The 56,885-nt window shown below is 53.9% G+C and carries 53 protein-coding genes (2 of these 53 only partly in view); 25 read left to right on the top strand and 28 right to left on the bottom strand.

Going from position 1 to position 56,885, the window contains the following annotated elements; translation table 11 throughout:
- On the top strand, positions 1-2,148 hold the 3' portion of the coding sequence (cobN, locus tag ACK4HN_RS01210) for a cobaltochelatase subunit CobN (RefSeq protein WP_409868251.1). Its footprint begins 1,536 nt before the window's first position; only the last 2,148 of its 3,684 coding nucleotides appear in the window; its start codon lies off the left edge, out of view; its stop codon occupies positions 2,146-2,148.
- On the opposite strand, the gene ACK4HN_RS01205 is transcribed toward cobN, so the two are convergent.
- Both ACK4HN_RS01205 and ACK4HN_RS01200 read right to left on the bottom strand, forming a co-directional pair.
- The gene (locus ACK4HN_RS01205; protein ID WP_409868250.1) at positions 2,145-2,753 is read right to left on the bottom strand and encodes a biotin transporter BioY; all 609 of its coding nucleotides are present in this window, start codon (positions 2,751-2,753) and stop codon (positions 2,145-2,147) included. The genes cobN and ACK4HN_RS01205 overlap by 4 nt on opposite strands.
- 8 nt (positions 2,754-2,761) lie before the next feature.
- Entirely contained in the window at positions 2,762-3,136 is a 375-nt protein-coding gene (locus ACK4HN_RS01200; RefSeq protein ID WP_409868249.1) for an FHA domain-containing protein, read from the bottom strand.
- 388 nt (positions 3,137-3,524) lie between these two features.
- Between ACK4HN_RS01200 and ACK4HN_RS01195 the strand changes: the two genes are divergently transcribed.
- The 8 genes from ACK4HN_RS01195 (at position 3,525) to ACK4HN_RS01160 (ending at position 14,247) form a co-directional block, all read left to right on the top strand.
- Positions 3,525-4,856: an HlyD family secretion protein gene (locus tag ACK4HN_RS01195; protein ID WP_409868248.1), complete on the top strand. Its 1,332-nt coding sequence runs from the start codon at positions 3,525-3,527 to the stop codon at positions 4,854-4,856.
- 103 nt (positions 4,857-4,959) lie between these two features.
- The gene (gene grxC / locus ACK4HN_RS01190; protein WP_409868247.1) at positions 4,960-5,223 is read left to right on the top strand and encodes a glutaredoxin 3; all 264 of its coding nucleotides are present in this window, start codon (positions 4,960-4,962) and stop codon (positions 5,221-5,223) included.
- Between the two features lie 4 nt (positions 5,224-5,227).
- A complete protein-coding gene (gene gshB / locus ACK4HN_RS01185; RefSeq protein WP_409868246.1) occupies positions 5,228-6,190 on the top strand; it encodes a glutathione synthase in 963 nt (320 codons plus the stop codon).
- A 91-nt stretch (positions 6,191-6,281) separates the two neighbouring features.
- On the top strand, positions 6,282-7,295 hold the full coding sequence (locus tag ACK4HN_RS01180) for a DNA-methyltransferase (protein WP_409868245.1): 1,014 nt from the start codon (positions 6,282-6,284) through the stop codon (positions 7,293-7,295).
- A gap of 2 nt (positions 7,296-7,297) precedes the next feature.
- Positions 7,298-7,966, top strand: a complete 669-nt coding sequence (locus tag ACK4HN_RS01175; RefSeq protein WP_409868244.1) for a hypothetical protein — start codon at positions 7,298-7,300, stop codon at positions 7,964-7,966.
- A 144-nt stretch (positions 7,967-8,110) separates the two neighbouring features.
- The gene (gene leuC / locus ACK4HN_RS01170; protein WP_409868243.1) at positions 8,111-9,514 is read left to right on the top strand and encodes a 3-isopropylmalate dehydratase large subunit; all 1,404 of its coding nucleotides are present in this window, start codon (positions 8,111-8,113) and stop codon (positions 9,512-9,514) included.
- 125 nt (positions 9,515-9,639) lie between these two features.
- Entirely contained in the window at positions 9,640-10,041 is a 402-nt protein-coding gene (locus tag ACK4HN_RS01165; protein ID WP_409868242.1) for a hypothetical protein, read from the top strand.
- Between the two features lie 483 nt (positions 10,042-10,524).
- Entirely contained in the window at positions 10,525-14,247 is a 3,723-nt protein-coding gene (locus ACK4HN_RS01160) for an EAL domain-containing protein (RefSeq protein ID WP_409877105.1), read from the top strand.
- On the opposite strand, the gene ACK4HN_RS01155 is transcribed toward ACK4HN_RS01160, so the two are convergent.
- The 5 genes from ACK4HN_RS01155 to ACK4HN_RS01135 form a co-directional block, all read right to left on the bottom strand.
- Positions 14,244-14,672, bottom strand: a complete 429-nt coding sequence (locus tag ACK4HN_RS01155) for a hypothetical protein (RefSeq protein WP_409868240.1) — start codon at positions 14,670-14,672, stop codon at positions 14,244-14,246. The genes ACK4HN_RS01160 and ACK4HN_RS01155 overlap by 4 nt on opposite strands.
- 9 nt (positions 14,673-14,681) lie before the next feature.
- Positions 14,682-15,851 (bottom strand): cysteine desulfurase family protein, encoded by a 1,170-nt coding sequence (locus tag ACK4HN_RS01150; RefSeq protein WP_409868239.1) that lies wholly within the window; start codon positions 15,849-15,851, stop codon positions 14,682-14,684.
- A gap of 54 nt (positions 15,852-15,905) precedes the next feature.
- Positions 15,906-16,136 (bottom strand): hypothetical protein, encoded by a 231-nt coding sequence (locus ACK4HN_RS01145; RefSeq protein ID WP_409868238.1) that lies wholly within the window; start codon positions 16,134-16,136, stop codon positions 15,906-15,908.
- Positions 16,137-16,257: 121 nt separating this feature from the next.
- Entirely contained in the window at positions 16,258-17,463 is a 1,206-nt protein-coding gene (locus ACK4HN_RS01140; protein ID WP_409868237.1) for a ribonuclease Z, read from the bottom strand.
- A gap of 2 nt (positions 17,464-17,465) precedes the next feature.
- Positions 17,466-18,113 carry a DUF3386 domain-containing protein gene (locus ACK4HN_RS01135; RefSeq protein WP_409868236.1) on the bottom strand — a complete coding sequence of 216 codons (648 nt, stop codon included), beginning with the start codon at positions 18,111-18,113 and terminating at the stop codon, positions 17,466-17,468.
- 162 nt (positions 18,114-18,275) lie between these two features.
- On the opposite strand from ACK4HN_RS01135, the gene ACK4HN_RS01130 reads away from it, so the two are divergent.
- Entirely contained in the window at positions 18,276-18,809 is a 534-nt protein-coding gene (locus tag ACK4HN_RS01130) for a P-loop NTPase family protein (RefSeq protein ID WP_409868235.1), read from the top strand.
- Here ACK4HN_RS01130 and ACK4HN_RS01125 read toward each other — a convergent pair.
- The 6 genes from ACK4HN_RS01125 to ACK4HN_RS01100 all read right to left on the bottom strand — a co-directional run bounded on the left by ACK4HN_RS01125 (position 18,801) and on the right by ACK4HN_RS01100 (position 24,636).
- Positions 18,801-19,667, bottom strand: a complete 867-nt coding sequence (locus ACK4HN_RS01125) for an alpha/beta fold hydrolase (protein WP_409868234.1) — start codon at positions 19,665-19,667, stop codon at positions 18,801-18,803. The two genes, ACK4HN_RS01130 and ACK4HN_RS01125, sit on opposite strands and share 9 nt — an antisense overlap.
- A 199-nt stretch (positions 19,668-19,866) precedes the next feature.
- Entirely contained in the window at positions 19,867-20,064 is a 198-nt protein-coding gene (locus ACK4HN_RS01120) for a hypothetical protein (protein ID WP_409868233.1), read from the bottom strand.
- Between the two features lie 120 nt (positions 20,065-20,184).
- Positions 20,185-20,997 (bottom strand): carbon-nitrogen hydrolase family protein, encoded by an 813-nt coding sequence (locus tag ACK4HN_RS01115; protein WP_409853339.1) that lies wholly within the window; start codon positions 20,995-20,997, stop codon positions 20,185-20,187.
- A gap of 61 nt (positions 20,998-21,058) precedes the next feature.
- Positions 21,059-21,256 carry a hypothetical protein gene (locus ACK4HN_RS01110; RefSeq protein ID WP_409868232.1) on the bottom strand — a complete coding sequence of 66 codons (198 nt, stop codon included), beginning with the start codon at positions 21,254-21,256 and terminating at the stop codon, positions 21,059-21,061.
- Between the two features lie 435 nt (positions 21,257-21,691).
- Entirely contained in the window at positions 21,692-22,756 is a 1,065-nt protein-coding gene (gene queA, locus ACK4HN_RS01105; RefSeq protein WP_409868231.1) for a tRNA preQ1(34) S-adenosylmethionine ribosyltransferase-isomerase QueA, read from the bottom strand.
- Positions 22,756-24,636, bottom strand: coding sequence for a PP2C family protein-serine/threonine phosphatase (locus ACK4HN_RS01100; RefSeq protein WP_409868230.1), 1,881 nt, complete (start codon positions 24,634-24,636; stop codon positions 22,756-22,758). Before ACK4HN_RS01100 ends, queA begins: the two co-directional genes overlap by 1 nt.
- Positions 24,637-25,078: 442 nt before the next feature.
- Between ACK4HN_RS01100 and ACK4HN_RS01095 the strand changes: the two genes are divergently transcribed.
- On the top strand, positions 25,079-27,391 hold the full coding sequence (locus ACK4HN_RS01095) for a diguanylate cyclase domain-containing protein (RefSeq protein WP_409877104.1): 2,313 nt from the start codon (positions 25,079-25,081) through the stop codon (positions 27,389-27,391).
- Here the strand turns inward: ACK4HN_RS01095 and ACK4HN_RS01090 are convergent.
- Positions 27,386-28,648, bottom strand: coding sequence for an ATP-binding protein (locus ACK4HN_RS01090; RefSeq protein ID WP_409877103.1), 1,263 nt, complete (start codon positions 28,646-28,648; stop codon positions 27,386-27,388). The two genes, ACK4HN_RS01095 and ACK4HN_RS01090, sit on opposite strands and share 6 nt — an antisense overlap.
- Before the next feature lie 63 nt (positions 28,649-28,711).
- Between ACK4HN_RS01090 and ACK4HN_RS01085 the strand changes: the two genes are divergently transcribed.
- From ACK4HN_RS01085 to ACK4HN_RS01070, 4 genes are read left to right on the top strand one after another with little or no spacing between them, the layout of a single operon-like run.
- The gene (locus ACK4HN_RS01085; protein ID WP_409868227.1) at positions 28,712-30,442 is read left to right on the top strand and encodes an ABC transporter ATP-binding protein; all 1,731 of its coding nucleotides are present in this window, start codon (positions 28,712-28,714) and stop codon (positions 30,440-30,442) included.
- On the top strand, positions 30,443-31,303 hold the full coding sequence (locus ACK4HN_RS01080) for a 3'(2'),5'-bisphosphate nucleotidase CysQ (RefSeq protein ID WP_409868226.1): 861 nt from the start codon (positions 30,443-30,445) through the stop codon (positions 31,301-31,303).
- Positions 31,304-31,331: 28 nt separating this feature from the next.
- Complete coding sequence (gene ftsY, locus ACK4HN_RS01075) at positions 31,332-32,702, top strand: signal recognition particle-docking protein FtsY (protein ID WP_409868225.1); 1,371 nt, start codon at positions 31,332-31,334, stop codon at positions 32,700-32,702.
- Entirely contained in the window at positions 32,699-33,874 is a 1,176-nt protein-coding gene (locus ACK4HN_RS01070; RefSeq protein ID WP_409868224.1) for an LL-diaminopimelate aminotransferase, read from the top strand. The genes ftsY and ACK4HN_RS01070 overlap by 4 nt, the downstream gene beginning before the upstream one ends.
- Before the next feature lie 4 nt (positions 33,875-33,878).
- Here the strand turns inward: ACK4HN_RS01070 and ACK4HN_RS01065 are convergent, their stop codons facing one another.
- Genes ACK4HN_RS01065 through ACK4HN_RS01050 form a run of 4 tightly spaced genes read right to left on the bottom strand, consistent with a single transcriptional unit; the run spans position 33,879 to position 37,576 of the window.
- Entirely contained in the window at positions 33,879-34,040 is a 162-nt protein-coding gene (locus ACK4HN_RS01065) for a hypothetical protein (RefSeq protein ID WP_409868223.1), read from the bottom strand.
- Between the two features lie 11 nt (positions 34,041-34,051).
- The gene (gene fabG / locus ACK4HN_RS01060; protein WP_409868222.1) at positions 34,052-34,756 is read right to left on the bottom strand and encodes a 3-oxoacyl-ACP reductase FabG; all 705 of its coding nucleotides are present in this window, start codon (positions 34,754-34,756) and stop codon (positions 34,052-34,054) included.
- Positions 34,753-35,475, bottom strand: a complete 723-nt coding sequence (locus ACK4HN_RS01055; RefSeq protein WP_409868221.1) for a D-alanyl-D-alanine carboxypeptidase family protein — start codon at positions 35,473-35,475, stop codon at positions 34,753-34,755. The genes fabG and ACK4HN_RS01055 overlap by 4 nt, the downstream gene beginning before the upstream one ends.
- Before the next feature lie 40 nt (positions 35,476-35,515).
- The gene (locus ACK4HN_RS01050) at positions 35,516-37,576 is read right to left on the bottom strand and encodes a transglycosylase SLT domain-containing protein (protein ID WP_409877102.1); all 2,061 of its coding nucleotides are present in this window, start codon (positions 37,574-37,576) and stop codon (positions 35,516-35,518) included.
- A gap of 154 nt (positions 37,577-37,730) precedes the next feature.
- Here ACK4HN_RS01050 and ACK4HN_RS01045 point away from each other — a divergent pair, with 154 nt between their 5' ends.
- The 5 genes from ACK4HN_RS01045 (at position 37,731) to mreD (ending at position 40,904) form a co-directional block, all read left to right on the top strand.
- Positions 37,731-38,054 (top strand): hypothetical protein, encoded by a 324-nt coding sequence (locus ACK4HN_RS01045; protein WP_409868219.1) that lies wholly within the window; start codon positions 37,731-37,733, stop codon positions 38,052-38,054.
- Positions 38,051-38,410, top strand: a complete 360-nt coding sequence (locus tag ACK4HN_RS01040) for a YtxH domain-containing protein (protein WP_409852474.1) — start codon at positions 38,051-38,053, stop codon at positions 38,408-38,410. Before ACK4HN_RS01045 ends, ACK4HN_RS01040 begins: the two co-directional genes overlap by 4 nt.
- A 178-nt stretch (positions 38,411-38,588) precedes the next feature.
- The gene (locus tag ACK4HN_RS01035) at positions 38,589-39,629 is read left to right on the top strand and encodes a rod shape-determining protein (protein ID WP_409868218.1); all 1,041 of its coding nucleotides are present in this window, start codon (positions 38,589-38,591) and stop codon (positions 39,627-39,629) included.
- A gap of 17 nt (positions 39,630-39,646) precedes the next feature.
- The gene (mreC, locus tag ACK4HN_RS01030) at positions 39,647-40,411 is read left to right on the top strand and encodes a rod shape-determining protein MreC (RefSeq protein ID WP_409868217.1); all 765 of its coding nucleotides are present in this window, start codon (positions 39,647-39,649) and stop codon (positions 40,409-40,411) included.
- On the top strand, positions 40,377-40,904 hold the full coding sequence (gene mreD, locus ACK4HN_RS01025; protein ID WP_409868216.1) for a rod shape-determining protein MreD: 528 nt from the start codon (positions 40,377-40,379) through the stop codon (positions 40,902-40,904). The genes mreC and mreD overlap by 35 nt, the downstream gene beginning before the upstream one ends.
- A 77-nt stretch (positions 40,905-40,981) precedes the next feature.
- On the opposite strand, the gene ACK4HN_RS01020 is transcribed toward mreD, so the two are convergent.
- A complete protein-coding gene (locus tag ACK4HN_RS01020; protein ID WP_409868215.1) occupies positions 40,982-41,506 on the bottom strand; it encodes an alpha/beta hydrolase in 525 nt (174 codons plus the stop codon).
- A 143-nt stretch (positions 41,507-41,649) separates the two neighbouring features.
- Here ACK4HN_RS01020 and rlmD point away from each other — a divergent pair, with 143 nt between their 5' ends.
- A complete protein-coding gene (gene rlmD / locus ACK4HN_RS01015) occupies positions 41,650-42,999 on the top strand; it encodes a 23S rRNA (uracil(1939)-C(5))-methyltransferase RlmD (protein ID WP_409868214.1) in 1,350 nt (449 codons plus the stop codon).
- Here rlmD and ACK4HN_RS01010 read toward each other — a convergent pair.
- The 5 genes from ACK4HN_RS01010 to ACK4HN_RS00990 form a co-directional block, all read right to left on the bottom strand.
- Positions 42,982-43,665 (bottom strand): carbon dioxide concentrating mechanism protein, encoded by a 684-nt coding sequence (locus tag ACK4HN_RS01010; RefSeq protein WP_409868213.1) that lies wholly within the window; start codon positions 43,663-43,665, stop codon positions 42,982-42,984. The two genes, rlmD and ACK4HN_RS01010, sit on opposite strands and share 18 nt — an antisense overlap.
- Positions 43,666-43,686: 21 nt before the next feature.
- Positions 43,687-45,642 (bottom strand): ribulose bisphosphate carboxylase small subunit, encoded by a 1,956-nt coding sequence (locus tag ACK4HN_RS01005; protein ID WP_409868212.1) that lies wholly within the window; start codon positions 45,640-45,642, stop codon positions 43,687-43,689.
- An 18-nt stretch (positions 45,643-45,660) separates the two neighbouring features.
- Positions 45,661-45,960 carry a EutN/CcmL family microcompartment protein gene (locus ACK4HN_RS01000; protein ID WP_298613351.1) on the bottom strand — a complete coding sequence of 100 codons (300 nt, stop codon included), beginning with the start codon at positions 45,958-45,960 and terminating at the stop codon, positions 45,661-45,663.
- Positions 45,960-46,301, bottom strand: coding sequence for a carbon dioxide-concentrating mechanism protein CcmK (locus ACK4HN_RS00995; RefSeq protein ID WP_011056790.1), 342 nt, complete (start codon positions 46,299-46,301; stop codon positions 45,960-45,962). The genes ACK4HN_RS01000 and ACK4HN_RS00995 overlap by 1 nt, the downstream gene beginning before the upstream one ends.
- A 96-nt stretch (positions 46,302-46,397) precedes the next feature.
- Entirely contained in the window at positions 46,398-46,706 is a 309-nt protein-coding gene (locus tag ACK4HN_RS00990) for a carbon dioxide-concentrating mechanism protein CcmK (protein ID WP_011056791.1), read from the bottom strand.
- A gap of 535 nt (positions 46,707-47,241) precedes the next feature.
- Here ACK4HN_RS00990 and ACK4HN_RS00985 point away from each other — a divergent pair.
- Positions 47,242-48,354 carry a hypothetical protein gene (locus tag ACK4HN_RS00985; RefSeq protein WP_409868211.1) on the top strand — a complete coding sequence of 371 codons (1,113 nt, stop codon included), beginning with the start codon at positions 47,242-47,244 and terminating at the stop codon, positions 48,352-48,354.
- Here ACK4HN_RS00985 and ACK4HN_RS00980 read toward each other — a convergent pair.
- The gene (locus ACK4HN_RS00980; protein WP_409877101.1) at positions 48,290-50,224 is read right to left on the bottom strand and encodes an ABC1 kinase family protein; all 1,935 of its coding nucleotides are present in this window, start codon (positions 50,222-50,224) and stop codon (positions 48,290-48,292) included. The two genes, ACK4HN_RS00985 and ACK4HN_RS00980, sit on opposite strands and share 65 nt — an antisense overlap.
- Positions 50,225-50,286: 62 nt before the next feature.
- On the opposite strand from ACK4HN_RS00980, the gene rfbD reads away from it, so the two are divergent.
- Positions 50,287-51,180, top strand: coding sequence for a dTDP-4-dehydrorhamnose reductase (rfbD, locus tag ACK4HN_RS00975; protein ID WP_409868209.1), 894 nt, complete (start codon positions 50,287-50,289; stop codon positions 51,178-51,180).
- On the opposite strand, the gene mfd is transcribed toward rfbD, so the two are convergent.
- Positions 51,131-54,607 carry a transcription-repair coupling factor gene (gene mfd, locus ACK4HN_RS00970; protein WP_409868208.1) on the bottom strand — a complete coding sequence of 1,159 codons (3,477 nt, stop codon included), beginning with the start codon at positions 54,605-54,607 and terminating at the stop codon, positions 51,131-51,133. The genes rfbD and mfd overlap by 50 nt on opposite strands.
- A gap of 153 nt (positions 54,608-54,760) precedes the next feature.
- On the opposite strand from mfd, the gene tatC reads away from it, so the two are divergent.
- Together tatC and ACK4HN_RS00960 are read left to right on the top strand one after the other, a co-directional pair.
- Entirely contained in the window at positions 54,761-55,573 is an 813-nt protein-coding gene (gene tatC / locus ACK4HN_RS00965; protein ID WP_409868207.1) for a twin-arginine translocase subunit TatC, read from the top strand.
- A 189-nt stretch (positions 55,574-55,762) separates the two neighbouring features.
- Positions 55,763-56,098: a carbon dioxide-concentrating mechanism protein CcmK gene (locus tag ACK4HN_RS00960; protein ID WP_409868206.1), complete on the top strand. Its 336-nt coding sequence runs from the start codon at positions 55,763-55,765 to the stop codon at positions 56,096-56,098.
- 146 nt (positions 56,099-56,244) lie between these two features.
- Here the strand turns inward: ACK4HN_RS00960 and ACK4HN_RS00955 are convergent, their stop codons facing one another.
- Both ACK4HN_RS00955 and apcB read right to left on the bottom strand, forming a co-directional pair.
- A complete protein-coding gene (locus ACK4HN_RS00955) occupies positions 56,245-56,448 on the bottom strand; it encodes a phycobilisome linker polypeptide (protein WP_181496422.1) in 204 nt (67 codons plus the stop codon).
- A 142-nt stretch (positions 56,449-56,590) separates the two neighbouring features.
- Positions 56,591-56,885 carry the 3' portion of an allophycocyanin subunit beta gene (apcB, locus tag ACK4HN_RS00950; RefSeq protein WP_149817471.1) on the bottom strand. 191 nt of this gene lie beyond the right edge of the window, so 295 of the gene's 486 nt are visible here — the last part of the coding sequence; its start codon lies beyond the right edge, outside the window — the gene reads right to left on this strand; it ends in the stop codon at positions 56,591-56,593.

Raw genomic sequence — 56,885 nt, 5'->3', positions numbered from 1 at the left:
ACCCCAGACTACCTCGCCTTTTACTTTTGGCTGCGCTATGTCTTTGGGGCAGATGCCATTGTCCATGTCGGCAAACACGGCAATTTAGAATGGCTGCCCGGCAAAGGGATTGCCCTCAGTGAAGCCTGTTTTCCGGAAATTGCCCTTGGGCCTATCCCCCACTTTTATCCCTTTATTGTCAACGACCCTGGCGAAGGTGCCCAAGCCAAACGGCGTGCTCAGGCGGTAATTTTGGATCACTTGACACCGCCCCTTACCCGTGCGGAGCTGTACGGTGGTTTAGAGACCCTCAGCCACTACATTGAGGAATACTACGCCGCTGAGCAGTTTGATCGCCCCCGCCTGCAGATTCTGCGGCAGCAGATTGAAGCCCTCGTCAAAGAACTCGATTTAGATCAAGAAATTGCTGCCCCCCATCCAGAGGAAACGTGGACGGCATGGCTAGCGCGTACCGATGGCTACCTCTGCGATCTGCGCGATGCCCAAATCCGCGATGGCCTGCATATTCTTGGGCACTGTCCCCAAGGGCAACAGTTGCGGGATCTCCTCATTGCCATTGCCCGCAGTCCCAGTGCGCAGCATAGGGGTCTCACACGCGCTCTTGCCCAAGACCAAGGAGTAGATCTAGACCCCCTGACTGCGGATCCAACGGCTCCCAGTCCTATCCCTGGCTATCGCTCTGTGGGGGAATGGCAAAATGCCCTCGAGGAGACGGCGGCAACCCTCGTGGAGAGCCTCATCCAAGGTAAACCTTCCCTGCCCTGTGGCAAAGCAACCCAGCAGGTACTGGCGTGGATTCGCACGGTACTCTATCCTGCCCTGCAACAAACTTGCCAAGAAATTGATCACTTGCTCCATGGCCTCAATGGCGGCTATGTTCCCAGTGGCGCTGCCGGTGCCCCGACGCGCGGTCGTCCCGATGTTCTACCCACAGGCCGCAATTTCTACGCCGTGGATCTGCGGGCAGTTCCCACCGAGGCGGCTTGGGCGTTGGCGGAGCGATCAGCAGCCGCCCTCATCGAACGCTATTGTCAGGAGCATGGCGAATTTCCGCGTACCCTTGGCCTCTCGGTGTGGGGCACAGCCACGATGCGCACGGGTGGCGATGATATTGCCCAAGCCCTTGCTCTGTTGGGGGTACGACCGGTGTGGGAGGGAGCCTCACGGCGGGTGGTGGATTTAGAGATAATTCCCCTGTCGCTGTTGGGACGCCCCCGCGTGGATGTGATGCTGCGAATTTCTGGCTTTTTCCGCGATGCCTTTCCCAACTTGATTGCCCTTTTTGATGCGGCGGTGCAGCGGGTGAGCCAGTTGGATGAACCCCCCGACCAAAATCCCTTGGCTGCTCAAGTGGCCAAGGAAACCGAGTATTGGCAACAGCAGGGGCTTTCCCGTGAGCAGGCGCAGGAACGGGCACGTTTTCGCATCTTTGGCTCTAAACCGGGAGCCTATGGCGCGGGACTCCAAGGACTGATGGAAGCCCAAAACTGGCAGGGGGATGAGGACTTGGCTCGCGCTTATATTCACTGGAGTAGCTATGCCTACACCGGCGAAGCCCACAGCCACAATGCTGCCGAAGCCCTTGAGCAGCGGCTGAGTCAGTTGCAAGTGGTGCTGCAAAACCAAGACAACCGCGAGCATGATCTGTTGGACTCCGATGACTATTACCAGTTTCATGGGGGGTTGACCGTGGCGGTGCGATCGCGATCGGGGCAGCAGCCTACGGTTTACTTTGGCGATCACTCACGGCCAGAACAACCCAAAATTCGCACTCTCCAAGAAGAGCTACTGCGGGTCTATCGCTCCCGTGTGATCAATCCCAAATGGCTAGCAGGCATCAAACGCCATGGCTACAAAGGTGCCTTTGAAATGGCCGCCACGGTGGACTATCTCTTTGGCTACGCCGCCACCGCTCGCTGTGTACCCGACTATGTGTTTACAGGCGTTGCCCAGACCTATTTGCTCGATGCCGAAATGCAAACCTTTGTGGCGCAGCATAATCCTTGGGCCTTGCGGGACATGGCTGAGCGACTCCTCGAAGCTGCCCTACGTCAACTCTGGCAGGCACCTGATCCAGAGATATTAGACCGCCTGCGATCGCTTGCTTTGGAGGCTGAAGGGTTGATTGAAAATCAATTTGCCTCTTAGTACAGCAAAATCCAGCGCAACACCCGCGCCACGGTGGCCACCACGCAGACAATCACCAACTGCCCCGGCAAGGCAAAAAGGGAATACTGCTCTAATAACTCCCCCAAGGGTTGACTCAACTGCCCTGCCAGAGCCAGACCGCCGAGGTAGAGGACACCGCAACCATGAATCAGAGCCAGTCCTGCTAAGCTACTTAAGGCAAGCCATTCCAAACTCACCTGCCTTTGGGGGCGAAAGGCAAGCCACCCACAGACCCACGCCCCTGGTACAAACCCCAAGAGATACCCGAATGTCGGTTCACGCCAATAGTCCAGACCGCCCCCTTGGGAAAACACCTGAAAGCCACTCAGCCCCAGTATCAAATAGGCCATTTGCGAGAGGGCTGCCGCCTGCCGTCCTCCCATACAGCCGACCAAGAGAACCGCTGCAACTTGGTAGGATACGGGTAAGGCATACACGGGAACCGCTGCCCATGAACTGGGCAAAACCAATTGCCCCCCCTCGTTGAAAAGGTTGGGGATAGCGATCGCTGCTTCCATAAACGTGCCGGTCACGGTGAGGAGGAGACCCAAAATCGCCCACAAAAATTCATCAAGGAGTGACAAGTCGTTTCTCAAGAGTCCTGCAACACCTCCGACGTGACTGGCGGGGTCGGACTCGTGTAGCAAAACGTGAGATCCGTCTCCCCCATCATGATAATGTCCCCATGGTGCAATACCCGCTCTTTGATGAGGGGCGTGCCATTAATCAGGGTGCCATTGCGACTGTTGTGGTCACGAATTAGATATACAAGGGCATTTCCGCGAGGCCGCAGTTCAATAGTGGCCTGATGTCGGGAAATATAAGGATCGTGGATGATGATGTCACAGTTGCTGGCGCGGCCAATTTTCCACAAAGCCTTGCCTGCGAGGTGATACTTGCCCACCACCCTGCTTTGGGAACACACAATTAGCCAAGCTTGTTTGTCAACGCTTGGAAGGTTTGCCATGGAGGTCTACCCTTGATACTTTCATCATACAAATTTCTGGTTGATTTTTCAGGCAGATTGCGCTTGGATCATTCAGGAATGCTGAATATAAGCTTTTCTTGGAGGTACAAGGTGATTAAAGCAGTCACGGATCAAAATCAGTGGCACTTGCCTTCAATCGTCTTGTAGTTTAGAAAACTGTTGCCAATTCAGTATTTTCGCTGAGGCAACTTTCAGTGTTTTCACGGATAGAGGGCGTTAAAAATTATGCTTAGATTATAAGGAAATCGAAAGCAAGAGCACTCCAAAAGCAACTCAATCTATAAGGCACCGGTTCTGAAAAAGGAAAATTCCAAGTTAGCAAGACATTTTAGAAAGAATTCCCAGCCTGTGTTCTGAATTATTAGCCATGAAAGAAGTTGACTTAGCCTCTAGGTTGAAGCCTGTTCAAAAAACTCAACTGTATCAGACGCAAAAGCCAGCTGTTTTCACGCAACAACTGAAACTGCGGCGATCGCTCCTTGCCAATTTGTTAGTCCTTGCAGCCGGGTGTGGCATCCTTGCCTTTACAGGCGTGTTTCTCTACCGCCATTTAACAACGGTGGGCAGTCGTGATGCGGTCATTAATGGCGTGATTGTAAATGTGCGTGCGCCAGAGGAAGGAACGCTGGAGAAACTCGAAGCGCGGGTAGGTGAGTTTGTCGAACCCACGGAGGCGCCCCTAGCTCTCATAGAAAATGACTATGTCAGTCAAGGCAGCGCTAAAGAAGTCGAAAAATGGTTAGAACGGCGGCGAGGAGAATTGGCAGCCGCTCAGGCAAAGCTAGCCCAGTTGCAGGAACTCCTTGCTGCTGCCCAACGGGATGAACGCAATCAACAGGTACTCGAGGTTGCACAAACCCAACGCCAAGTGGCGGCTGCTCAAGCAGAACTCGCGGCTGCGCAGGCGAATCTTGCCGATGCCAGGGCACGTTATCAATTAGCAAAAATTAACTACCGGCGCTTCAGCCAGTTGGCAAAACAAGGAGCAGTGCCCCAAGCGCAAGCAGACGCGGCGCTAACGGAATTGCAACAAAGCCAGGCCCAAGTGGCTGCGCGTCAACGGGAGGTGGAAGCTGCCGTGCGTACTGTTGAAGCCCTGAAGGCCGATGCCCGTGCTGCAGAATTGGGACTGACCCTGCGCAAGACCCGCAGCAACTATGACCCCCGCCTGCGGCTCCAAGAGTTACAAATTCAGATTGCCGAACAGCAGGCGATCGTCAAAGGCATACAACGGGAAATTGCTGCCCAAGAACGGCAAGTGGCTCAAGCGCAGCGGGAGGTTGCTCAGCGCAAGGTGGTCAAGGTGACTGCTCCCATTGCCGGTTATGTTTGGCGGGTGGATGCTAGGCCGGGCATGTTTCTAGGCAAAGGGGATCAAATTTTGCAGCTGTTGGACTGTGGGCGACGGTGGGTTGATGTCTTTGTGGAAGAAAAGTCGCTGCCCCTGATCCATCCGGGCACGCGAGCCACCATTGAACCCTATGGCAAGAAGGGGAAAGCCCTGCAGGGCACCGTCAGCAACATTCGCTCTGGTTTAGGCCGCCTGAACCCCGGCGACGATCAGGTCATCCCAATTCCCGAAAATTATCCACGTCAAAGTCAGGTGCGTGTCGAGCTAGATGCTGATCATGACTGGGGTGAGGGGAACTTTTGCTATGTGGGCTACACGGCACGGGTGACCTTTCAGGTTATCCCCTAAGTTCTTCTCTGTAGAGTCTTCTCTGTAGGGCTGAATCTTTGTTGCAACATCACTCCTTTTGCTAGGCTGGAATCAAAGTGAACTTTTGTAACGAGGTGTAGCCGTGGCCAACGTCGAAATCTATACGTGGTCTCGCTGTCCTTTTTGTATTCGGGCAAAGGAATTGCTGACGCGCAAAGGGGTCAAATTTACCGAGTACGTCATTGATGGCGATGAAGCTGCCCGTGAAGCAATGGCACAACGTGCCCATGGCCGGCGATCGCTGCCGCAAATTTTCATTAATAATCAGCACATTGGTGGCTGCGATGACCTCTATGCCCTAGAGGCGCAAGGAAAACTGGACGCTCTCCTGCAAGCGGCAGCCTAGGGGAATGGCCGTAGATATTGCCTTTATCATTGACCCCATTGCCAGCCTAGACCCTGGCCACGATACCAGTGTCGCCTTAATGGAGGCAGCGCAAGCGGCAGGGGCACAGGTGTGGGTAACAGAAATATCGCAACTGCTGATCCGCGAAGGTCAGGTATGGGCGGCGGTTACGCCGATTCAGTTATCGCCAGTGCAACTGGTATCTGGGCAGTGGCAAATTCCCCAACCTTGGTTTCAGGCGGGCGCAATGGAATGGCGACCCCTCAATACCTTTCGCGCCGTGTGGATGCGCAAGGATCCCCCTGTGAATACCGCTTACCTCTATGCCACCTACTGTCTGGATTTTGTCGATCCCCAAACCACTCTTGTGCTCAACTCGCCAGCAGGGTTGCGCCATGCCAACGAAAAGATGTATGCCCTGCAATTTCCCAGCGTCATCCCCAAAACCATTGTGACCGGGGACAAGCAGCGGATTCGCGAATTTGTGCAGCAGCAGGGCATGGCGGTGCTCAAACCCTTGGGGGGCAAGGCAGGGGAAGGGATTCTCTTTTTGCGGGCGGGCGATCGCAACCTCAATTCAATGATTGAAATCAGTACCCAACGCGGACAACTGCCCGTGATGGTGCAGGAGTACCTACCAGCGGCCAAGGAAGGTGATAAACGCATTATTCTCCTGAATGGTGAACCCATTGGTGCTGTGAATCGGATTCCCACAGGGGACGAATTTCGGGGTAATATGGCCGCCGGTGGGCAGGTGGCTGCCGTCGAAATTACAGAGCGCGATCGCCAGATTTGTCAAACCCTAGCCCCTGCGCTTCAGCGCGATGGCCTTTACTTTGTGGGGATTGATGTCATTGGGGGTTACTTAACCGAAGTAAATGTGACTAGCCCCACCGGTGTGCGCGAGATCGATCGCCTCAATGGTACCTGCCTTGCTCGACGGGTGATAGCTTGGCTATTGGGTTAAGCTATTAGGTTAACATTGGGTTGCGCTTAACTACTCTTAACCACTTAGGAGATGCAACTGGGACTACTAGTCAAATTTTTACTAGAGTGATATGAGCCACAGCAAAGAACGCGCCCCCAGAAATAGAACAATCACATTGACCGAGCAAGAAAAAGCAAAGTATCGACAGCGACTCCTACGATTGAGTCATCCTGTGAGCCTATCAGAAATCATTAACCGCACCATCAATCAAGATATCTTTGAAGTTGTCAATTTTATCCCAAGTCAATTTGTTGATTTGCTTTTTATTGATCCGCCCTACAACCTGAATAAAGTATTTAACTCAATTAGCTTCAAGAAAAAAAGTTTAGAGGACTATACCAATTGGCTAGAGTCATGTTTGTCAAGTCTTGAAAAAATTCTAAAACCAACTGCATCAATTTACATTTGCTCTGATTGGGAATCTTCATTTGCTGTATTTGAGGTCATTAAAGACCGTTTTCGAGTCCGTAACCGAATTACATGGGAGCGCGAGAAAGGACGAGGAGCAAAGAAGAATTGGAAAAATGCCTCTGAGGATATATGGTTCTGCACTGTTTCTGATGAGTACACCTTCAATGTTGAGGCTGTTAAGCTTAAGCGTAAAGTCATCGCTCCTTATAGAGTCAATGGACATCCCAAAGACTGGGAAGCCACAGAAGAAGGGAATTACCGTCTAACCCATCCTTCTAACCTATGGACAGACTTAACTGTGCCCTTTTGGTCAATGCCAGAAAATACAGATCATCCCACCCAAAAGCCTGAGAAACTACTAGCTAAGGTCATTTTAGCTAGTTCCAATCCAGGGGATACTATTTTTGATCCGTTCCTCGGATCTGGAACAACCTCTGTCGTTGCCAAGAAGCTCGGTAGGCGTTTTTTGGGAGTTGAATTGGATGAGACCTATGCTTGTCTAGCGGAGAAGCGTCTTGAAATGGCTGAAGTAGATACTTCGATTCAGGGGTATGCTGATGGCGTGTTTTGGGAAAGAAACACATTAAATGAGCAAGGACGTTCTGCACAAAAGCCGTATCAGTGGGATCAGCTATCTCACCAACCAGAGCTTTTTTCGCTAGAAGGAACATAAGGATGAATGGCAAAAAACATATTTTCTATAGCAATAAGATTGATCAGGTTGAAGGCAACATCAAAAAACTCTTGAATTCACAAGAAGATTTCTTATCCGCTGCAACAGTGAATAGCCCAAGAGCTGTTGGTGATGCCATTCAGGAAATTCTTGGCAATCATCTACAGGCAGTTCTTGGTGAAGAGATTTGTAAAAACTATTCAGCACATTTTGCCCGTAGAGCCATGGCTGATCTCGCTTTCGAGGATGATCAGGGATTCTACTATGTGATTGACGTGAAAACCCACAGATTGAGTACAAAGTTTAATATGCCCAATTTAACCTCTGTAGAACGCCTTGCTCGTTTCTATGAATCAGATGAAAATGTTTTTGCAATTTTGCTGATTGCCTATGAGGCTCAAGGAACTCGTATTAGTGTTGAAAATGTTCAATTTCTGCCAATAGAGTTTTTGGGGTGGGACTGCTTAACAATTGGCGCTTTGGGTTGGGGTCAAATTCAGATTGCAAACTCTAATGCTTTAACGATTAACCGTGGCTACTCCCGTAAGCAGTGGATGCTTGAGTTGTGTGATAAATTGGCTAAATTCTATCCCCGTGAAATTAGCAAGATTAAAGAGCGGTCGAAATACTTCACAAAGGTTCGGGAGTTTTGGCTTAATCATAGTGATTAAAGCTTTTTCCATAAAGTTAAACGTCATAAACCAAGCTACAAATGGCTGTAATGCGACTGAAAAGGGGTATTTGCCTTGTATAACCACTGTACTGACTCTCTTCCTTTTGCCTATAATTGATGAACTGGATTTTTTGACGAGTCTATGAGTCGCGGTACACTCTTCGATAAGGTTTGGGAACAGCATACAGTGGCTACACTGCCTTCAGGGCAAACACAACTGTTTATTGGCCTGCACCTCATTCACGAAGTCACGAGTCCCCAAGCCTTTGCCATGCTGCGGGAGCGGGGGTTGCCGGTGCTGTATCCGCAACGAACCGTGGCCACGGTAGATCACATTGTACCGACAGATACGCTGGCGCGTCCTCTCCAAGATGCTCTTGCTGAAGAGATGCTGCAAGCCCTTGAGGCGAATTGCCGCGCTCACAATATTCCTTTCTTTGGGATTGGCTCCGGTCGTCAGGGGATTGTCCATGTGATTGCCCCTGAGCAAGGGTTGACCCAGCCAGGAATGACGATCGCCTGCGGGGATAGTCACACTTCGACCCATGGTGCCTTTGGCGCGATCGCCTTCGGCATTGGCACTAGTCAAGTCCGAGATGTCTTGGCCACCCAAACCCTAGCTCTGAATAAGCTGAAAGTGCGCCGTGTGGAAGTGAATGGCTCAATGGCCGCCGGGGTCTATGCCAAGGATGTGATTCTCTACCTCATTCGTCAACTGGGGGTTAAAGGGGGCGTGGGCTACGCCTACGAGTTTGCGGGCACGACGTTTGCCCAGATGTCCATGGAAGAGCGGATGACCGTCTGCAATATGGCCATTGAGGGGGGTGCTCGCTGCGGCTACATGAACCCTGACGAAACCACCTTTGCCTATTTGCAGGGGCGGCCTTTTGCCCCCCAGGGCAAAAATTGGGATGAGGCGGTGGCGTGGTGGCGATCGCTAGCCAGTGATGCGGATGCTGAATACGATGATGTGGTCACATTTACGGCTGCTGATATTGCACCAACAGTGACATGGGGCATTACCCCCGGCCAAAGCGTTGCAGTGGATGAGACCTTGCCCACCCTAGAGAGTTTGCCGGAGGCAGAGCGCGCCCTTGCCGCTGAAGCCTATGCCTACATGGACCTGCAACCGGGACAACCCATTCAGGGAACCAAGATTGATGTCTGCTTTATTGGCAGTTGCACCAATGGCCGCATCAGTGATCTGCGACAGGCTGCCAAAGTGGTCGAAGGACGCAAGGTGAAACCCGGTGTCAAAGCCTTTGTGGTTCCCGGTTCAGAACGGGTGAAAGCGCAAGCGGAAGCGGAGGGTCTTGATGTCATTTTCCAAGCGGCAGGCTTTGAATGGCGCAACCCCGGCTGCTCAATGTGCCTTGCCATGAATCCCGATAAACTGCAGGGGCGTCAGCTCAGCGCTTCCTCCTCGAATCGCAACTTCAAAGGACGCCAAGGATCGGCGACAGGACGCACCCTGCTTATGAGTCCAGCTATGGTGGCAGCAGCAGCGATCGCCGGCGAAGTCACCGATGTCCGCGCCTTCCTCTAAAGGTTCCTAAAAGTTTCTTAAAGGCTGTAAACATTTTGCAGCATTCGTCACGAATCTCTGACCCCAAAGCAAGATGGGTCAATAATGGGATAAAGAAGGTTACCAAGGAGGGAGGCAGTAAAGCCATGGCTATTCTCCAGCGGCTGGTAGGCGCAGTGGTGCTGAGCTTGGTTCCTGTTTTCCCAGTAGCGGCAGAAACCCTCATCTCCGATAGTGGGATGACGGAAATTTATGACTACCAATACACCCACTTTCCAGGAGATATCTTGTCCTACACGACAGAAGTCAATGGACGGGTTTATGATGGCGCAATTACCGTGAGAGCGGTTGGTAACGGCTGGATACGGGGCTGGTTTACCGATCGCGATCGCGCCGGCAATTTTGGCTGTAGTGGCGATGTCACCATTCAGTGGGTGCGGGGCAACCGGTATATTTCTGTGTGGCGGATTGGCGGTACCTATACCCCCCGTCTGCGCTGTCCGCAGGCCGGCACCACGGCTCGTCTAAATATGCGGCTCTATCCATAAACAATCCCTAAACCCACATCCCACTCCCCCTCGCCTAAGGCCTAGTTAGCTCAGCCGTAATCATCACTGTGCTCTTTACTTCAGGGGTACCATGCTAGTGCCCCCTTGATGTCCTATGGCTACCCTCTCAGGGGAAGACCACTGACCCTCTCTTAATGTATTCTCTTCTTAAGACTTTTTCAGGAAGCTGTTGGCTGATGAGCGATTATGGGTTAATGGGAGGAACTTCCGCCACTTATTCTCAGCTCACAACTAGGCATGAAACTTCTCCGCGCCACTGGCTTTGTCAAGAGGTGCCTTACCGAGACAAATTGACCCTGAAAACCAGCTGTTACCAACTGCGGCTCTCCTCTGTAAACCTGTAAAGTAGGGATTGCCTAGGGCTGTGGGGGAGGGTTTAAGTAAGTTAAGGCCAGAAAGTAGCACATCTTCCCGTCTCCCCTAAGTTATGTCAATAAAAATAGTAAAATTAGAAAACTAAAAATGATCATAGCTGAATTTGAGCACTTTACTGAATTATTAGTCAACTACACCGATGACCTCATTTGCCTGCATGAACCGGATGGCACGTATCTCTATCTCACTCCCTCCAGCGAGACCATCCTTGGCTATCGCCCTGAAGAGTTAATTGGTAAGAGTCCTTACACTCTACTGCACCCTGACGACGCCGAACGCATCCGCAGTGGTGCCCATGCCCTTGCTCTGCAAGGTAGTGTGAATATTACCGAAACCTATCGCATCCGCAAAAAAAATGGCGCTTATATTTGGTTAGAAACCCTGACCCACCCCATTTGTGACGATGCAGGACAGGTGGTATTCCTAGTGACCACGTCGCGGGATGTGACTCGCCGCCGTCAACTGGAACTAGAATTACAGGCCAATCAAGAGCTTTTAGAAGCTTTTTTTCAGCAATCCCTTGAAGCCTGTTTTTTCATGATGTTGGATCGTCCGATCCGCTGGGATGAGACGGTCAATAAAGAGGAAGTATTAGAGTATGTCCTCGATCACCAGCGTCTGACTCGCATCAATAGTGCCTTTGCGCAGCAGTATCAATTACCACCAGAAGAACTCATTGGCCTCACACCGCGCATTTGTTTTCAACATGATCTGGAGCTGGCCAAACGGCTGTGGCGAGCAATGTTTGATCTGGGTCATTTTCACGTTGAAATTGAACTGCGGCGCCGTGATGGCACCTCCTTTTGGGTGGAGGGGAACTACGTTTGTCTTTACAACCAGAGTAAAGAGATCATCGGCCACTTTGGTGTGCAGCGGGATATTAGCGATCGCCTTCACTTGCAAGCGGAAATTGCCCAAAAGACGGCTGAGTTAGATTATTTCTTTGGCTCCTCCCTAGAGCTATTTATGATTGCCGACACGCAGGGACGATTGCGGCGGGTCAATCACCACTGGCAAACCTGTCTTGGTTACGACCTGAATCACTTGGCCGGCGCAAAGTTTGAAGAATTTCTCCACCCAGAGGATCGCCCCCGCCAGCAGCAGATGCAGGAGCGCCTCCTAGCGGGAGAGCAAATCACTAACCACATAATTCGCCTGCGCACCCAAGGGGGAGACTACCGCTGGTACGAATGGCAAGGCCTTCTTAGTCAAGGGCGTATCTATGGGGCAGCACGGGATGTCACCGAACAGCGCCAATTTAGCGATCGCCTGCAAACCGCCTATAGCCAAGTGGCCGATATTTTGGAGAGCATGCCGGATCACTTTTTTGAAGTGGATCGCGACTTTAGGATCATTTACGTCAACGGGAACTTCTGCCGCTTGGTGAGCCAATCCGCCTCACAACTCCTCGGCCAACTCCTGTGGGAGGTCTTTCCCGATGCCCGCAACTCTGTTTTTGAGCAAGAATGCCAACGAGTAATGGCAGCACAAGTCCCCTGCCAATTTGAGATGTTTTGCCAGAGCTTAAACCAATGGCTAGCGGTGCGGGTGTTTCCCACAGGTCGAGGACTGGCGGTTTTTTCTCAGAATATTACGCTTCAGGTGGATTCGACCACGTCATTACAGCGACGCCAAACCCAAGCAGAACTCCTCCATCGCCTAACCCTGAATATTCGTCGTTCCCTTGATCTAGAGACAGTTCTCAAAACTGCTCTTGAGGAAGTGCGTCAATTGTTGGGCGTTGATCGCACACTGATTTTTCAATTCTATGCTGATGGCCGGGGTGAAGTGGTCGCTGAATCAGTGGCGGCAGCACAGTTTTCCCTCCTGCACCGCCCCTTCTATGACCCCTGCTTCCACCGCGAGTCTGCTCAAGCCTATGTCCAAGGACGGGTACTGGCGGTTGCTGATATTAACACCGCTGAAATAAGGCAGTGTCATCGCGACTTTCTCAAACAATTGCAGGTGCGTGCCCTATTAGTGGTACCGATTCTTGAGGAGGAACGCCTCTGGGGATTATTCCTGTGCCACCACTGCTCTTCTCCTCGACCTTGGGCAACCGACGAGGTGGAACTCATCCGCCAACTGGGAGAACAACTGGGCTTTGGCATCCACCGTGCCGAATTGGTAAGCGCCCTGCATCAGGAAAAGGAACGCTATCGGCGGGTTCTCGAAGCGCAGACAGAACTGCTCTATCGTTGCACCCCTGGGGGACACTTGACCTTCGGCAATCCTGCCTTCTTCCGCTATTTGGCTGAGGCAGGGATCAGTTGTGACCTTGGGGAGCTGCTCCAACACCCGTTTGATACCCTCACACAGCAACGTTTCCAACAACACCTGCAAGCCCTTACCCCCACGCAGCCCATCAGCACGATTGAATGTGGCGTCACCTTTGGTGAAGGACGTTTTGCTTGGTTTGAATGGACCACCCGTGCCTTCTTTGACAACCATGGCCGCTGTATCGAGTATCAATGTGTGGGGCGCGATATTACCCGCCGCAAGGAAATGGAGGATCGCTTAATTCACGATGCGCTCCACGATGCTCTGACGGGACTGCCAAACCGTACTTTACTCCAAGAGCGCTTGCAACATTGTTGGCGCCAGTATCAACGCCATCGCGATCGCCCCTTTGCTGTTGTTTTTATTGATATTGATCGCTTTAAGCGGGTAAACGATAGCCTAGGGCACCAGGCCGGCGATCAGGTGCTGATTACCCTTGCGCAGCGAATGCAGCGGGTAGTGCCAGAGGGGGATACCTTGGCTCACTTAAGTGGCGATGAATTTGTGGTGTTGTGTGAAGACCTTGACCCCGCAAAAATGGTGACGCAGGTGCAAGCACGGGTGGCAGACCTCGCGCGGGTAATTCAGGAACCCCTCCTCATTGAAGGGCACCTGTTGAGTCTCAGTGCTAGTATTGGCGTCGCCTTTAGCGATCGCGAGACTGCCTCCGCCGCTACCCTGCTGCGGGATGCTGACATTGCCATGTACCAAGCCAAAAAAGAGGGATTGGGACAGTCTCGCGTCTTCGATCCCCAAATGCACTCCCAAGCTCAGAGTTGCTTTACCCTTGAGAGCCAACTGCATCAGGCGATCGCCAATAGTGAGTTGCAAGTGTACTTTCAGCCCATTATTGAGCTGGAAACGGGGTCGATCGTGGGTCTTGAAGCCCTCAGCCGTTGGTTTGACCCGGAAAAGGGCGAAATTCCTGCCGCTGAATTTATTGCCCTTGCCGAGCAAGCCGGTCTCATTGTCAGCCTTGGCCGACAGGTCTTTGAACGGGCGGTACAGGAATTTAGTCAATGGCGGCAACAGGACAGTCGTCGCCAGACTGTGACTTTAGCCATCAATATCTCGCCGCAACAACTGGTGGATGCCCACTTTGTCAGTGATATTTTGGCAGCGTTGCACAATGCCCAATTGCCCCCCCATCTTCTGCATCTGGAGATTACCGAAACGACCATGATCCGCAACCTTGAAGCTACCTTGCAGGTGGCGGAGGAACTGCAACAACTGGGGGTTGCCCTCAACATTGATGACTTTGGCACCGGCTACTCTTCCCTGAGTCGGTTGCACCAGTTGCCCATCCACGCCCTGAAAATCGATCGCTCGTTTGTCCAGAGCCTAGAGCAAAGCCAAGCGGCTCAAGAAATTATTGGTGCTGTGATTGCCCTCGGCAAAAGCCTGCGCTTAGATGTGGTGGCAGAGGGGGTGGAGACGGCAACCCAAGCCGCGCAATTAATTGACCTTGGGTGTCGCTACGGCCAAGGGTATTGCTTTTATCCACCATTGCCTGTGGATTGCTTGCCCTAGGGTGTGCTGCTAGTATCCTCATGGGGAAGAAAGGGCAGGCTTTCCCACCAACTTTGATAGTTTTTCGTTATTTCCTGCCACCAGTCGGTAGGCTGTGCAAGGGCCTGTTCAAGGCGTTGAAGCGTTCTCTCCAGTTGCTGATACGTTGCTTCGAGGGTGGTGAGTTGCTCACTGAGGGCTTGGTGTTGCTGTTGCCAATAGTCGCGTTCTGTGCGTAATTGCTGATTTTCTGCGGCGATTGCCTGAAGTTGCTGCTGGAGTTGGTGGCAGTGATCTTGCAACCGCGCCACTTCCGCTTCAAGGGGGGCTTTTTGCGAGGGGTATTGGCGCGATCGCAGGATTGTCCACAGCAGAATTAGGGTGGCAACCACGCCATAGCTGGCTAGTGCCCAAGTCCCTTCTGCCGATAATACTGCCCACACCATGGATACCCCCTAGGAAATAGATGCCGCCAAGGGCGAGGCGATCGCCTCGGCGAGATACTGCCGCAGCACCATAGCCAACCAATCCACATCGGCAGCCGTAGTCTGCCGCCCTAGGGTAATGCGAATCCCTGCTTTGGCGGTTTCAGGATCATAGCCCATGGCCAAAAGGGTGGGACTGGGTTGAGTTTGACCGCTTTGACAGGCAGAACCCGCACTAATGCCAATGCCTGCTAGATTCAGTTGCCGCACCAAGGTTTTGCCATTCAAGGGTTGGCCGTGGCGATCGCGCACAATCAAACTCAAATGATGAGGCAATCGCTGCCATGGATGCCCCGTGCGTTCCACTTGAGGATGATCCTGTAACTGCTGCCACAGGCGATCGCGCAGTTGGCCAAGGCGCATGGGTTCTGTCTCCAGTTCAGTCGCTGCCCATTCCGCCGCTACCCCAAAACCCACAAGGGTCGGTACTGCCTGCGTTCCTGCCCTGAGGCCAAGTTCCTGCCCACCGCCACGCAAGAGCGGTTCTAAGGGCACCCCCGATCGCACATAGAGCGCCCCTGCCCCCTGAGGGCCATAAATTTTATGACTTGAGAGTGATAGTAGATCCACCCCTAGCCGTTGCACATCCAAGGGAACCCGTCCCGCCACTTGAACCGCATCCGTATGGAACAGCACCCCTGCCTCTTGACAAATGGCGGCAAGTTCAGCAATGGGTTGGAGCGTGCCCACCTCACTCTGGCCATAGATGATCGAAACCAAGACCGTGTTTGGTTGCAGCGCCTGCCGCAGTTGGGCGGGTTCCACCTGTCCCCAGTGATTGACGGGCAAGCGGGTCACTTGCCAGCCTTGGGCCTCAAGGGCAGCCGCCGGCTTGGCCACCGCCGAATGCTCGACTGCCGAAATAATCAAATGCTGGGGCTGACGGTAGCATTGGCAGACGCCCCACAGGGCAAGATTATCCGCTTCTGTACCCCCAGAAGTAAAGATAATCTCATCTGCTTGAGCATGAATCAGTGCCGCCACCTGCATCCGTGCCTGCTCAAGGGCGATCGCCGCACGTTGCCCCCACTCATGGATACTTGATGGGTTGCCCCACTGCTGTTCATAGGCCGTTACCATCGCTGCAACAGCCTCTGCTCGACAGGGGGTTGTCGCACCATAGTCGAAATACAGTTGCATGGGCAAGAGCAGCTCCCAAAAACCAATGGCAGAACTGTCATAAAACCCAGTCCCTTAAGCCAATTGTAACCGATGATTCCCTAGCTCCTTTTTGCTACCAAACCGCTGAATCTGAGAGATGACTTGAATGTCTCCAGCAATAATCCCCGTAACTAGCTCCTGCATGGCTTGATATTCCGTAGCACTCAGGAAACCCTGCCACAACAATTCATTGATTTGTCGCTCTTGAGCAGGGGTCACGATCCGAGTCGCCTGAATGCGGCGGACTAGCTCTAGCAGCGTCATACGTCAATCCCCTTGACATTTACCTGTATGGTCTCAACTATGCCAGTCCTTTGCACAACTGAACTGTGATCAGCCGCAGAACAAGACGTTGATCTCAATCACAAGTTCCCAAAATCGCTCCTTAGAACGCCACGTTGAGAGTTTCCCATGCCACCTGTGGATACAGGCGTTCGAGTTCCTCTAGGCAAGTGAACTTTTGCTGTCGCCGCCGCTCCAAAATTGCATTGGCTGTAGCAGCGTCAATTCCAAGTTTCTGCTGCATTTGTTGGCGAGTGGCACGGTTGATGGCGATCACTGGCGCAGTTTTTTGAGCCACAACAACCGTTTTCTCCTCACCTCGATTGCTGATTACATCCCCTTTGTCTGCTGGGATGGCTAGATTGTCTTGGGGCGCGTCCTCACCACGGGGTATCTCGTAGCGGAGAAAATCCCGCGCCAAGCGAGTATTGGGGAAAATAGCTTGGGCTTCCGCCAGCAGATCCTCCACCTGCACTGGATTCCCGGGGGCATAGCGGGCACTAAAGTGGGTGAGGAAGAGCAATTTCACTTGGGCAAAGGCCGCCACTTGGGCCGCCATCGTGGACGTAGAATGCAGCCGCGCAAAAGCGAGATCGGCCTCCTGATGGGAAAATGTCGCCTCGTGAATGAGGACATCCGCCTGCTGCGCCAATTCAACCGCGCTTTCACAAAAGACCGTATCGGTGCAATAGACCATGCTGCGTCCCCGCTGCGGTGGATCACAGAAGTCGCGGCCATCAAAGGTGCGGCCATCGGCGAGAGTGATCGTTTTGCCCTGCTTGAGTTGACCATACAGCGGACCAAAGGGAATTCCCAAGGCTTGGGCTTTTTCCACATGAAAGCGACCGGGGCGATCGCTCTCGCTGACGCGGTAGCCAAAGGCGGGAACGCGATGATGCAGCAGCCGACAGGTGACGGTAAACTCGCCATCGCTAAAGACTTCCCCCGGCTCCACCGTATGCACCTGCAACTTGTAGGGAAGCCGCATCACCGACCAGCGCAAGCAACTGGCAATGTAGCGATCCAAGGTCGGCGGGCCATAGACATCAATTTGACTCACGGTTCCTGCGAGGCCACAACTGGCCAGCAAGCCCATCAGGCCAAAGATGTGATCGCCGTGCATGTGGCTAATGAAAATGCGGCGGATCTGACTGGTTCGCAGGTCGCTGCGCAGCAATTGATGCTGGGTGGCCTCCCCGCAGTCAAAGAGCCAAATTTCCTTGCGCTGGGGCAGCCGTAGAGCCACACTGGAAACATTGCGTGTGCGGGTGGGGACCCCAGAACTGGTCCCTAGAAATGTAATTTCCACGCTTAGTCGTCTAGGAGTTGCAGGTCATCAAAACGGATTTCCACGGTACTGGTTTGGCCATTTTCATGGGTGCGCACCACCTGCCGGCTCATCAGGTAGTAATTGCCTACGGGCACATAGGTATCCTCAAATTCCATTTGTCGTAGCACTTCGTTGGTTTGCGGATTGCGGAAGACCGCCACATAGTTGGTGGAAATGTAGCCTGCGCCCGTATCGAGGGCTTCCCGGTGGGTAATGGCAAAGGCGACCCGCCCCATGACGCGGCTGACATAGACAATTTGATTATCCCGCACCTTGTAGTTCGACCCCATGGCGTCGCCGCTGACGAGGATCTCCACTGCCCCACTGGCGTCGGTTTCCCCCGCTTGGAAGGTGTTTTTGCTGTGAGCCGCTTCAAAACTGTTGCGCTTGCGGTGGACAATCACATCCCGCAGTTGGTTGTAGAGGGATTCGCGCACTTGCTCGTCTTCAATGCCACTGACTTCCACGTTGTAATCGCGGCTCACTTTCACTTGGCCTTGGTAGGTGCGATCGCCATCAATGAGTGTGACTTTGGCCGTAAAACCGGGAAACTTCTCATCCCATGTGTAACGATTTTCATAGGCGGCGCGAAAGAGCGCCTCAGCATCAAGAGTCTGTGTCGCGGGCATGGGGAGCATCCTCCGTAACAGTCACATTGTTTTAAGATAACTCAATTCTCTGACCCCTTGACGACAACGTATATCTAGTGTTCACTAGGGGTAAATCGCAGTATGCAACACTAGATATGTAATCTCTAGGGGAAGTGCCCCCTTTGACTGGACAAGAACCCTATGGTAGCGCAGCTCTCGGTTTCCGTTTCTGAGGCAGGTTTGCCCGTCACCTATGGCATTGAGGGGGTGGTGCAGGTGTTTACCTGTCCGCAGCGGCACTTTTTCACTACGGTGATGGCCCAGGCGCTGCGGGTGGCTGCCCAAGGGAGTCGTGTCTTAGTGGTGCAATTCCTAAAAGGGGGAATTCAAACGGGAATTGAGCATCCGATTCAGTTGGGACAACATTTGACGTGGTGGCGACCAGCGCTGCAGCGTTGTCTTGGGGATGCAGAGACTATCACCCCTGAAGAGAAGGCCGCTGTTTGGCAGCTTTGGCAACATCTGCAAGCCACAGTGCAGGGGGGCGAGTATCGTTTAGCTGTTCTCGATGAGGTGAGTGTGGCCATTCAATTGGGGCTGCTGAGTGAAGCTGAAGTACTGGATTTTCTCAAGAATCGCCCCCGCACCCTCGATGTCATGCTGACAGGGCCTGACATGCCGGCATCGCTGCTGGCGATCGCTGACCAAGTGACTGAATTACGCCGTCTAATTTAGGGGCGCGGAAACCGTCTCTAGCCACTCCAGTAAATACTCATTCACTAGATCAGGTTGCTCCTGCTGCACAAAGTGACCACAACAGTCCAAATATTGAATTTTCAGTTCCCTGACGAAGGCTTCTGTGCCGTAGGTGAGTTCAATGCCCAAGGTCGGGTCTTGTCGCCCCCAGAGCATCAAAGTGGGTACATCGAGAACTCCCCACTCGCGACTCCAGAGACTTTGTAGCCCTGCACGGTAGTAGTTGAGCATGCCGGAGAGGGCACCCCGGTGGGCGGCGGCATCTTGATAGAGCGCTAGGTCTGCGGGTCGAATGGCCTGCTGGTTCACTGCGGCCCAGCGAAAAATTTGGGCGATCGCCCCATAGCCCCCCCACTCCAAGAGTATCTCTGGTAGCCACGGCAGTTGAAACAGCAGCATGTAGCTACTGCGCAACCATTGCTCAAAACTCAACTGTTGAAACTTGGCAGGATGGGGACAGGCTAACACACTCAGGGTTTGAATCCGCTCAGGTACGGCATAGGCGACCCCCCAAGCCACCATTCCCCCCCAGTCATGCCCTACCAAGTGAGAGCGTCGATAGCCTAGGCCGTCAATCACACCGACAATGTCAAGGATTAACTCATCAAGAACATAGCTGGCGGCATCTTGGGGTTTATCGCTGAGATTATAGCCGCGCAAATCGAGGGCCACGACTTTGTGCTTTTCCGCCAAGACGGGAATCTGATGTCGCCAAGAGTACCAGAACTCGGGAAAGCCGTGGAGCAATAGCACCAACTCCCCTTCTCCTTGGGTGACATAGTGGAGACGGATGCCATTGGAGACAATAAACTTATGGATCCACGGGCCTTCAATCATAGGCACCTTGTGAGCTGGCACTTTCCACTATAACCAAGAAACCCTGAACGTAGGACTTTGGCAGAGCGATCGCTCTTTGCAGCAATAAAAAACCCCGCTTCCGAGGGGAGAGAGAATTCAAAAAATCAGTAGGCTGCCTCTGCAACGCCAAACTGGATATCACTTCGAAAGACAATTCTGAAATAATTCTGGCGTAACGTTAGTAGGCAAGGGTTTCGAGGGCCTGACGCAGGTAAGCGGTAACGCAAGCATCAAGATCCGTGGGCTGCTCAACGACAACACTGGCTTGCTTTTCGCTCAACCAACGCTGAAAACCTGAGCTGTGGGCGATCGCCTGCTTTAGGGAGTTCCAAACCTCGGCGGAGGCTTGCGGGTTGGGAACCTTAACGCTATCCATAGATACTCTCCTAATGGGTTTGGAGTGAGGGCAAGGACTCACCTATGGTTTTAGGATAACGTAGGAGACTCCCCCCTACTGTATGCCCTGTTACGATTGATTGCACAATTTGCCCAAGGATTAGAAAAAGACACGGTGTTGCAGGCAGGGCATTTGTTGGCGTACTTGCTCAAGGCGGCTGGGTTCAATCGCTGCAATGGCTAATCCGGGGCGATCGCCCGCATCTGCGAGGATGGTTCCCCAAGGATCGACAATCAGGGCATGGCCGTGGGTTTGCCGCCGCCCATAGTGAATCCCCGTTTGAGCTGGCGCAATGACATAACAGGTATTTTCAATCGCCCGAGCTTGCAGTAGAACTTGCCAGTGATCCTTACCCGTGAAGGCGGTAAAGGCCGCCGGCACAAACAGCACCGTTGCCCCCGCTTGGGAGAGTGCGCGGTAAAGTTCCGGAAAGCGGACATCGTAGCACACGGACAAGCCAATATTCCCCAGTTCCTTACTGGGATAGACGGAGGGCAATTGGCGTCCCGCTAGCACTGTGCCTGATTCGTGGTAAATATTGCCATCGGGCAAATCGACATCAAATAAATGCACCTTTTGGTAACGGCTTAATTCTTCTCCAGAAGGGCCAATGAGTACTGCTGTGTTATAGACTTTGCCCTCAGTGGCTGGTACTGGATAGCCACCCCCCACCAAGGTAATCTGAAATCGCTGCGCCATGCGTTTCAAAAAGGCCTCAGTCCGCTCAGCGATCATGGCTGCTTGGGCTACCTTTTCCTGATCGTCCCCAAGAAAGGAGAAATTCTCTGGCAGTCCAATGAGTTCTGCTCCCCGTCTCACCGCCAATTCAATCAATTCTTCTGCCTGAGCCAGATTCGCTTCAAGATTGGGTTGGCTCGTCATTTGCACTGCGGCAGCGAGATAGGATTTCATGCCCATTGGAAAAAAGACAGCAACCCTTCATTCTATTCGTCGCAATCTGCCGAGGTCAAGTCTAGGGAGAATGCAGGTTCTGGAAGATGGGATTGCGTTGGGTCGGAAGCTGATGCTCATGGGCAGTGCGGTATGCCCAAAAGACATAATCGGCAATAAAGAGGTTCAACAGCACGACTAGCACTAGCTTGGTACCGCTAATGGGATGCAAGCGCGGCGTTTCTTGCCGTGTTTTTTGGGGTAGGGATTGAACGGCCATGGCTGCTCTCAGAACGCAACAGTTCCAGAGTCCACCATCATTAGTCGTTATTCACTCTCAATGAATCTTCTTGACTTGGCCAACAGTGGCGACGTTCTGGTTTAGATCATCGCCAATGCGCGACCGAGCATCTGAAATGTTTTGTAATGGCTAGCCACAAAACCATACCCTTGCTCAAGCCTAGGCATGCCCCTAAAAAGCCATCCGCTCCCAAGGAAGGCCTTAGGAGCGGTCTGGTGGTTATCGTGGGTATCAACTTCTAGGAGCAAGAGCCTCCTAGGTGTGCATTTCAAATCAACCGATGGAGAACAACTCTTTCCTAGAGTTGAGCTACTCCAAAACGACGACCCAAGCGTTTACTACTATCTGCCATGGGCATCACCTCCATCTCCCTGAACGGTAATTTGAAAAACAACTGGCTTTAGAATAGCACACTCAAAGGGGGCTTTGGCAAGCACTGGGCAAAATTAGCATGGCATCGCCAAAGGAATAAAAGCGGTACTGGCGATCGATAGCCTGTTGGTACAACTGCAGCAGGCGCTCACGACCAATAAAAGCACTGACAAGCATCATCAAGCTAGAGCGGGGCAAATGAAAGTTGGTAATGAAGCCCTCGACAATCTTGGGCTGATACCCCGGATAGATATAGAGATCACTCTTGCCACAAAAGGGCTGAAGGGTGCCTGATTGGGCGGCGGTCTCTAGGGAGCGAATCACGGTGGTACCAACGGCAATGATCCGTCCTCCGGCAGCTTTGGCGGCCTGAATCCGCTCGACCGTGGCAGCGGGGACTTCAATCCATTCTTCATGAAGATGATGATGGCGAATATCGCTGGCCTCGACGGGACGAAAGGTGCCAATGCCCACATGGAGGGTCACAAAACAGTGATCAATCCCCTGATAGGCTAGCTTGCTCAGGAGTTCGGGGGTAAAGTGCAAGCCGGCAGTGGGGGCAGCTACCGCGCCGGGACGGCGGGCATAGACAGTTTGGTACTGCTCGCTATCTTCAATTGGCTGCTCAATGTAGGGGGGCAAAGGCACTTGCCCAAGTTGATCGAGGTAGGACCAGAGGCGATCGCCCGGCGGCAGGTCGAATTCAATCACGCGGCCTCGGGTCTCCTCATCAATGGCCTGTACTGTTGCTTGCAGCGTGCCGATTTGAATCACCGCCCCGGGGCGCAATTTGCGACCGGGCTTGACTAGAGCCAACCACTGGCGATCGCTCAATTCTTCGAGGAGAAACACCTCAACGGTGCGGCCAGAGCCGCCGACTTTTTGACCGATGAGCCGCGCCGGAATCACCCGTGTATCATTGAGTACCAGTAAATCCCCCGCTTGCAGCAGTTGGGGTAGCTCATAGAAATAATGATCTGTAGCCGTCTCCTGGGTCACCACCATCAGGCGCGAATGATCCCGCGGAGAAACGGGATGTTGGGCAATTCGCTCGGGAGGCAGGTGATAGTCGTAGGCGTCGAGGGAAAAATCAGCAGGGCTAGGCATTACTGGGCATTGTTGGGGGTAATCAAAGGTGAAGGGGATGACTCTATCCCATCTAGAGAGCGGTTCATAGATGTCAAAACAGCCAAACAACCAAGAGCAGCAGTCGTAATACCCACACCAATGAGTAGCAGCAGCCACACTTGGGAGCGCTGAACTTTAGGTGGTTGCAGTTTCGGTTGCGGGGGTTCAGCAATTTGGGAAACTGTCACGTCAAGTTCTGATGTCTGCGGTGGGGGAACGTAACTCATCGTGATGTCTGTCACCTCTGGCAACTCCCCTTGACAGACAATGTCGCTGTAGTCCACATCAATGACACCCAAGGCGTTCTTCACCCGACAGTGAATGAGCACCACCGTCACATTGTCATGGCCGTTGAGGCGATTGGCAAGATCAATGAGTTGTTCAGCCGCAGCAGTGAGGGTAAGCTGACCTTGGAGCACAGGCAGGAGGTACTGTGGCCAGTAGGTTTCGACACGATTAAAGTCACTGAGACCATCGGAACACAGCAAAAGAATTCCCTCTTCATCCAGCAAAAAGCGTTCAACGGTGGGGTGCAGATGGTGGGAGGGTGCCATACCCAACGCTTGAACCAGGGAACCACCATAGGGAAGTTCGAGGGCTTGATGGTAGGTACTCATCCCCAAGCGCACATCGCGGCTGGCCACATCGTCATCGAGGGTAAGTTGGTAGCAGCCCCAGCGGTTGATCCAGTAGGCGCGGCTATCGCCAATGTGGGCAAGGTAAAGCTGAGCCTGTTCAATTAAAGCGGCAACGACTGTTGTCCCCATGCGCTGGCGTTCGTGGCGCTGCTCCGTATCATTGCGTTGATTGATCGCATCATTGGTGCGGCGAATGGCGGTTTGAATCGCCTGCTCAACCGCCTGCGGGGACATCTCCAACAGCTTGAGGGGCCTTAGCGTTTCCTCAAGAATGTGAACGGCCAAACCCGAAGCGACATCGCCCCCTTCATGCCCCCCGACGCCATCACACACTAGGGCGAGCACCTGTGATTGGCTGCTGAGATCGCGCTCTGGAAAGCACTTGTCCTCGTTGCGAGTACGACTAGGCCCTTGGTCGGAGCGGCTAGCAATGTCATAGTGGTATTCATAACCAAGGGGATCAAGGGCCTGTTGAAACAGTGTCTCTAGGGTGTCACGAATAGATTCAGGGCTAGTTTCGTGAGAATCCTGCATGTGTTGACACAGGAGCGTGAAGGCCTGCTGAAAATTTTCCCCTTGATCAGCAAAGCTGAAATGGGTTTGCCAAAATTTGCCAAGATCCGCCAAGGTGGGATTATTGCCCGCTTGCAGTTGCAGAAGCCGCACAAGGCATCCCTCAGCTCGCAAAAGTTGGGGATTGAGCAGTGTAAGGGCCACATTTTCTGCCACCAACGCTGGCCAAAGGGAGATGATTTGCCATAACCAGTTGAGGCGGCGTACTAAATTCGCTTTCTCCCAGACGGCAGTGAGGGGAGCGGCATGGGTCAGACCGGGGACAACTTTAGCATCAGCAATGTCAATGCAACTGACGGGGGCATGCTCAAGGAGCAACAGTTCGCCTTCAGGGAGGGAAAGGGCGCCAAATAATTCCGGGACATGGGGACGCTTGGGAAATAGGCGCAGATAGGGACGGTAGAGCTGAGAGGTGTTGTCCACCCCAGGAGCGGGTTCTCCCGGTAGTAGATCCAAAAGCAGATGTTTGCCTTGCACCAGATAGCGATCGCTCAGCAGCTCACCCACAGTGTAGCGATCCAAACCCGAACCGATCGCCCACAAGTAGCGTTTCAGGAGTGGCACCTGACAGTGGCAACACTCAACTTGGGGGATAGGATTTGCCGTGCCACACTCCGGGCAAATGAGATTAGGCGTAGGTGGATTCATCGCTTCAATCCTGAGAGGGCTGCCGCAGTCACAATCACCCGCAGCAGGTACGCATAAAGTGTCTGATCCAGTAATTCGCTAGTCCATGGTCGGGGCGAATAGAGGGCATTCAATTCCCTATCCTAGCTTTTCTCCCGCAACAGCGGAATATCCCAATGACAACCCTTTGCTGCTGGATCGAGCGCACCCAAGACTGTGAAAGCCACCACAGGAGAGCCTCAAATCCCCTGTTCCATATTTTTAAGTAAAGGGCTGTGTTCACCACTGTCAACAGCCTCGATGTTATCACCAAACTATCAGGATAGAATTGGAATAATCAATCTGTAGTAGAGACTGTCAAAATTAGTAATGCAAATTTTTGTAAATCTTGTTTTTACTTTTTAGAAAAATTAAAAACTATAGACCAAACTCTAACGGTATATTTTTGCGAGAGAGGAAAACTATGGAGCAATTGAGTTCAGGCTTAAATTTGCAAGCCTTGGTACAGGCTCAGTTGGTTGCGATCGCTCCAAGGGGTTCCTTCAATGAGATTCTGCAAGGGTTACAGAAAAATAAAGGTTTTGGTTTAGTCGTCGAAGAGGAGGGACAGTTTCGGGGATTGATCACCCAACGGGAAGTGATCCGTGCCCTTGGCAAAGGTTACTCGCCCGAAGCGATCACGGCTGCCCAGATCATGCTGCCATCGGACTATTGTCTGCGGCTAAGTGATCTCGATGACCCACTGGCGGTTCTAGGGCGTTTTCGTCAGTTGGGTGTGGAGGCCCTTGCTGTGGTCAATGAATCGGGACGGGTTGAGGGACTACTAACCCGCCAAGCTTTTCGGGAGAGCCTGCGCCCTGTGGATCTGCTGCGAATTAAACGGGTGGCTGAGGTGATGGTTCCCGATGTGGCCACGATTGCGGCGGAGGCTTCGCTTCAGGAGGCGGCTGTCCTGATGACCGAACAGGGTGTCACTAGCTTGGTGGTTCCAGAAAAAACATCCCATGGCGTGCTGCCGCGCGGCATTATTACGGAAAAGGATATTTTTGAGGCACTGCATAGCCAAGGGGGAGTACTCAGAGGAACCGTTGGCAGTATTATGTCGCAGCCTGTGCTGACGGTGAAGCCCGATCAAAGCCTATGGCAGGTCAATCACTTACTGAAGGAACATCAAGTCCGCCGTGTTGTGGTCGTGGACGACGATGGGCAGATGTTGGGGATTGTGACCCAAAGCAATCTTTTAGCGGCAATTGACATTACGGAAGCCCAAGGGGTAATTCAGGTCTTAACACGGGAACTCAATAAGGCCACAGCGGAACTGCGCTGGCAACTCTCACGGCAACAGGCAATTACGGTGGCGATTACGGAAAGTGAGCAGCGCTACAATACCCTAATTAGCCATTTGCCCGTGGCCATCTATCGGCGCGATCGCCTGTGGCGGTTTAGCTATGTCAGCGATCAGATTTATCATCTCACCGGCTACTTTCCCCAAGATTTAGCGGATCTGCGCCAGATTATCCCAGCGGCAGATTTGGCCTTGGCGGAACGGGATATTGAACAGGCCATTCAGCAGCAGCTCGCCTACAATACCACCTATCGCATTCAACACCGCGATGGCTGTTTTCGCTATCTCAGCGATCGCGGCCAGCTCGATCCTGAAACCAATACCCTCTACGGCGTGCTCCTGGATGTCTCGGAGCAAAAGCGCACGGAAGAGCGGCTCAAGAGTGCCCTAGAGCGGGAGATTATCGTCAGCACAATCATTCAGGATATTCGCCAATCCCTGCAACTGGAAGAAATTTTGCAGCGGGCAGTCACCAGTATTCAACAACTGCTCCTGAGCGATCGCGTGCTGATTTACCGCTTTCTACCGGATGGCAGCGGCATTATAGAGGTGGAGGCGACCACATCGCCGCAGTACTCCCTCTTGGGTCGAGTGATCCATGACCCCTGTTTTACAAAGGAAACGGCGCAGCACTTTCTGGAGGGGCGCACCGCCAGTATCAGTGATGTCAGCCAAGCCCAGTTGCAAGATTGCTACCGTGAATTACTGCTTAGCCTGCAAGTTCAAGCCAATCTGGTTGTTCCCCTTCTTCAAGGTCAGCACTTGTGGGGGTTGTTAATTGCCCATCATTGTCGTGCCCCTCGTCTCTGGCAACGGGAGGAGTTGTTCCTGCTGCAACGCATTGCCGAACCCTTGACGGTAGCCCTGCAACAGGGAGAGATGTATCAGGCATTGGAAGTGGCCAATGCCAATTTGCAACAGATGGTCTATCTGGATAGCCTCACGGATATTGGCAATCGCCGTTGCTTTGATGAACTCTTTGCGAAGGAGTGGCGCCGCTGTCAACGGGAGCAGCAGCCCCTGAGCTTGGTGATGCTGGATATTGATTGTTTTAAGGCCTACAACGATCACTATGGGCATTTGCAGGGGGATCAAGTTCTCAAACAAGTGGCGCGAATTCTAGAGAGTCATCTGCGGCGGCCAGGGGATTTAGCGAGTCGTTTTGGCGGTGAGGAGTTTGCGCTGCTCTTGCCGAGTACGGATCAAGCTGGCGCAATCCATATTGTTGAGCAATTGCAACGTGCCTTGGCCGAGACCAATATCACCCACGCGAAAAGTACAGCTGGCCCGCAACTGACGGCGAGTTTTGGCATTGCAACGACACTACCCAGTCCTGACCATGCACCATCAATGTTGTTACATTTAGCTGACGAGTGCCTCTATGAGGCGAAGGCACGAGGGCGCGATCGCTGGGTAGCCAAGGAACTATAGCGAGGTCAAAGGCAGATAAATCCGCAACCATGCGCCGCCATAGTCGGGATGATTGGCTGCCTGCATATAGCCGCCATGGCATTCCACAATTTGGCGAGCAATGGCCAATCCCAAACCGCTACCACTCCCCACGGGGGGCATCCGCCCTTCACTATCGGTGGGAATCACAAAGCGATGCCGCCGCGCCTGTGCCCGATAGAAGCGTTCAAACACATGGGGCAAGTCCTTGGGGGGAAAGCCACTGCCGGTATCAATGACCTCGAGACAGAGATAGCCCCCCTCGCGATTGCTCCCTAGGCAGGTGTAAACCCGACTCCCCACAGGGCCGTATTTAATGGCGTTGTCGTAGAGATTGACAAGGAGCCGAAACAGTTGCGATTCATTGCCACAGTAGGGAAATTGCTTTGGACCTGTGTACTCGTGGTGAATGTCTTTAGCCGCAGCGAGGGGGGTGAGGGATTGCCATGCAGTGTCAATGAGTTGGACAAGGTCAAGGGGGTGTCGCTCTAGGCTATCGGCGGGGGTGTGGCTGAGGCGATTTAATTCTAGGAGTTCTTGGACGAGGAGGCTGAGACGAATAATTTCCTCGAGGAGGCGATCGACCCAAACCCGTAAGGACTCCGGCACCCGTTGTTGCAACGTTTCAGTCACCAAGCGCAGTGAGGTCAAGGGGGTTTTCAGTTCATGGGCAACATCCGCAGCCCAGCGATCGCGCTCATCCCGCAGCCGCACCACTTCTTCGCAGTCCTCAATAAATACACCCACATGCCCCTCGCCAAGGAAGAGTCCCCGTGCCCGCAGGGGTTTGCGCTTGGTTTGCCCCGTCGGTGTGAGGTAGGCATAGGGCCATTCCTGCTCCCGCATCGTTTCTTCTTGGCGCACCTCTTCAATGAGACAGTCCAATTCGTAGGAGCGCACTAGTTCCAGTAAAAGACGGCCTTCGGGATGCACTAAACCAAGGAGCGATCGCGCTGCCGCATTACAGCAGACCACACAATTTGCATCATCCACCTCCAGATAGGCAATGGGGGCATATTCAAGGAGCGTTTGACAGCGCCGTATTTTCCGATGGCAGCGTTCTTGTTCTTGTCGCTGTTGGTGAATTAGGGTTCGCAGCCGTTGCCACGGTGAGGATTTGAAGGAAGCGGTGGTGTACTGCTCAAGGAGCGTCTCCAAAGCGTGTTGCACTTGCCGCCACTGCCAGAACCAGATCATTAGCCCCAACAGCAGGCCCACCCCAAAACAGATCAACTCCATGCCTGAGTGCCAAAATCGCCTCTATTCTAGTTCTAGGATTATTCCGAGTTGGTTTGCCCTGCGATGTCGTCACCGCTTTTGCGTGTTGAAGCCCTCACCGTTGACTTTCGCCAGCCCCATCAGACTCTGCGGGCAGTGGATGGCATTTCCTTTAACCTTGAGCGGGGTCAAACCCTTGGTATCGTCGGTGAGTCGGGATCAGGAAAATCGGTGACCTGTTTGGCGCTGTTGCAGTTGCTCCTACCGCCGGGACAGATCAGCCACGGCGAAGCGTGGTTTCAACCAGAGCCAGAGGGGGAGGCCATTGACTTGCTGCGCTGCTCTCCCCGCCAAATGCAGCAGATTCGCGGTCGCCAGATCGGGATGATCTTCCAGGAACCCATGAGTTCCCTCAATCCGGTCTATACCATTGGCTTTCAACTGGCGGAGGCCATTGATCCGCAGCAGCGACTCCCCCAAGGACAATGTCAACAGCGGGCGATCGCCCTTCTGGAGCAGGTGCATCTGCTCAACCCCGAAGACCCCCTTGAAGACAAAAAACGCTTTCTCCGTCGCTATCCCCACCAACTCTCCGGCGGACAAATTCAACGCGTCATGATTGCCATGGCTATGGCCGCTTCGCCAAGGCTGTTAATTGCCGATGAACCCACAACCGCCCTTGATGTTACGGTGCAAGCGGCAATCCTGCGGCTTTTGCGGGAGTTACAGCAGCAATACCATCTCTCGTTAATTTTTGTGACTCACGATCTCAATCTCATTGGGGAATTGGCGGATCAGGTCGTTGTCATGTACCAAGGGCAAATTGTTGAATCTGGAACAGTGCAGCAGGTGTTTCACCACCCCCAACATCCCTACACCAAAGGACTCTTGGCCTGTCGTCCCCGCTTGGATCAGCGTCTGGCGATTCTGCCAACCGTGGCGGATTTTCTAGCGGCCACTCCCCCGCGCCTAGAAGTGATTTCCCCAGCGCAGCAGCAGGAACGCTTGACGCATTTGGCTAGCCAACCGCCATTGGTGCGGGTGGAACACCTCTGGGTCAAATATCCCGTGGCGGGCACGCAGCGCTTTGTTACTGCCGTTAGGGATGTCTCGTTTACGATTCGTCAAGGGGAGACCCTAGGCTTGGTGGGAGAATCGGGCTGTGGTAAAACTACCCTCGGCCGCGCCCTCTTGCGCCTCCTAGAACCGGCGCAGGGAAAAATTATTTTTGGCGATCGCGACATTAGCCATTTATCGCCTCGCCAATTGCGTCCCCTGCGGCAACGCATGCAACTCATTTTCCAAGACCCCTACAGTTCTTTGAATCCGCGCATGACCATTGGCGAGTTGGTGGCAGAACCGCTGCGGATTCACCGCCCTCAGCAGTCGCAACGGCAACACCAAGAGCGGGTGGCCTATCTTCTGGAGCGGGTGGGCATTGATCCCCAAGCCCAAAATCGCTATCCCCATGAATTTTCGGGGGGGCAGCGGCAGCGAATTTGTATTGCCCGTGCCTTGGCCTTGAATCCCGAGTTTGTCGTTTGTGATGAGTCAGTGTCGGCCCTGGATGTATCCGTGCAGGCACAGGTGCTGAATTTGCTCAAAGAACTCCAGCGGGAGTTTCAACTGACTTACCTCTTTATTTCCCACGATCTCAGTGTGGTGAAATTCATGAGCGATCGCCTCATGGTGATGTACAATGGCGAAATTGTGGAAATGGGGGAAGCTGACGCTATTTACCAACAACCGCAGCACGACTATACCCGCACCCTAATTGCTGCTATTCCGCGGGGTCTTTCCCTTGAGGCAGCCTAGATGTCCTCCACCCTTGATCTTGAGCATACCCTTGCCACCCTGCGCCCGATTCTTTGGCAAGCCCTTGAGCAACTGCGCCAGTTTTCTCACCACGTCAGGGAGCTAACGGTGCAGGACAAAGGTGGTGATCCTGTGACCATTGCCGATGAAGCGATTGATGCCTTTTTGCGCCACGCTCTGCAAGTGCATTTTCCCCCCACCCAGTTTGGCTATTTGACAGAAGAGACCTACACCCCAAGGCAGCCGCTGCCGCAGCCCTACCAGTGGATTATTGACCCCCTCGATGGCACCTCCGACTTCTTGCAGCAAACGGGGGAGTACGCCATTCACGTTGCCCTCGTCCATGACCATCGCCCCTGTTTAGCTGCCGTGGTTTGGCCAGAGCAGGAGGTGATCTACACCGCCATTGCCGGCGCAGGCGCCTATCGAGAGACCCGCCAAGGGGCGACGCGACTGCGGGTTCAACCGCCCCCTGAGGGGCAGCCGTTGCGGGTAGTCCTCAGCCGCAGCCATGCTGGGGAGCGTCTGCAAGCCTTTTTGAGCACATTGGGGCCTGTGCAGCAAATTCCCATGGGCAGTATGGGCTGCAAGACAGTGAGTATTTGTCAAGGGGAGGCAGATTTATACATTAGCCTTAGCGGACGCAGTGCCCCCAAGGACTGGGATTTGGCCGCGCCGGATTTGATCATGCAGGAGGCGGGGGGAGCCTTTACCTATGCCAATGGGGAATTGCCCCACTATAGCTGCGCTGATGTGCACCACTGGCTGCCCTTGGTGGTGGGGCATCCTACTGTGAGCCGCTGGGTGGGCGATCGCCTGCAAGCCTTTTTACAGGAAAATCAAGGCTATTCTGGAAAATAGGCAAGTTCAGTCGGATAAAGGATAGGGCATGGTTTTTAATTGGTTTCGACGCAAGTTGGGTGGCAGTGGTGAGGAGCCATCGCCCCCCGCAGAAACCCCAACGGAAGCGCCAGCCGCAGAATCTACAGAATCTACAACTGAATCCACCGCCTCCCCTGGCATCCTTAACTGGGCAAAAAGAGCACTCCAGTCCATTCAAGCGCGACAGCAATCGCAGAGTGCCACGACGATTGAAACCCCTGAAGAAACTCAAGAAACACCGACTGCCGAACCAGTGCCCGTTTCCATTTCTGAAGAGTCGGAAAAGACTGCTGCTGTTGAATCTGCCCCTGTCCAGCCCGTTGTGGAAGCTGAGCCAGTAGGCTCCTCCCTTGTCCTCGATGAGGGCTTTTTGTGGTCGGCGGAGGTGCTGGCAGCCCAAGGCCGGCGCCCAGAGGAGGTGGATATTGAGGAAATTACTTGGTTGCAACGCCTGCGCCAAGGTCTGGGCAAAACCCGTCGTGGCCTAGTACATCAACTGCGGGCGATCGTCGGCCAAGGCCCTTTGAGTCGGGATGCTGTCGAAGAAATTGAGATGCTGCTGTTGCAGTCGGATGTGGGGGTCAAGGCCACGGATCAGATTATTGCAGCCCTGCAAACGAAAATTCGCCAAGAAACACTCCCGGCTGATCAGGCGATCGCCACCCTTAAAGAGATTCTGCGGCAGATTCTGGATCGCCCCTTTGAAGCGGGCTACCGCCGCGACTTTGCGCCGAAAAAAGGTGTGCTGAATATCTGGTTGATTGCTGGTGTCAACGGCGTTGGGAAAACCACCACCATTGGCAAGCTAGCCCACATTGCCACGCGGTCAGGCTACCGCTGTCTGATTGCAGCCGCAGACACCTTTCGGGCAGCCGCCACCGAACAGGTGAAAATTTGGGGACAGCGCTCCAACGTCGAGGTCATTGCCAACCCCGCCAAAAATACCGATCCTGCGGCTGTTGTCTTTGATGCCATTGGGGCAGCCAAGGCGCGGGGCACCGAATTGCTGCTGGTGGACACCGCTGGCCGCCTGCAAAACAAGGCCAACCTGATGGAGGAACTCAAGAAAATCCGCCGCATTATTGATAAGAACGCAGGCGATGCGCAAATTGAATCGCTCCTAGTTCTCGACGCCACCTTGGGTCAAAATGGTTTGCGCCAAGCCCAGGTCTTTGCCGAGGCGGCACAACTTACGGGCGTCATCCTCACCAAGTTGGATAGCACCGCCAAAGGGGGCGTGGCCTTGGCAGTGGTGCAGGAATTGGGACTGCCGATTCGCTTTGTGGGAGCTGGGGAGGGCATTCAGGATCTGCGCCCCTTTAACAGCTTTGAATTTGTCGAGGCCTTGCTCTCCAGTGAGGTGGAGGGGACAGCATGAGGCTAGCTGATCGCCTGCGGTACTTTCAGAGCAATGTCTTTGATGCCATGGATCGGGCGAAGGCAGCAGTGGCAGCCACAGGCACGCCAATTGTGGATCTCTCCCTCGGCTCTGCGGATTTGCCCGTCGCGGATCACATTCTTGCGGCGATTGAAGCGGCGGTGCGGGATGCCAGTACCTATGGCTATCAACTCTTTGCCAGTACGGCGGCCTTTCGACAGGCGGTGGCCACTTGGTTTGAACGCCGCTTTGGCCTCAGGGTGGATCCCGAGCGGGAAGTGCTGACGTTGATTGGTTCGCAGGAGGGGACGGCGCACTTGCCCTTGGCGGTGATGAATCCCCAAGAGTATGCCCTAGTGCTCGATCCGGGGTATCCCTCCCATGCGGGGGGCGTGTATCTGGCAGGGGGGCAACTCTATCCATTGCGCCTGCGGGCAGAAAATCAGTTTTTGCCAGATTTAGAGGCCATTCCCCTGAGGGTGCGAGAGCAGGCCAAACTGCTGATTCTCAGCTATCCCCACAATCCCACCACGGCGGTTGCACCCTTGGACTTTTTTAGGACAGCGGTGGAGTTTTGCGATCGCCACGGGATTTTACTAGTCCATGATTTCCCCTACATTGATCTGGTCTTTGATGCGGAGCGGGCACCCTCGATCTTTGAAGTGGATCGCGATCGCCAACTGGGCATTGAATTCTATAGCCTCTCTAAGTCCTACAACATGGGGGGCTTTCGCATTGGCTTTGCCATTGGCCGTGCCGAGGTCATTGCCGCCCTGCGCCAAATTAAGTCAGTGATTGACTTTAACCAGTACGCCGGCATCCTGCGGGGTGCCATTGCTGCTCTCACCGGCGATCAAACCTGTGTACAGCAAACACGCGAAATCTTTCGCCAGCGGCGCGATGCCTTTGTTCAAGCCCTCGGTGATCATGGCTGGCCGGTGCCCCTCCCGCCAGCGACGATGTATGTGTGGGCGCAACTGCCGGAACCTTGGCAAGGGGATTCCCTTGGCTTTTGTCAAGCCCTTGTTAAGGCAACTGGGATTGCGGCAGCTCCCGGATCGGGCTTTGGGGCAGGGGGAGAGGGCTATGTGCGCTTTGCCCTCGTGCGCGATCGCCCCTGTTTAGAGGTGGCGGCTGCCCAAATTGCCGAATTTAGCCAAACGGTTCTCTAGGGTGCTATTCCCCAATCACCCACGCCACGAGTAGGATCAGACCACCCCAAAGAACAATTCCGGGGATATGAATGGAGCGCAACACCTCTAGGGGAGTTAAAATCAGCACCTCTGCAAAGAGATTGGTGACCGTGCAAAGCAGAATCAACAAAATGATAAAGAGCATGGCAACTCGCCCTAGGCATTGCCATAAATGGGAATCACAGCACCACTGATGGCAGCCGCTCCCTCAGAAATGAGATAGGCAATCAGTTCACCGATCGCCACAGGACTTACCCAATTGACCGCTTGCGCTTCACCCATGGCCGCCCGATTTGCAGGGGTATCAATAATGCTGGGAAGGATCACGTTGGCGGTAATGTTTTTGCCTTTGGTTTCAGCGGCGATTGCCCGCGTGAAGGCCACGACGGCGGCTTTAGCTGCACAATAGGCTGCCAGTTCAGCCGCTGGTTCAACTGCACCTCGTGAGCCAATGGTGACAATGCGCCCATATTGCTGGCTCTGCATGCGTTTAAGGGCATGCTTACAGACCAAGAAGGTGGTCTCCACATTGAGGCGAAAACTTTGCTGCCAATCACTGAGGGCAAATTGTGCCGTTGTCCCCATGCTAAAGCCCCCCACAAGGTGAACCACAGCATCCAATTGCGGCATTCGCTCCACCAGAGCCGCCACTTCACTTTCATTGTTCAAATCCGCTGCCACAAAGCGCACATTGGCCAACTCCGCCGCCGCCAATTGCTTTTCGAGGGCTTCACGGGCAGCCGCATCAATGTAGGGAATCGTTAGCGTGTAGCCTTGACTGAGGAGAACGGGCACCACCCCTTGACCAAGGCCGCCGGTGCCGCCTGTAACTAAAACCGCCCGATGGGCAAATCCCCTCATGGTTGATTCCTCTGTCTCAGTTCTCGTGCTTTGTAGAAAGTTTGTAGACTGTGGCGATCGCCCACAAATCGCCAGTGCCAAGGCTCATAGCTCACCCCTTGGGGATTATTGCGAGGAAACGACAGTTCAAAACTAAAGCGAGCCGCATTTTTTTCCAGCCAGCGAAAAGCAGGGGTCTCCTCAAAGGTCTCCTTGAGATGGGTCTCTGGGCGCGCGCCATCGCCAATATCAATGGCATAGCCCGTATGGTGTTCGCTATAGCCGGGGGGGGCACTCACCAATGCCCGCTCACTCGCCCGTTGTGCCCGTTGCTCCTTGACCTCAAAAAAAAGGTAGTCCTGATCCTGCTTGGAGCGAAAGCCAGAGAGGGGCATTAACCCTACCCCCTCCTGCTGCGCGGCAGCCACCATCGCTCGAAACCGTTCTGCTGCGGCTCGGCGTAACTGAATTTGGCCATCGGCACTCACCGGTTCGAGTTCTGAGAGGGGAGCCTCTTCATAGGGGAGATGTCCCAGTAGATTTTCCGTAGAGGTTACCGTTGGGTCTGTTTCTGTAGCTATTGGCGATTCCGTGGCACGATTGAGGAACCACACTGCTCCTGCGGCCACAAGACCCACGAGGACAATGGCGCTGGCGATCGCCCACCCGCCTCCCCGAGGTGCCGCTTTGCTTTTCGTGATTGGTTGTAGCCGCTCCGCAACGGGAATATCTTGATCCATGACTCAGCCCCATCCTTCTCTAGAGAATAGACGATTTTTTCTAGGGCTGGGCATAGAGTTGCCAGTAGTTCCAGTAGTTCTCCAAGACACTCTTGACATAGCCATAGGTCTCAGGAAAGGGAATGGATTCCACAAAGCGATCGCTATCGCCAATATCGAACCGCTCTAGCCACTGACTGACATTTCCCGGCCCCGCATTGTAACTGGCCAAGGCTAAGAGCGTGTTTTGATTGTACTGATTGTGGGTGTAGTCAAAGTACCACGTGCCCAAGCGGATATTGTCCTCCGGATCCACAAGGGAATAGCCCTCTAGATTCAATTTCTCGGCAATCCAAGCAGCCGTCTCTGGCATCAACTGCATCAACCCCGTTGCCCCCGCCACGGAGCGGATCTCCTTTTCAAAGCGAGATTCTTGGCGAATCAAGGCCATCACCAATAGGGGATTCAGGTTGCGAGCGAGGGACCACTTTTTCACTAACTCCCAATAGGGCAGGGGGTAAAGGGCATACCAGAAGCGGACATCACGGCGAATGGGCGCAAAGAACGTTGCCACGTCGGGTTCACTGGCTGCCCGCGTAAACAAGTTTTGCAGCATATAGATGCCATCGAGGTATTCCCCCACCCCTAGGCGAATCAGGCCATCAGTGAGTTGCTCTGCCGCTGTGGGTGTCACCCGATTCTGAAATTCCCACTGCCAGCGTTGCCAAGCCTCCTGAGATTGCCCCAGTAGGTACAGTTCCCGCAGGGTTGGGCTGCCCGTTGCCAGAGGAAGAAGCGGGGAGCGATCGCCCGCCACTGAAGGGCGCTGTTGGCGCAGCGTTGTAAACGTTCCCACGGGTTTTTTAAGCAGACTGGCGGCTCGCCAAGCATAGTAGGTGTGGGGATAGCGCTCTATAAGTAATTGCCAAGTTTGGCGTTGAGCTTGGGGTTGTCCTGCCTCCCCCTGCCATTTTCCTTGCCAAAAGGCGGCGCGCGGTGCCAGCTCACTCTCAGGGTTGAATTGGAGAATCTCACTCACCCACTGTTGTGCCTGAGACCACTGCCGTTGTTGGGCCGCCCCTTGAGCCAGTTGCCAACGCAGTTCCGCTGCGGCGTTGCTTTGGGGATAGGTCTTGAAGAGCTGTTGTTGGCTCTGTTGTGCCCCTTTGGTATTCCCCAGTTCCTTATAAGCTTGGTACTGTGCCAGAAGGGCATCGGCAGCGATCGCGGGTGCCTGATTTTGCCTCGCTAACTGAAGACACTTCGCCAGCAAAGGGAGACGCTCCGCCGGCGTTTTGGCTAAACGGGCAAGGCGCAGTTGGGCAAGGGCGGCTTCTGAACTGTTGGGAAAGCGTTGGACTAGGGCTTGATAGGCGGCGATCGCTCCGGGGGTATCCTCACTGAGTTGGCGTCCCCGTCCCACCCGATAGAGATTCAAAGGGGTTGGTGGTGCCTTGGCATAAGCCGCTGCGGCGGGGGCATACTGCATCTTTTCCCAATAGCCAAAGGCGATCGCTTCCCAATCGGCGGGCGTCAGTTGATCGGCGTAGCGCTGGCGCAAAATCTCTAGATAGGTGCCGTACTCTTTAAGAAAAAGACCGTGGCGTGCCACCAGCTTCAGGTAGGGCACCTGATCGGGATTCTTCGCCAACTGGTCGGCCACGTAATTCACAACCGCAGGATGCTGCGGAAAGCGGGCGATCGCCCGTTGGGGTTGATTCAAGCTCAGAAGAGCCACTGCCGCTTCTGGTTCACTGCCATAGTCCCGCAGCACCTGTTCCCACGTTTCTTTGGCCTTGCGGTGGTCTCCCTGTTGGCGATAGGCCTCCGCCCGCAGTAAAAGAATGGGTGCCGCCATTGGCCGGTAGGTCTGTTCAAGGCCCTGAAGCCATTGCAGTGTTGCTTGGGGCTGCTGTTGACTGAGGCTTTCTACGGCCAAGAGATAGCGGGCGCGATCGCGCTTGAGGGGGTCTGAAGACTGTGCCCACTGCTTTAGCTCTTGCAAACTTTGGGGGGGCGCCTCCACCGTGAGCGTGTAAAGGGGCGTTAAGGAGGGCGATCGCCAGTAGTACCAACTGAATAGCCCACCGCCAACAATTACTGCCGCCAGCACAAGCGACACCAGCCAAGACCGTATTCCTCGCCAACGTTTTCGTTTTGGGAGCAATTTGACCACACGGGTAAATATCAGGTTACCTCTTAGTCTACTCAGCCCCACATCGCCCATCACTGTGGCAATCTATAAAAAAATATGAATAAGCTAACCCTGAACGTCCATGCCCCCTACGCCCCGAATGGTCTGGATTGTGATTGGCTGCAATTGCCTGATTGCGCTGATTGCATTATGGTTGGCATGGCAGCTGGTCAAGCTGCGGCAGATTTTACGGGGGGTGTCCCGTGCCCTACTGGATGCGGAGCGCAATACCCACGGGGTCTTAGGTGGTGCCCCTGAGGTGATCATCATTGGCCAGCAGGGTGTGTCGAGCTTGCGATCGCAATTGCCCAAATGGCGTCGGCAACAGCGCAATGTCCGTCTGTTTTTAGCCTTGATAAGCTGGATAGGGCGATATGGTGTCCGCCTGCAAAGGAGAAAGCGATGAGTCAGCAACAGGGTGGCGGTGGTGCCTTTTGGGGAGGTCTGCTCCTAGGGGGCGCGATCGGGACAGTGGTGGGGCTGCTGATTGCTCCCCGCTCTGGCAAGGAAACCCGACAACTGCTGCGCAAATCCGCTGATGCCCTACCCGAGCTGCTCGAAGACATTACGGCTAGTTTTGAGCAACATCGCGATCGCCTTTCAGAAACCACCCAAGAGCGCTGGCAGGCCACCTTAGAACGGCTCAAGGAAGCGATCGCCGTCGGTATCGAAGTCACCCAGCAACAGCGGCAAACCTTTCGGCGTGAAGCCAATGGCATGGCCTTGAGTGACCCCGATGAAGAGGATGCTGTGAATCAGTAGCGTACTTTAAGCCATGAGCTAAGAAATTTGAGAACTCATCCCCTTTAGCAAACAATCTCGTCGACATACGGATAACTCACCAAGATTTTCCAAACAAAACGTAATACAATCTTGCCATCACGTTTTTTGGTAACAGCACTGTTACAACCAACAGGATTCAAAGAAGGGGTACACCATCGTGGGACTATTTAGTCGGCTATCACGAGATATCGGCATTGACTTGGGCACCGCCAACACGCTCGTTTATGTGTCGGGGCGGGGGGTGGTTTTAGAGGAACCGTCCGTTGTTGCCATTGACCAAAACACCAAACAACCCCTTGCCGTTGGCGTTGAAGCAAAGCGCATGCTGGGTCGGACACCGGGTAACGTGGTGGCGGTACGTCCACTGCGGGATGGTGTGATCGCGGATTTTGAGCGGGCTGAACTAATGCTGAAGCACTTTATGCGCCAAGTGCACGGCGGGAAGAATTTGTTTGCCCCCCGTGTGGTGATTGGCATTCCCAGTGGCGTGACGGGTGTCGAACGCCGCGCCATTGAGGATGCGGCGCGGGGTGCTGGCGCACGGGAAGTGTATTTAATTGATGAACCGGTAGCCGCTGCCTTTGGTGCGGGTTTACCCGTGGAAGAGCCGACGGGCAACATGATTGTGGACATTGGCGGTGGCACGACCGAGGTGGCGGTTCTTAGTTTGCAGGGCACCGTTTTAAGTGAATCTGTGCGGGTGGCTGGGGATGAAATTTCTGAGGCGATCATCCAGTATTTGAAGAAAGTCCATAACCTAATCATTGGTGAACGCACAGCTGAGGAGATTAAAATTCGCATTGGCTCTGCTTATCCCAACGACAGCTATGACTCCGAATCCATGGAAGTGCGGGGCTTACACCAACTCTCTGGCCTACCACGCACCGTTGTGGTCAAAGCAGAAGAAATTCGCGAAAGCATGGCCGAACCCCTCTCGGCAATTGTTGAAGCCATTAAACGCACCCTTGAGCGGACGCCCCCAGAACTGGCCGCAGACATTGTCGATCGCGGGATTATGCTGGCTGGCGGCGGTGCTTTACTGCGGGGGTTGGATACCCTCATTAGCCATGAAACGGGGATTGTCGTCCATGTGGCAGCAGATCCCCTACGGTGTGTCGTCATGGGCACGGGTCGGGTACTTGAAAACTTCAAAGACTTTGCCCGTGTCTTCTCCACGCAATCAGCCGTCATTGGTTAAGGATCAACACAACAACCATGGCTTTTTTGCTGCGCTGGTGGGGACGATATGCAGGTGGCCTAGTCCTTACGGCTTTGGTGCTCACAAGTGCTTGGATCCTGCGCGAGACCAATGGGGCAGCCATTCGTGAACTGTACCGCCTTCTTAGTTTGCCCTTTCAAGGCGCAGTGGAGGATCAGCAAGCTCTGATTCAAGCTCGCACATGGCAACTGGAGCAGCAACTGGCCGCCGTCCAAGCCGAAAACCAGCGGTTGCGGCAAATGTTAAATACGCCAATGTTGCCCAATTTCAATGGCCGCATTGTGCCGGTGATTGGTCGCAGTTCCGATCAGTGGTGGCGATCGCTCCTCTTGGGAGAGGGGAGTCGCCAAGGTCTCACAATGGGTTCAGTTGTCATTGGCAATGGTGGTCTGGTGGGGCGCATTACCAGTGTCACTCCCAACACCAGTCGGGTCATGTTGCTCACGGATCCCGCCAGTCGCGTGGGGGTAGTGGTGGGTCGGACACGGCAAATGGGGATTCTGCGGGGACAACTTAACCAGCAGGTAATTGTTGAGTTTTTAGAGAAGGATCCGAAGGTGCAGCCCAAGGATGTCCTCTATACCTCAGCCCTCAGTAGTCTCTATCCGGCAGGCATTCCCATTGGTGAAGTGCAATCAGTAGAACTGAGCGATCCCACCCGTCCCCATGCCACCGTTATTCTTGGTGCCCCGATCGATCGCCTTGAGTGGGTGACCGTCATCCCCTATGCTGAACCGACAGATACGCCTGCAGCGAACTAGCCTCCACTGGCTAATTACCATTGGCTCTGTGGGACTGTGTGCCCTCTTGAGCTTTATTCACTTACCCCACCTACACCTACTGGTTCCAGACTGGTTTTTAATTTGGGTGGTGGTGTGGAGTGTCAAGCGATCGTGGGGGCAAGGGGTACTGGCAGGGATTGCCCTCGGCTGGATTCAAGATGGTTTAGTCAGTGCGCATCCTAGCCACGCAGTCAGCTTAGCTTTGGTGGGGGGGCTGACCGCCCTGATGCAAAAGCAGCGCTTTGTTTCTGAGGATTTTATTTCTGTTGCTCTGATTACCTTTGCCATGGCCATCCTGCAACAAACGGTCATCGCCATCCAAATGAGCCTTGGCAGTGGCTTTCCCCTAGAGGACATCTGGGAACACCATCGGCAGGTGGCCCTTAGCTCCGCCATTATGAGTAGTCTTTGGGCACCTTTGCTCTATGCCCCCTTGAATCGCTGGTGGACATGGTTACGAGAGCAGGAGTAGATTGCGAAAAAATGCAGGAGCCACTTTACCCCTGCACCTGAATTGTTAACTTTTGACTCTTGGTTAATCCTTTGGCGCTATGGGCGCAACTTCCCTAGCATGCCCATAATGCCTTCTTGTTTCTTGAGCATTTCGTTGAGCTTGCGCAAATCAAGGTTAATGGTTTCAGCGGGATAGTTTTTCAAAAACGACATCATGCTCAACCCTTCTGGGGAAGCAGCAGCAGTGAGCATAGCACCCCGCAGAGCCACTTCACCCGCTTTATCGCGGCGAATTGTGACCTGAGAAAATTCTTTGAGTAAATCTTTGCCAATGGGACTGGCGAGAATTTTATCGGTTTGGACGACATTAAAGGGCAGCCGCATCCCCAAGAACTCAAGGAGCTTGGCTTGGTCATCTTTGGGAACTAGCCGCATCAATGCGCGCAATTTTCCCGTGGCTTCTTGGGTGGACACAAATTCCTCTAGCTCCGACATCGGGAAGGAGCGCTGAAAAGGACCATAGGTGAGGGAGACAAAGTTAGCTGCTTTGGCAGGAGTGGTGAAAAGGGCACCCACGGGGAGTGCCAGTGCCAGTAACCAGGGCGAAAGACGCTTCAGCATAGGGGTATCGACTCCAAAATCACGTCAGTACAAACGTCGGATTGCACCGCTAGCAGTATAACAGCGAAAATAGAGCTTGCTGGCTCTTCTTGACTTAACCCTAACGTTTACTTCACTTCTTTTAGACGTAAATTCGTAAATTAATGAGCGTTTGGCAGCAGGGTGCCACCCTTGAGTTAACGATTGACTCTCTAAACCACACGGGGGAGGGGGTAGGACGCTGGCAGGATCGCGTGGTCTTTGTGGCGGATACGGTGCCAGGCGATCGCCTGCGGGTACGACTGACCCATGTCAAGCGGCAATATGCCCACGGCAAGGTCTTGGAGGTGGTGCAGCCCTCACAGCAGCGAGTGCGGCCAAGCTGTATTGTTGCCGATAAGTGTGGCGGCTGTCAGTGGCAGTGTGTGGCCTATGGGGCGCAATTGGCGGCAAAAGAACAACTGGTGAAGGAGGCGATCGCCCGCATTGGTCATCTCGAACCCCAAACTTTCCTACCGATTCTAGCTGCCCCTAACCCCTTTGGCTATCGCAATAAAGTGACGTACCCCCTCGGTCGCCGCCACGGTGCTGTGGTTGCCGGTTATTACCAAAAAGGCTCCCATCGCTTGGTGAACTTGAATCAATGTCCGGTGCAGGATCCGCGCCTCAATCCGCTCTTGACTGTCCTGAAACAGGCATTACAGCCTTGGCCGATCTACAACGAGCAGACCCATGAACCGGGGTTGCGCCACCTTGGTTTGCGCATTGGTCAGCGTACCGGGGAGCAGCTCATTACCCTCGTGCTCGCGGGGACATTACCCGCTGGCTTACAGGCAGAGGCAGAAAATTGGTTACAGCAGTTTTCGGGGGTGGTGGGGGTCTGTGTCAACTTTAATCATCAAGTGGGAAATCGCATCTTTGGCGACGAGACACAGGTATTGGCTGGGCGACCCTACCTTTGGGAAGAGATGGCCGGGCTAAGGTTTCAGATTGCCTCGACTACCTTTTTTCAAGTCAACACGGCGCAAGCGGAGCAACTGGTTACCACGCTGCGAGAGTGGATTGCCCCCACGGGTTGTGAACGACTGCTGGATCTCTACTGTGGCGTGGGAACGCTCAGCCTACCCCTTGCCGGCGCTGTCGCTGAAGTGATTGGCGTGGAAGTGCACCCTGCCTCGGTACAACAGGCGATCGCCAACGCCCAGCACAATGGCATTGACAATGCTCGCTTTCTCTGTGCCAAGGCAGAGGAGTGGCTGCCCCAGTTCAATCAGATCGTGGATGTGCTGATTCTTGATCCACCCCGCAAAGGGTGCGATCGCCCTGTTCTTGATGCCGTTCTCCGCAACCGTCCGCCGCGCATTCTCTATGTGAGTTGTCACCCCGCCACCTTGGCACGGGATTTGGCTTACCTGTGCGCTACAGGTGCCTATCAACTAACAAAAATTCAGCCTCTCGATATGTTTCCGCAAACCGCTCATGTGGAAACCATTGCGTTACTGACTACTGTCTAGGGCATTGTTATCTGTAGGGGACTGAGTTGGCTCTACGCGAAACATTTTGGCAAACATCTGACTGACGTAGGCTTGACCATAGACAACCGTTGTCTTAGGTGTTGTCGGTGTTGTCCTAGGAACTTCCTCCGGTGGTGCGGCAGATGGACTGTCTTGGTTGCTTGCCGCAGAGTCTGGAGTGTCCTGCTGATCTTGGGTGGCAGGCCCTGAGGAATTTTTGACCGTAGCGGAGGTTGCGGGTGGTTCCTGCCAAGGCTCCTCAGAGGAGGCTATCCTCTCGTGGGGATGATTCGTTTCTGCGGGGGGTTGCCAACGGCGACTGCTATCGCCCAGCAGAGAACCGGCAGCCACCACCGCGCCCGCAGGAATCGTGGTTTGGATCACGGTAGTACTTGTGCCAATACAGGCATGGGGTTCAATAGTCACAGCGCCAATGAGTAGCACCCCCGCGCCAATGTTGACCCCTTCGCCAATTTCAATGCTGCCGCCGTGGGCATGAATGACACTGCCCATACCAATACAGACACCTGCGGCAATGCGAATTGAAGCCCCTGCTTCTGCCCAAAGCAACACCCCCGGTGCCAAAACGGCCTGGGGATCCACCACCACATCACCGACAATGCGAACCGCAGGTGAAGGGGGCAGGGCTAAGGGCGGCAGGGGCATTGGGGCACCTCACAGGGAGGGCTACTTAGCAGACTGTTGGAGCAGAATTTCGGCCACCCGCTGCTTACCAGCAGGATTAATGCCAATCAGCCGCACGTACTCGCCACTGTATTCTTGGAGGCAAGCCTGAATCGCAGCAAGGGCTTCATTGAGATTTTTGGCCTCAATGCGGGGACCACTTTGCCAAGAATTGGTGCGGTAGCGACGGGCATCCACGTGTTCTAGGCCGAGGGTGTAGCCCTGTTGCAATAGTTGTTGTACTTGCTGAACGACTTCATTGCTCAAGCCATGGCTGCTATTGCTTGCTTCAGGAGCGGCTGTTGAGCGCGGTGCGAACCCTTGACCACGGGTGCTACTGCCATTGCTGGTGGCTTTGCCATTGGGACGGTGAATAATGGTTTCCAGTACTCGCTGTTTGGCTTTGGGATTGACACCTACAAGGCGAACATAGTCCCGCTGGTGCTCTGCAAGGAAGGCACTGAGGTCATTGATTTGCTGCGCAGAAGTGATCTTGATGCCGCTTTGCCAAGAACTGGTACGGAAACGCCGCTGGTCGGCATACTCGGTGGTGACTTGGTAGCCTTGGCGCAATAGATCTTGAATTTGGTTGAGGACATCGGCACTGAGAACCGCTTCGCTGCTGCTAGAACTGACGGAGATAGGGCTAGTAGCCGCTGGCGTTACTGCTTTTGGGGCGATCGCCACCGCCCCATCAGGTCGCTGAATAATTTGCTCAAGGACGCGCCGCTTTTGCTTTTGATCAATGCCAATCAGGCGCACATATTCCCCTGCATGTTCTTGCAGGCAGGCTTCAAGGGCAGCCAGCACTTCAGGTTCCTGCCTAGACTGAATCGGGGCACAACTCGTCCAAGAGCTGGTGCGATAGCGGCGGGCATCGGCGTGCTCGGTGCCAATTTGATAGCCCTGCTGGAGTAACTGCCGCACCTGAGCCACAACGGAAGCATCAAGGGAACCCACGGGAGCCGCACTCCCGCCAGCGCTGGGGCGATCGCTAGGGGTACTCGCCGCCGGTTGACTAGGGCGTTGAATGATTTCCTCAAAAACGCGCCGCTTGGCCTTGGGATCAACGCCGATGAGGCGCACATACTCGCCCTCATGTTCCTTTAAGAGCTGGGCGATCGCCGCCATCACTTGAGACTCTTGCCGTGCCGTCAACCTTGGGCAACTCTGCCAAGAGCTAGTGCGATACCGCCGCGCATCGGCATATTCCAAGCTGATTTGGTATCCCTGCTGCAACAATTGGCGGACATGAGTCCCATAATCTGCGGTCATGGTGTTCTTTTCCCCGGTGAGCGTTTCAACGTGTAGGATGGGTGGGTCTGCTTGACGCTGGAGTTCATGGCGAATCGGGGCGATACAGGCAATATTCTCAGCACACTGGTACCCCGATAGCAGCGCTTCATTGATGCCAACCACGTGCTGGGCAAAGTGAATATCCGACTCTTCCACATTCGGCAGGCGATCGGCTTGCTGCTGCGTTGTGATCACCATTCCCGAGGGCACATATTTTCCTGGTGGAATCTCCACATCCTGAATCAGGACGTGCATCATCACCACACAGCCAGCCCCAATCCGGGCATTAAAGACTGTCGAACGAAAGCCAATAAAACAGCCATCGCCAATGTAAGCAGGGCCGTGGATCAAGGCCATGTGGGTAATCGAGGCATTGTCACCGATCCAGACAGAATACTCTTGGCCATCATCGCCAATCACCCGTCCCTGCTGGAGGCCGTGGATAACAACGCCATCTTGAATGTTAGTGCGGGAGCCAATGTGGAAGGGCGTTCCTTCATCGGCACGAATGGACGTGCCAGGTGCGATGTGAACATAATCTTTGATGCGGACATCGCCAATAAGGTTACTAAAGGAATGTACGTAAGCCGTGGGGGCAATGTCTGGTTCCGCTAAATCCCTAGACCACGGCGTCGGAGGTGCCGCATAGGCTTGAACCGCCATAGGGAGAAGTCTCCAATGCTAATACTGGGTACGTTTGCTGTAGAGCAAATAGTTATCCCGACTTACGGTGTCAATAATAGCGACCACGGCTGCGTCAATGGGTTTGTCGGTGCCATTGATAATACAGCGGGCGGCACTGCCTCGGCTTACCAATACCCACTCATCCTGTCCTGCACCAACCGTATCCGCAGCCACTTCGTAGTCGGGTAAAAATTCGCCGTCCTCACCCAGATATTGCAAGATGAGAAACTTGACTCCCGTTAAGGTGTCTTCTTTTTGAGTACTGGTAACGGTGCCGCACACTCGCGCGATCTTCACTATGGGCGACCCATGGGGCGAATACCACTTACACTTTCACGGAATTGTTCCACCGCTTCGGTGTAGCGGATGGGCAGGACATATTCGAGGTTCTCGTGGGGACGGGCAATGATGTGGGTGGAGAGCACTTGCCCCCCATTCACTCGCTTCACGTTTTCGACACCCGCTGCCACCGAAGCCTGCACTTCAGAAACATCGCCACGGACAATGACGGTCACCCGACCACTGCCAATTTTCTCGTAGCCCACGAGGGTAACGCGAGCGGCTTTTACCATTGCGTCTGCGGCTTCCACCACTGCGGGGAAACCAAGGGTTTCAATCATACCGACGGCAATTGCCATTGTAATAACTCCTAAACGTCAAACAAGTCAAGAACTCAAAGAACCAGAGGATCAATAAGCGATGCAACTGAAAACTCCACCAAACTGCCAAAACCCTTAGTTTCGGAATTGCTCCACTGCCTCGGTATAGCGAATGGGCAACACGTACTCCAGGTTTTCGTGGGGACGAGCAATGATGTGCGTAGACAGCACCTCTCCGCCATTGACACGTTTGGCAGAATCCACCCCGGCAGCCACAGAGGCTTGCACTTCGGAGACATCACCCCGCACAATCACGGTGACCCGACCACTCCCAATTTTTTCGTAGCCCACAAGGGTGACCCGAGCGGCTTTTACCATTGCGTCTGCTGCTTCGACGACGGCGGGGAATCCGCGCGTTTCAATCATTCCCACAGCAATTGGCATGAGTAAGCTCTCCTAATTAGAATAAGGGTAAGCAGTACAAAAGCTAGAGTTGCAATCAAAGCGATCGCCACAGAAAATAATGACGGGATAGCCGATTGTTATCGTGACGTTAATCACCGTCTTTTTATCTCTAAAATAAGCATAGGGTGAGGGGTTTCTTTTGACAATATAATGATTGATAATCTTTTCTAGTTTCTCATATTATCAAATCTAATTTTCAGCCCTTGACACCCCTTTCAACCTAAGACAGGTCAATAAGAAGAGGTTAATCCATAGATTTTTATCTAAAACCAATTATCCTTTCATAGACTGATTACCCAACTGAAAAGGGTCTGCTTACGTTTGGGCAAACCACATAGACTTATTTCAATGCTGTCCTATGGTTTTTTAGATCGAGCAGAAGGCAAAGTGCTCCATATTCAAAGTTGATATTAAGACGAGATGATTCGTCTTCTGCAGCAAGTCCTGCTTGGCACTAGCGAGAATTAGCCACGATACAATCATCATGGAGATTTGCGGGCCTGGAGGGTCTAGTGTGTTGCGGCTACCCGTTCAACCAATTTGGCAAAGGGTTTCCCAATGGCCAGTGTGGGAGCCAACACGGCTGGCGATCGCCAGTTCAATTCTTCTGCATGCTGTTATCCTCTCCTTTGTGCGTGTGCCTGAACCGAGACCGCCAGAGTTGGCCAGTGATCAACTGGTGCCCTTGGTCAACCTTTCTCCCGAACTAGAAGCGGAGTTACCCTCTATCGAACCGCTGTTGCCCACAGAATTGCCGCCCCTTGCCACGACCACGCCACCGCCTCTGCCGTTTACAGGTATTGAGCCACCCCCTCTTTCCTTTGCCCCCTTGCCGCCGCTGACGGAACTCCCGCCCTTGCCTGCTCCAGTGCCGATGCAGTCCTTACCCCCCCTATGGCAGTTGCCTCCGCCTACTCGCCCTTTACCCGTGATCCCGACAACTCCGCATGAAGAGGTGGCCGTTGCCCCGGCACTGGTCTCACCGACTCCTACTCCTGAACCCACCGCTGAAGAGCCAGTGGCAACCACGGAGGGTGAGGCCGCAGCGGCGTTATCCCGTTGGTTTAATCAAGCCCGCTTGACCCTCAACACCAGCAATTTGCGAGTGGATTTAGCCCAGCGGATTACGGACTTTTATCCCCCAGCGGCCTGTGGCGATCGCCTGCAAGGGGAAACAACGGTTGCAGTGGTAGTGACTCCCCAGGGTGAATTGCTCCCTGCCAATGCCGCCCCAGAAACAGGTTTGCTCACGCGCAATCCCCAGATTATTCGCAGTAGTGGCTCGGCAATCCTCGATCAAGCAGCTTTAGAACGGGTAAGACAGCAATCCTTTGAGGCCACAGGGCAATACCAAGCTTTGGCGCTCACCTTTGCCTTTGAGTATCGCCCCGAAGTGTGCCGAGGTCAGCAACCCGCGCCAGCTCCTAGACAACAACCAGCGACACCAACGCCTGCTCCACGGCCAGCAACAGCGAAGCCAGAGGCTAGCCCACCTCCTACCAGTGGAGCCTCACCAGCACCAAACCCCACACCCCCAGAAGAGGCGCCACCCCCAGCGGAACCTAGCGGGACAAACTCGTCGTCTGAAGGGCCGGCGGCGAGTCCGCCAGCAACATCTCCCGAATAAAGCGGGCGATCGCCCGTTGGAGAAGGCCGTTGACAATGCGCTGACCCATTTGTTGTGCCTCTGGGCGCACAATAATTTGCAGAATTGCAGGGATGACTTTGCCCCAGTCGAAGCCAGGGGTATCCTGCAAGATACTGAAAATGCGGCGCAAATGCTCTAGGGCATTGGGTTCACTGATGATATTGGAACTCGCCGTTGTCGGTACTGGACGGGTTACTAGGGGTAACAGTTGTACCAAGTTCCATTGCCCCATCGTTGTCCGTGCCCAACTATCGAGGCTCTTGACAATTTCATCCGCGAGGCGATCGCGATACTCCGCTCCCCGCTCCGAAAAGAGAAAATCCAAGGCTTGCTCCAAGACCACACTAAAGTCATAGTCACGACTCTCGCGGGCATTGCGGAGTAGATTTTCTAGGCGCGTCCAGCGAAATTGACCATCTTTGAGCAGCAGGTTCGCAAGACTTGTGCGCAGCTCTGGGGCAGGATCCGTCAGCAGTCGCTTGGCAATGTAGGGATAGGCAGCACTGAGTACCTTGAAGTTGGGGTCAACGCCCATGGCAATCCCCTCCATGGTCAGGAGCGATCGCACAATCAAGGCATAGTAGGCGGGCACCTGGAAGGGATATTCATACATCACCTCTGACAGGCGATCAAAAATGCGTTGGATATTGAGTTCCGAAACACTGGCTCCCAGAGCATCCTCAAACACCAAGGCAAGCGCCGGAATAATCGGTTCCAGATCGGTATCTGGCGTTAGGAAACCTAAATGAACATAGTCGTAGGCAAGGCTCTCGTACTCCCGATTGACAATGTGGACAATGGCATTCAGCAAGCCATAGCGCTGCTCTGGGGCAATTTCACTCATCATGCCAAAGTCAAGGTAGGCCAATTTACCACTGGGCATGGCCAACAGATTCCCCGGATGCGGATCCGCATGGAAAAACCCATGTTCCAGCAACTGGCGCAGGGAGCACTGCACCCCCACATACACCATATAGCGCGGATCAATCCCCAAGGCCTGAATTTGCTGCGGTTGGTTGAGTTTGACCCCCATCACCCACTCCATGGTCAGTACCCGCCGCCGTGTATATTTCCAGTAGATTTTGGGGATATAGACATCAGGGAGGTGGCCATAGAGGCGGGCAAAGCGTTCGGCATTGCGTCCCTCTTGGGTATAGTCCATTTCCTCAAAGAGGCGACTGGCAAATTCATCGAGAATGGCCACTAAATCACTGCGAATCTCTTTGATCAGGCGTTTTGCCCAATAGGCCACCCCCCGCAGAATGTAAATGTCTAAGGTGATACTTTCTGCCAAGCCGGGGCGCTGTACTTTAACGGCCACCTCTTCACCGCTGTGGAGTTTGCCGCGATACACCTGTCCCAAGGAGGCAGCAGCAATGGGATGATCACTGAGTTCAGCAAAGAGTTCACTGGGGGGGGCGCCCAATTCCTCCTCAATAAATTGAAAGGCCACTTCATTGGGAAAAGGGGGCAACTGATCTTGGAGTTTGGTTAATTCCTCCAAATAGACTGCTGGCAACAAGTCCGGACGTGTAGAGAGGGCTTGCCCCACTTTGATATAGGCAGGGCCAAGGCGGGTTAGAGTTTCCCGCAGGGCGATTGCCCGCTGGCGCTGCCGTTGTTTACTTTGCCCCGTTACCCTGTCCCACCAGCGATTAAAGAGAAGCCAAAATACGGGCCAGAGAATCCGCAACCAGCGACTCAAAACCAGTAAAGGCCGCTGCCGATAGTAGGCATCAATGGCCACTGGATCATAGGGTTGAAAGGTCTCCAGATCATTGGGAAGGGTTTCAGCGGCGATCGCAATCTCTTGGGGTGCAGAATCAAGGGGGACAAGTGCCGTACTCATGGGCAGTGGCGCAAACTCTTAAAGTATTTTAACAATCAGTTCATCCTCAAGGAGTGCGGAAAATGCGGCTAGTCATTTTGGGGGCAACGGGGCAGGTAGGCTGGCAATTGGTACAGCAGGCACCCTCCGGCGTTGAAGTGATTCCCATTGCTCGCCAAGGCACTGCCGTAACCCTAGACTTGGAAGAGTTAGAGGCCATTCCTCGCTTGCTGAAAACCCTCCGCCCCGATGTGGTGATCAATGCAGCGGCCTATACTGCCGTGGATCAGGCAGAACAGGAACCGGAACGGGCACAACGGATTAATGGCGCTGCCGTGGGTCTTTTGGCAGAAACGCTGGCAACGGTGGGGGGACTGTTGATTCACTACTCTACGGACTATGTGTTTGCGGGTCATCAATCGCGACCCTATCGCGAAACCGATGCTACTGCTCCCCTCAATGCCTATGGCTACAGTAAGTGGCTAGGCGAGCAGGCGATCGCCACCCATCACCCTGCCCATCTCATCTTGCGCACCAGTTGGGTTTATGACCTGCGGGGCAAGAACTTTTTGCGCACAATGGTTCGCCTTGCCCAAACCCAGCCTGTGGTGCGGGTGGTTGCCGACCAAATTGGGACGCCCACGGCGGCTCCCTTCATTGCCCAGGTCACCTATCAGCTCCTTGAACGCTGGCTTGCAGATCCCTCTCTCAGCGGTCTCTATCACCTGACGCCGCGTGGCAGTACCAGTTGGTATGGCTTTGCCGCCAAAATTTTTGATCACCTGCGTGCCAAGGGCTATAAGACAGCTACCCTCGAGGCAATTCCCAGCAGTGAGTATCCCACACCCGCCAAGCGCCCCGCCTTTTCTGTGCTCAATTGTGAGAAGTTGGAGGCGGTTTTGGGTGCCCCTCTACCCCCTTGGGAGGTTATTCTTGAACCCCTTTTGACGCAACTAGATCTCCAATCCGTTCTTTAGGGAGCTGTTGCAAGGTGGTTTGCATCTGGCTGAACCAGTTAATGAGCTGCTCCAGTTGTTTTTCCACTGGCTGTAGCCCTAATCCCCGCACAGTAATTTTGCCCTGATGATAGACAAACCGACTTTGGAGATGGGTAGGCAGTTGCTCTAGGAGCAGTTTCCATGCTGGCTCTGCCATCGGGGTTTCAAGGATCACGTGCTGCTTCCCTTCAGGACGAATGCGGCTAATACCACACTGACGTGCCAGTTGCTTGAGTTCGACCACCCGCAGCAGTTGCTGCACGGATTTCGGCAATGCCCCATAGCGATCGCTCCACTCTGCCGCCAATTGCATTAAGTCTTCTTTTGTCGTTGCAGCGGAGACTGCACGGTAAGCGGCCATCTTTTGCTCTAAATCGGGCATATAGTCAGCGGGAATAAAGGCAGTGACATTGAGATCCACTTGGGTATCGTCAATGCTGGGAATGTCTTGGCCGCGAATTTCGGCGATCGCTTCCTCGAGCAGTTCCACATATAAATCAAAGCCCACACTGTCCAGTTGGCCGTGCTGCTCTGCCCCCAAGAGATTACCGACGCCGCGAATCTCCATATCTCGCATGGCCAGTTGGTAGCCCGATCCCAGTTGGGTAAACTCCTGAATTGCCCGCAGCCGTTGACGGGCAGCATCGGTGAGTACCTCTTGACGGGGGTAAAATAACCACGCATGGGCTTGAATGCCGGCGCGGCCAACGCGACCCCGCAGTTGATAGAGCTGGGCCAGACCAAACCGCTGTGCGTCCTCTATCAAAATCGTATTGACGCGGGGAATATCTAAGCCCGACTCAATGATGGTCGTACAGACCAGAATATCGGCCTCACCATTGCTAAAGCCCAGCATCGTGGATTCCAGTTCCCCCTCTGCCAGCTGGCCATGGGCAATGAGAATACGGGCACTGGGCACCATCCCTTGGAGTTTGGCTGCCACCTCCTCAATGCCCTCAACCCGCGGCACGACATAGAAAACTTGACCCCCCCGATCCAGTTCTTGGCGAATCGCACTGCGTACCGTTTCTGGATCATAGGGGGCAAGGTGGGTTTGAATCGGGCGCCGCGAGGGGGGGGGTGTGGTGATCAGGCTCATTTCCCGAACCCCCGACAGCGCCATATAGAGGGTGCGCGGAATCGGTGTCGCACTCAGGGTAAGGACATCCACTTGGGTTTTCAGGGCTTTGATTTTCTCCTTTTGGTTAACGCCAAAGCGTTGTTCTTCATCCACCACCAGTAGCCCTAAGTCGCGAAACTTGACAGCCTTGCTCAGGAGTTGATGGGTGCCCACGACAACATCAATTTCGCCGGTTTTCAGTTTTTGCAGGATGTCTTGACGCTCCCGCTCACTGCGAAAGCGATTGAGGAGTCCCACTTGAATTGGATAGGGGGCAAAGCGCTCCTTGAGGGTGTGGTAATGCTGCTGCGTCAGAATCGTTGTGGGTGCCAGAACCACCGCCTGCTTGCCCGCCATCACGGCTTTGAAAATGGCGCGAATGGCCACTTCGGTTTTCCCAAAGCCAACATCCCCACAGATGAGCCGATCCATGGGGCGATCGCTCTCCATATCGGCCTTGACCTCTTGGATGGCCTTGAGTTGATCGGGCGTCAGTTGATAGGGAAACGAGTCCTCCATTTCCTGCTGCCACGGTGTATCCGGCGGGAAGGCAAAGCCCTGTTGCTGGGCGCGTTGGGCATAGAGTTGCAGCAAATCCACCGCCACTTTCTTAATGGCCTTGCGTACCCGTGCTTTGGTACGTTCCCAAGTGTTGCCCGTTAATTTATTAAGTTGGGGAATCCCATCGCTTTGTTTGCGGTAGCGGGAGAGACTATTCAATTGATCGGCAGCAACGCGGAGGATGCCATCCGCATATTGCAGGGCCAAGTACTCGCGGGTTTCGTTGTTAATCGTGAGGGTTTCAAGGCGCAGGAACTGACCAATGCCGTGTTGGCGATGCACGACGTAGTCCCCTGGCTGGAGCTTGTTGAGATCCACCTGTTTAGCAGCAGCGCGGCGGCGTTTGCGCACATAGCCAAGCTGAACTAGGTTGTGCTGACCAAAGAACTCGCGATCGCTCACCAGCACCGTGCGGAACGTAGGCAAAATAAAGCCACTGATTTCCGCAAGACCACTGACTTTGAGGGCAATGGGCAGTCGCTGCTGTTGCAGCTTATCAATGGCTGGAAAGTCTTTGGGATTGGGCACAAACTGGGCGGGGCAATCGTGCTCCTGCAACAGGGCCACGGAGCGACTCGGCTGCGCAGAGACCAACCACACGGTATAACCTTTGTCCCGTTCCTCCCGCAGGGTGGCCGCCAAGCGACCAAATTGGTGGGGAATGGCCGGCACTGCCCGTGCTGATAAATTCAAACCTAGCCCCTCACTGGCCAGTTCGTAGAGGTGAAGACATGGAAACCGCTTGAGGGCTTGGGCACTGGCCGACCATGGACGATGAATCGGAGGCGGAGGTGGCTCTAGAGTCTGCCAGTAGGCATGGGCTTGTTCGTACCAGCGATCGCCATGGGCGGCACAAAGGGGCGGCTCATCCACGGCAATCAGTGTTTGGGCAGGTAAATAATCTAGGAGGGAGGCTGGCTCAGGGAAAGCCACCCCCAGATAGCGTCGCAGTCCCTCCTGATCCTCTGGAATGAGATGGCCGTGATCCGCTGCCCGCAGGGCTTGGGCAATCAGGCGGGTAAAACTAATGGGCGTCAGGGTGACCTGCTCAAGGGCATCAAGGCGATCGCTTTCCACCTGCAGGGAGCGTTGACTAGCCGGATCAAACTCGCGAATGGACTCAATTTCATCGCCAAACCATTGCAGACGCACCGGCAGCTCCGCCGAGACAGGGAAAATATCCACAATGTCGCCGCGCCGACTCCACTGACCCTCCGTTTCCACCAGGGGAACTCGCTCATAACCAAGGGCGGCCAAGGCAGTGGCCACTTCCCCTAAGGAGTACGCTTGCCCCACCTGCAATGTCAGGCAGGCAGCATAGAATTGTGGCGGTGGCGGCAAGTGGGGTTGCAGTGCCCGTTCGGTGGTGACAATGGCAATATTGGCACGATGGGCACACTCAACTAAAACTTGCAGTTGCCCCCAGACCATCTCTGCTTCCAAGTCAAAGGGGTCATAGGGAGAGGCCTCCGATGTCGGGTAAAAGAGAACCGCATCCCAGCCCATGAGTTCCAACTGCGCTGCCCAGCGTCCCCCCTCCTCTAGGGTGGAAGTAATCACACAGAGGGATTGCTGACGCTGCTGCGCCAATGTGGTGGCCACCAAGCCCTTGACAAGGCGGGGCATCCCCGTGAGGACAAGTTCCCGTTGGTGTTCTAGTTTGCTGAGCAGTTCAGCCGTCAGCGGCAGCTTACCCCAACTGCGGGGAATTGCCATTAAGGACATAGACGAGTGTCGGTGCAGGTGACTAAGACTCTGGAATTCAGCCTCAAGGGGAGCGTTAGACTGCGTCCCTTTTCTAAAATATGGGACACAGCAAGGGGATGCAATCTAGGACTTCGTTCATAATTATTAAAGAGTGAGAATTCCAGACATTTGATGACGCGATCGCCCGATATTGATAGTCCTGCTCCCGAATCCTCGGCCATTGTTGAAAGCGCCCTTGAGGCCAATGAGCCTATTGATCCGGAGGATGAACTGCCCAATGAGGTGGAAATGTCCCTCTGGGATCACCTTGAGGAGTTACGGCAGCGGCTTTTTGTGGTACTGGGCACTGTTGCTGTCACGATAGTTCTCTGCTTTACCCAAGTGCGCTGGATCATTCAGTTCCTAGAAAAACCAGCCCATGGTGCTAAGTTCCTGCAACTGAGTCCGGGGGAATACTTTTTTGTCTCCTGTAAAGCGGCGGCCTACAGTGGCATCCTCCTAGCAACGCCGATGATTCTCTACCAAGCTATCCGTTTTATCCTGCCGGGATTGACGCGGCGTGAGCAACGCTTGCTGGCACCGGTGGTTTTTGGTTCATCCATTCTCTTTATTGCCGGTTTGGTCTTTGCCTATACCCTCTTGGCTCCTGCAGCCCTCGGCTTTTTCATTAACTATGGGGCAGAGGTGGTGGAGCAACTGTGGTCAATCGATCGCTATGTGGACTTTATTTTGCTATTGCTCCTTGCCACTGGCCTCGCCTTCCAAGTCCCCATTCTCCAGTTGGTACTCATTGCCCTCGGCATTGTCTCGATCCCGCAAATGCTCAGTCAGTGGCGCTACGTGGTGATTATTGCCGTGGCCGTGGCAGCGGTCTTAACGCCCTCCATTGATCCGATTACGCAGGGACTCTTGGCAGGTGCTCTGCTTGCTCTTTACTTTACGGGGGTTGGCTTAGCAAAACTGATGGGAGTGGGGCGTTCCTAAAATACCCTCAAAAAAGACTCAATCAGAAAAGATGATTTTGGCGATAAAAATCAATTATCGCGATCGCCCCTCGAACTTATCAAGGCTATCAATAGAGATGATATGCTGATGTTGCCAAATCAGTGCGTCCGTTTGCGATCGCAAAAATGGCATTACTTTAACAAATTTTTGTGTTTAGGAGTAGTTTTCATGCCCATTGCCCTTGGGATGGTAGAAGTACTGGGTCATCCCCCTGCCTTAGCCGTTGCCGATGTGATGGTGAAAGCAGCGCGGGTTACTCTTGTGGGCTATGAAGTGGTCAGTGGTGCTCGCCTAACAATTATTGTGCGCGGCGACGTTTCTGAAGTGCAAATTGCGGTTGCTGCTGGTGTCGAAGCTGCCAAGAAAATTCCGGCTCAAAGTCCTAAGGAAAAAACCCTCTATCTGTCGTCAACGGTGATCCCACGCCCCCACGAGAATTTAGAGGCCGTTTTCCCCAAAATTCGGTTCCAATATGGCGATGGCTGGGAACGTTTTCTAGTTTAGGCGTCTTGAAAGAAATTCTTTAATTTAATGAGTAATGAGCAAAGCTTCACCGCTCAGATAATTGTCTTAGAAGGGAACAACCCACCCAATCAACTATCTCAACAGTGAAGCCGCAAAATCGCTAGGAAACAGTTTTAGAGGGATACCTAGGCCAGACCGGTGTTGACCCCCGGCTTACCCGTAAACAGTTCCACTTTCACAATTTTGCCACCCATTTTTTGGATGCGTTGTTGCTCGCGGAACCAGTTTTCGTAGGGCACCAGTTTTGTGAAATAGGTGTTTTGCAGTTCACGCTGGGTACGAATACGGGTTTGACTCGGCACACAGGCGGTAATTCTAAACATGCGCATGGGATGGGACTCCAACTCTATGTGGGCTGATTACACGTCTGGGAGCTAAAGGCCAGACTCAGACTGTTTAAGCACAATTGCCATGACAGGCTGACACTCTAACCCCTAACTCCCAGACAGATGTGTGACTGGAGAGCTGTACTTAGCTTAAGCCAGAGCAGATGTAGTCAAAGTAGATGCCCATTTCTTTGCCGGCATCGGCACCCACCAAGCTGGCGGTGACTTCTTTCATGGCTTGGATGGCTTGCACAGTGGCAGCGATGGGCACCCCCAAGGAGTTGTAGGTTTCTTTCAACCCATTGAGCACCCGCTCATCGAGGATGGAAGGATCCCCAGCTAGCATGGCATAGGTGGCATAGCGCAGGTAGTAGTCGAGATCGCGGATGCAGGCGGCATAGCGACGGGTGGTGTACATGTTGCCACCGGGACGGGTGATG

It is taken from the genome of Thermosynechococcus sp. (assembly GCF_046299655.1).
Lineage (GTDB): Bacteria > Cyanobacteriota > Cyanobacteriia > Thermosynechococcales > Thermosynechococcaceae > Thermosynechococcus.
This window is presented reverse-complemented; position numbering and strand designations above follow the sequence as displayed.

Excerpts from the sequence above, each read along its gene's own strand:
- ACK4HN_RS01155 (WP_409868240.1), bottom strand. The coding sequence starts at position 14,672 with ATGGTGTGGGCAGTATTATCGGCAGAAGGGACTTGGGCACTAGCCAGC.
- ACK4HN_RS01065 (WP_409868223.1), bottom strand. The coding sequence starts at position 34,040 with ATGCTCTTTATCATTTTGTTGATTCTGCTTTGCACGGTCACCAATCTC.
- ACK4HN_RS01130 (WP_409868235.1), top strand. The coding sequence starts at position 18,276 with ATGGTAGCGCAGCTCTCGGTTTCCGTTTCTGAGGCAGGTTTGCCCGTC.
- ACK4HN_RS00960 (WP_409868206.1), top strand. The coding sequence starts at position 55,763 with ATGCCCATTGCCCTTGGGATGGTAGAAGTACTGGGTCATCCCCCTGCC.
- ACK4HN_RS00995 (WP_011056790.1), bottom strand. The coding sequence starts at position 46,301 with ATGGCAATTGCCGTCGGTATGATTGAAACCCTTGGTTTCCCCGCAGTG.
- mfd (WP_409868208.1), bottom strand. The coding sequence starts at position 54,607 with ATGTCCTTAATGGCAATTCCCCGCAGTTGGGGTAAGCTGCCGCTGACG.
- ACK4HN_RS01080 (WP_409868226.1), top strand. The coding sequence starts at position 30,443 with ATGTCCTCCACCCTTGATCTTGAGCATACCCTTGCCACCCTGCGCCCG.
- leuC (WP_409868243.1), top strand. The coding sequence starts at position 8,111 with ATGAGTCGCGGTACACTCTTCGATAAGGTTTGGGAACAGCATACAGTG.
- ACK4HN_RS01020 (WP_409868215.1), bottom strand. The coding sequence starts at position 41,506 with ATGCTGAAGCGTCTTTCGCCCTGGTTACTGGCACTGGCACTCCCCGTG.
- rfbD (WP_409868209.1), top strand. The coding sequence starts at position 50,287 with ATGCGGCTAGTCATTTTGGGGGCAACGGGGCAGGTAGGCTGGCAATTG.
- ACK4HN_RS01115 (WP_409853339.1), bottom strand. The coding sequence starts at position 20,997 with ATGAAATCCTATCTCGCTGCCGCAGTGCAAATGACGAGCCAACCCAAT.
- ACK4HN_RS01160 (WP_409877105.1), top strand. The coding sequence starts at position 10,525 with ATGATCATAGCTGAATTTGAGCACTTTACTGAATTATTAGTCAACTAC.
- ACK4HN_RS01055 (WP_409868221.1), bottom strand. The coding sequence starts at position 35,475 with ATGGATCAAGATATTCCCGTTGCGGAGCGGCTACAACCAATCACGAAA.
- ACK4HN_RS01125 (WP_409868234.1), bottom strand. The coding sequence starts at position 19,667 with ATGATTGAAGGCCCGTGGATCCATAAGTTTATTGTCTCCAATGGCATC.
- rlmD (WP_409868214.1), top strand. The coding sequence starts at position 41,650 with ATGAGCGTTTGGCAGCAGGGTGCCACCCTTGAGTTAACGATTGACTCT.
- mreD (WP_409868216.1), top strand. The coding sequence starts at position 40,377 with ATGCTGAACCGACAGATACGCCTGCAGCGAACTAGCCTCCACTGGCTA.
- fabG (WP_409868222.1), bottom strand. The coding sequence starts at position 34,756 with ATGAGGGGATTTGCCCATCGGGCGGTTTTAGTTACAGGCGGCACCGGC.
- ACK4HN_RS01095 (WP_409877104.1), top strand. The coding sequence starts at position 25,079 with ATGGAGCAATTGAGTTCAGGCTTAAATTTGCAAGCCTTGGTACAGGCT.
- ACK4HN_RS01070 (WP_409868224.1), top strand. The coding sequence starts at position 32,699 with ATGAGGCTAGCTGATCGCCTGCGGTACTTTCAGAGCAATGTCTTTGAT.
- ACK4HN_RS01175 (WP_409868244.1), top strand. The coding sequence starts at position 7,298 with ATGAATGGCAAAAAACATATTTTCTATAGCAATAAGATTGATCAGGTT.
- gshB (WP_409868246.1), top strand. The coding sequence starts at position 5,228 with ATGGCCGTAGATATTGCCTTTATCATTGACCCCATTGCCAGCCTAGAC.
- ACK4HN_RS01085 (WP_409868227.1), top strand. The coding sequence starts at position 28,712 with ATGTCGTCACCGCTTTTGCGTGTTGAAGCCCTCACCGTTGACTTTCGC.
- ACK4HN_RS01200 (WP_409868249.1), bottom strand. The coding sequence starts at position 3,136 with ATGGCAAACCTTCCAAGCGTTGACAAACAAGCTTGGCTAATTGTGTGT.
- ACK4HN_RS01145 (WP_409868238.1), bottom strand. The coding sequence starts at position 16,136 with ATGACGCTGCTAGAGCTAGTCCGCCGCATTCAGGCGACTCGGATCGTG.
- ACK4HN_RS00980 (WP_409877101.1), bottom strand. The coding sequence starts at position 50,224 with ATGAGTACGGCACTTGTCCCCCTTGATTCTGCACCCCAAGAGATTGCG.
- ACK4HN_RS01135 (WP_409868236.1), bottom strand. The coding sequence starts at position 18,113 with ATGCCCGCGACACAGACTCTTGATGCTGAGGCGCTCTTTCGCGCCGCC.
- ACK4HN_RS01040 (WP_409852474.1), top strand. The coding sequence starts at position 38,051 with ATGAGTCAGCAACAGGGTGGCGGTGGTGCCTTTTGGGGAGGTCTGCTC.
- ftsY (WP_409868225.1), top strand. The coding sequence starts at position 31,332 with ATGGTTTTTAATTGGTTTCGACGCAAGTTGGGTGGCAGTGGTGAGGAG.
- tatC (WP_409868207.1), top strand. The coding sequence starts at position 54,761 with ATGACGCGATCGCCCGATATTGATAGTCCTGCTCCCGAATCCTCGGCC.
- ACK4HN_RS01005 (WP_409868212.1), bottom strand. The coding sequence starts at position 45,642 with ATGGCGGTTCAAGCCTATGCGGCACCTCCGACGCCGTGGTCTAGGGAT.
- ACK4HN_RS01090 (WP_409877103.1), bottom strand. The coding sequence starts at position 28,648 with ATGGAGTTGATCTGTTTTGGGGTGGGCCTGCTGTTGGGGCTAATGATC.
- ACK4HN_RS01110 (WP_409868232.1), bottom strand. The coding sequence starts at position 21,256 with ATGGCCGTTCAATCCCTACCCCAAAAAACACGGCAAGAAACGCCGCGC.
- ACK4HN_RS01120 (WP_409868233.1), bottom strand. The coding sequence starts at position 20,064 with ATGGATAGCGTTAAGGTTCCCAACCCGCAAGCCTCCGCCGAGGTTTGG.
- ACK4HN_RS01100 (WP_409868230.1), bottom strand. The coding sequence starts at position 24,636 with ATGAATCCACCTACGCCTAATCTCATTTGCCCGGAGTGTGGCACGGCA.
- ACK4HN_RS01165 (WP_409868242.1), top strand. The coding sequence starts at position 9,640 with ATGGCTATTCTCCAGCGGCTGGTAGGCGCAGTGGTGCTGAGCTTGGTT.
- mreC (WP_409868217.1), top strand. The coding sequence starts at position 39,647 with ATGGCTTTTTTGCTGCGCTGGTGGGGACGATATGCAGGTGGCCTAGTC.
- ACK4HN_RS01150 (WP_409868239.1), bottom strand. The coding sequence starts at position 15,851 with ATGCAACTGTATTTCGACTATGGTGCGACAACCCCCTGTCGAGCAGAG.
- ACK4HN_RS01010 (WP_409868213.1), bottom strand. The coding sequence starts at position 43,665 with ATGCCCCTGCCGCCCTTAGCCCTGCCCCCTTCACCTGCGGTTCGCATT.
- queA (WP_409868231.1), bottom strand. The coding sequence starts at position 22,756 with ATGCCTAGCCCTGCTGATTTTTCCCTCGACGCCTACGACTATCACCTG.
- ACK4HN_RS00955 (WP_181496422.1), bottom strand. The coding sequence starts at position 56,448 with ATGCGCATGTTTAGAATTACCGCCTGTGTGCCGAGTCAAACCCGTATT.
- ACK4HN_RS01045 (WP_409868219.1), top strand. The coding sequence starts at position 37,731 with ATGCCCCCTACGCCCCGAATGGTCTGGATTGTGATTGGCTGCAATTGC.
- ACK4HN_RS00990 (WP_011056791.1), bottom strand. The coding sequence starts at position 46,706 with ATGCCAATTGCTGTGGGAATGATTGAAACGCGCGGATTCCCCGCCGTC.
- ACK4HN_RS01195 (WP_409868248.1), top strand. The coding sequence starts at position 3,525 with ATGAAAGAAGTTGACTTAGCCTCTAGGTTGAAGCCTGTTCAAAAAACT.
- ACK4HN_RS01180 (WP_409868245.1), top strand. The coding sequence starts at position 6,282 with ATGAGCCACAGCAAAGAACGCGCCCCCAGAAATAGAACAATCACATTG.